Origin of the sequence: Mycobacterium farcinogenes (genome assembly GCF_019739075.1) — a bacterium.
GTDB lineage: Bacteria > Actinomycetota > Actinomycetes > Mycobacteriales > Mycobacteriaceae > Mycobacterium > Mycobacterium senegalense.
Genome location: NZ_CP081673.1, coordinates 1,207,189 through 1,264,859, shown reverse-complemented (window position 1 = coordinate 1,264,859; position 57,671 = coordinate 1,207,189). Strand labels below are relative to the sequence as shown.

19 protein-coding genes (1 of these 19 running past the window's edge) are annotated in these 57,671 nt (G+C 65.0%); 8 read left to right on the top strand and 11 right to left on the bottom strand.

The features are described from left to right. Window positions 1–141: 141 nt before the first annotated feature. Window positions 142–933 (bottom strand): alpha/beta fold hydrolase, encoded by a 792-nt coding sequence (locus K6L26_RS05730; RefSeq protein WP_019346793.1) that lies wholly within the window; start codon window positions 931–933, stop codon window positions 142–144. 21 nt (window positions 934–954) lie between these two features. Further along, window positions 955–2,709 (bottom strand): AMP-binding protein, encoded by a 1,755-nt coding sequence (locus tag K6L26_RS05725; RefSeq protein ID WP_043369576.1) that lies wholly within the window; start codon window positions 2,707–2,709, stop codon window positions 955–957. Window positions 2,710–3,193: 484 nt separating this feature from the next. Here K6L26_RS05725 and pks2 point away from each other — a divergent pair, with 484 nt between their 5' ends. The 4 genes from pks2 (at window position 3,194) to htpG (ending at window position 13,363) form a co-directional block, all read left to right on the top strand. Next, entirely contained in the window at window positions 3,194–9,454 is a 6,261-nt protein-coding gene (gene pks2, locus K6L26_RS05720; RefSeq protein ID WP_165588876.1) for a sulfolipid-1 biosynthesis phthioceranic/hydroxyphthioceranic acid synthase, read from the top strand. Continuing rightward, window positions 9,451–10,242 (top strand): class I SAM-dependent methyltransferase, encoded by a 792-nt coding sequence (locus K6L26_RS05715; RefSeq protein ID WP_043368632.1) that lies wholly within the window; start codon window positions 9,451–9,453, stop codon window positions 10,240–10,242. The genes pks2 and K6L26_RS05715 overlap by 4 nt, the downstream gene beginning before the upstream one ends. 286 nt (window positions 10,243–10,528) lie before the next feature. Beyond that, window positions 10,529–11,350, top strand: a complete 822-nt coding sequence (locus tag K6L26_RS05710) for a GAP family protein (protein ID WP_230983395.1) — start codon at window positions 10,529–10,531, stop codon at window positions 11,348–11,350. A gap of 84 nt (window positions 11,351–11,434) precedes the next feature. Further along, window positions 11,435–13,363 (top strand): molecular chaperone HtpG, encoded by a 1,929-nt coding sequence (gene htpG / locus K6L26_RS05705; protein ID WP_019345636.1) that lies wholly within the window; start codon window positions 11,435–11,437, stop codon window positions 13,361–13,363. Window positions 13,364–13,378: 15 nt separating this feature from the next. Here htpG and K6L26_RS05700 read toward each other — a convergent pair whose 3' ends face one another. The 3 genes from K6L26_RS05700 to K6L26_RS05690 all read right to left on the bottom strand — a co-directional run bounded on the left by K6L26_RS05700 (window position 13,379) and on the right by K6L26_RS05690 (window position 46,685). Then, window positions 13,379–26,851, bottom strand: a complete 13,473-nt coding sequence (locus K6L26_RS05700) for a non-ribosomal peptide synthetase (protein WP_221852856.1) — start codon at window positions 26,849–26,851, stop codon at window positions 13,379–13,381. Then, on the bottom strand, window positions 26,848–46,407 hold the full coding sequence (locus tag K6L26_RS05695) for a non-ribosomal peptide synthase/polyketide synthase (RefSeq protein WP_221852855.1): 19,560 nt from the start codon (window positions 46,405–46,407) through the stop codon (window positions 26,848–26,850). The genes K6L26_RS05700 and K6L26_RS05695 overlap by 4 nt, the downstream gene beginning before the upstream one ends. A gap of 62 nt (window positions 46,408–46,469) precedes the next feature. Then, complete coding sequence (locus K6L26_RS05690; RefSeq protein ID WP_019346209.1) at window positions 46,470–46,685, bottom strand: MbtH family protein; 216 nt, start codon at window positions 46,683–46,685, stop codon at window positions 46,470–46,472. Between the two features lie 164 nt (window positions 46,686–46,849). Between K6L26_RS05690 and K6L26_RS05685 the strand changes: the two genes are divergently transcribed. After that, the gene (locus K6L26_RS05685) at window positions 46,850–47,395 is read left to right on the top strand and encodes a DUF2505 domain-containing protein (protein ID WP_221852854.1); all 546 of its coding nucleotides are present in this window, start codon (window positions 46,850–46,852) and stop codon (window positions 47,393–47,395) included. A 460-nt stretch (window positions 47,396–47,855) separates the two neighbouring features. On the opposite strand, the gene K6L26_RS05680 is transcribed toward K6L26_RS05685, so the two are convergent. The 4 genes from K6L26_RS05680 to K6L26_RS05665 all read right to left on the bottom strand — a co-directional run bounded on the left by K6L26_RS05680 (window position 47,856) and on the right by K6L26_RS05665 (window position 52,800). After that, on the bottom strand, window positions 47,856–49,931 hold the full coding sequence (locus tag K6L26_RS05680; RefSeq protein WP_019346212.1) for a RecQ family ATP-dependent DNA helicase: 2,076 nt from the start codon (window positions 49,929–49,931) through the stop codon (window positions 47,856–47,858). Window positions 49,932–50,020: 89 nt separating this feature from the next. Continuing rightward, entirely contained in the window at window positions 50,021–51,073 is a 1,053-nt protein-coding gene (gene dmpG, locus K6L26_RS05675) for a 4-hydroxy-2-oxovalerate aldolase (protein ID WP_221852853.1), read from the bottom strand. Next, a complete protein-coding gene (locus K6L26_RS05670; protein WP_019346216.1) occupies window positions 51,070–52,002 on the bottom strand; it encodes an acetaldehyde dehydrogenase (acetylating) in 933 nt (310 codons plus the stop codon). Before K6L26_RS05670 ends, dmpG begins: the two co-directional genes overlap by 4 nt. Window positions 52,003–52,014: 12 nt before the next feature. Next, entirely contained in the window at window positions 52,015–52,800 is a 786-nt protein-coding gene (locus K6L26_RS05665) for a 2-keto-4-pentenoate hydratase (RefSeq protein WP_019346217.1), read from the bottom strand. Window positions 52,801–52,873: 73 nt separating this feature from the next. Between K6L26_RS05665 and kstD the strand changes: the two genes are divergently transcribed. From kstD to K6L26_RS05650, 3 genes are all read left to right on the top strand, one after another. Further along, window positions 52,874–54,556 (top strand): 3-oxosteroid 1-dehydrogenase, encoded by a 1,683-nt coding sequence (gene kstD, locus K6L26_RS05660; RefSeq protein WP_036392860.1) that lies wholly within the window; start codon window positions 52,874–52,876, stop codon window positions 54,554–54,556. A 1-nt stretch (window position 54,557) separates the two neighbouring features. Then, complete coding sequence (locus K6L26_RS05655; RefSeq protein WP_047036188.1) at window positions 54,558–55,418, top strand: enoyl-CoA hydratase ChsH3; 861 nt, start codon at window positions 54,558–54,560, stop codon at window positions 55,416–55,418. Window positions 55,419–55,778: 360 nt separating this feature from the next. Then, complete coding sequence (locus tag K6L26_RS05650; RefSeq protein WP_221852852.1) at window positions 55,779–56,624, top strand: hypothetical protein; 846 nt, start codon at window positions 55,779–55,781, stop codon at window positions 56,622–56,624. A 193-nt stretch (window positions 56,625–56,817) separates the two neighbouring features. Here the strand turns inward: K6L26_RS05650 and K6L26_RS05645 are convergent, their stop codons facing one another. Together K6L26_RS05645 and K6L26_RS05640 are read right to left on the bottom strand one after the other, a co-directional pair. Continuing rightward, on the bottom strand, window positions 56,818–57,624 hold the full coding sequence (locus tag K6L26_RS05645; RefSeq protein ID WP_043369407.1) for a hypothetical protein: 807 nt from the start codon (window positions 57,622–57,624) through the stop codon (window positions 56,818–56,820). A 35-nt stretch (window positions 57,625–57,659) separates the two neighbouring features. Continuing rightward, window positions 57,660–57,671, bottom strand: partial view of a hypothetical protein gene (locus tag K6L26_RS05640; protein WP_221852851.1) — the final stretch only. It continues 1,089 nt past the right edge of the window; the window shows 12 of its 1,101 coding nt (coding positions 1,090–1,101); its start codon lies beyond the right edge, outside the window — the gene reads right to left on this strand; the stop codon is at window positions 57,660–57,662.

Genomic DNA, 57,671 nt, shown 5'->3' with positions numbered 1-57,671 from the left:
TCGGCCCATTCCCAAGGTGATACGGGATCGTAATGCATTGGGCAGAGCCATGACGCGGAACGGAATTTACCGTTGCTAAAGGCCCTTCGACACGAGATAACGGCTGCATGGTGGCTGCCGAATGCGTAGACAATCCCAACCTCAAGCACGGTCGCAGGCCTTTTCGAAGAAGTCGATGATGGCTGCGTTCACTGCATCAGGCCGTTCTAGAAACCCGAGATGGCCGGCGTCGGATATCTCCAGGTATCGCCCTTTTGGCAAAGAGTCGGCGACTTCGGCGCCGAGGTACGGCGGCATCACCAAATCGTCAGCGAAACCAATCACCAGCACCTCAGCGGTGATCCTCCGGTACGCGGGGCGTCGATCTAGCTGTGGGGCGACCCCATACTGAGCACGGATACCCGGAGTCACCTTGGCCGGCCACCTGGTGAACATGTCGATCCAGTCCCGCACCGCGTTCTCGTCGTTGAGCGTCTTGGGTGAAAAGCTCTCGATCAGACGGAGTTTCGCTTCGTAAGTGGGAGGAAGCTGCACACCGGAATCAGCGAGGTCTCGTTCGGCGATCCGGAAGAAATCCCGTGTCCTATCGTGGCGGCCCCGGGTAGCCATCAGCACTGCCTGGCTCACCAGTTCAGGGCGACACAGCATGAGTTCCTGTGCGATATACGAACCCATGGAGACGGCTACCAACCGTACCGGCGCCAGTTCGAGTTGCTCGATCAACGCCGCGGTATCCGCCACCATCGTGGCCGCGGTGAAGCCGTGAGCTTCCGACGTCGCGCCGACACCGCGGTTGTCGAAGGTGATGACGCGATATCCGGCTGAGCGAAATGCTGGAACCTGATAGAGGTCCCAGGTGCGTCCCAGCCCGCCCTGTCCCGCTATCAACAGAACGGGTTCACCGTCTCCCCGGTCCTCATACGCAAGGTTCACGCGCCTGCCGCCCGCCGACGCCTACGCGTCCAGACGGGCGAACTCGCCCTGTCGGTATTGCGCAACGCACTCGGCACGGCGGACCTTTCCGCTCGTTGTTATCGGAATCGACCCGGGGGAGACTAGAACCAGATCCGCGACGCCAAGGCTGTGGGTATTGAAGATCGCAGAGGTAACTTCGCGTTTGACAGCCGAAAGCTGTTCTCCGATGCCATCGGAAGGATCTGCCCGCTTCCGCACCTCGATGATAACGACGAGTTTCTCGGTATGGCCGTCGGGCACTGCGATCGCCGCACACCGGCTTCGGCTGATCTCCTGAATCGTCGCCTCGATGTCATCGGGAGAGTGGTTGCGCCCGTATACGATCAGCAGATCCTTGATACGGCCGATGACGTACAACTCACCCTCGAAGATGAACCCCGAGTCACCGGTGCGCAACCAGGGGCCGCCGGGGGTGCCGACCGACGGCGCTTCCAACCATGCACCGAAGGTCACCTCGGTCTCGTTCGGACGCTGCCAGTATCCGGCCGAGACATTGTCACCATGCACCCAGATCTCGCCCACAGTCCCGGCCGGGCACTCGGTTCGCGTCTCCGTATCCACAATCCGGATCGCCGGTGCCACCGGGACGCCGTAACTGACCAGGGGCGTGCCGGCTCCGTCAGCGCAGCGCTGCGCCGTGCCGGCGGACAACGCATCGGACTCGAATCGCACTATCGCCGGCGGTTCACCGGATTCGCGCGTGGCCACATAGACCGTGGCCTCCGCCAGCCCGTAGGACGGGCGGATCACCGTCGGCCCCAGGTCGAACCTGCCGAAGTGCCGGGTGAACCGCTCGAGAGTGGCCGGATGGACCCGCTCGCTTCCCGTGATGATGACAAGAACATCGGAGAGGTCCAGGCCGGCCATATCGCCGTCAGAGGTCTTGCGGACCGCCAGCTCGAACGCGAAATTCGGTGCTGCCGTGTAGGTTCGGCCGTTGGTCGCCAACTGCTGGATCCAGCGGGCCGGCCGTTGGAGGAAGGCGACCGGGCTCATCACCACGGCGGGGACCCCGGCCAGCACCGGGGCGCAGACGCCCAGATACAACCCCATGTCGTGGTAGAACGGCAGCCAGGACACGATCGTGGAGCCTTCTGGGACGACGTTCCCAAAATCCGCGAAATAGCCGGACATCAACTGTTCGAAGTTTGCCAACAGGTTCCGGTGCGACATCATCACGCCGGCAGGCTGACGAGTCGAACCCGAGGTGTACTGCAAATATGCTGTTTCCGTTAGGCTTTCGGGCTGAGCGTGCGTTCGGCCCGGGGCATCGAGGCTCAAGTTGTCGACCTCGACGATCGACGGCGGCGCCTGGCCGGGCTGAATGTTGGCGTAGTGCGCATCGACGTAGCCGGCCACGGCGCCGGCGACCGCCGATGTGGTTAAAACGACCGTCGGCGACGCGTCCTGCAACACCGAACTGACGCGTTCATCGCTGACGCCGCCGAGCGGGACAGCCAATGGGACAGCGATCCGTCCGGCCTGCATCGCACCGAAGAACGCGACGATGTAGTCGAGCCCTTGTGGAGCCAGCACCAGCGCACGATCCCCCAGCGAACCGACGCCTCGGAGTTCGCGCGCGAGAATTCCCGTCCGCCGGTGCAGCTGCGAATAGGTCAAACTCTCGGGGACTCCATCCCAGTTCGTTTCATAATCAACAAACGTCACTGCCGTGTCGTCGCCTTGGAGCGCGGCACGTTCGGACAGCAACGTCAAAATGGACGTCTCACCCACGGCCACAGAGTAACGCCATCACTGCATTCATATATCCAAATATCAGCAAACCTTGCCTACCCGAATCCGAGATAACAATCGGGTCATTCATTCGAGCAATCTCCGCTTCGCCCCCACGGTTGACGCAGCGGCGGCACCGTATCTGATCTTGTATGTAGCGGAAGTAACGAGCGTCGATGCCCGAAGTATTTGAAACCGGAGATATCTTCGCTGTGGATTGCCCGGAATCTGAGACAAGGCACTACAGCGAACTTACCGTTATTGGTTGTGACCGCCCGATTCGGGCGCTGGGCACCAAAGCCGTGTGACCACACAGCGGCGATTTTGCGCCGCTCAGCGCGCAAATTCAGGGCATCGAGCCTGACAGCGGTCGACCGCGGAAAGGCCTGTGGGAGGAGGGCAATTGACCGCATCCGAAACCGTGCGCGAAGAATGTACAGCCCCGAATTCCGGCAGTCCGGGCAAGGCCGAGCGTGCGCTGCCCGTGACCCCGGTCGCCGTGATCGGCATGTCCTGCCGACTCCCCGGCGGCATCGATTCGCCTGAGCGATTGTGGGAATCCCTGCTACGCGGCGATGACCTGGTCACCGAGGTTCCGCCGGACCGCTGGGACGCCGACGAGTACTACGACCCAGAACCGGGGGTGCCGGGCCGGTCGGTCTCAAAATGGGGCGCGTTTCTCGACGATGTCGCCGGCTTCGATGCCGAGTTCTTCGGAATCAACGAACGCGAGAGTGCAGCACTTGACCCGCAGCATCGATTACTGCTGGAGACTTCCTGGGAAGCCATGGAGCACGCCGGCCTCACCCGCGAGGCCCTGGCGGATTCGCTTACCGGGGTATTCGTCGGTCTGACCCACGCCGACTACCAAATGCTCGCCGCCGATGCCCAGGCGTTGGAGGCGGCATACGGGTTCAGCGGCAACAACTTCAGCCTGGCCTCCGGGCGAATCGCTTACGCCCTCGGCGTTCACGGTCCCGCGCTCACCGTAGACACCGCCTGCTCGTCGGGTCTGACCGCGGTGCACCTGGCCTGCCGCAGCCTGCACGAAGGAGAGAGCGATCTCGCGCTGGCCGGGGGTGCCACCTTGGCCCTCGACCCGCGCAAGTTCGCATCGGGTTCCGCAGAGGGAATGCTGTCGGCGACCGGGCGCTGCCATGCCTTTGACGTCGCGGCCGACGGCTTCGTCGGCGGGGAGGGGTGCGCCGTCGTGTTGCTGAAGCGACTGCAGGATGCCCTGAGGGACGGCGACCGGATCCTGGCGGTGATTCGCGGTACTGCCGCCAACCAGGACGGCCACACCGTCAACATCGCGACGCCCTCCGATGCGGCCCAGACTGCGGTTTACCGCGCGGCTCTGAGTGCGGCGGGGGTCGACCCTTCGACGGTCGGCATGGTGGAGGCGCACGGTACCGGGACACCCGTCGGAGACCCGATCGAATATGCCAGTCTGGCAAGGGTTTACGGAGTCTACGGACCTTGTGCGCTCGCATCGGTGAAGACCAATATGGGTCATGCTCAGGCGGCTTCTGGAGCCATAGGACTGATGAAGGCGGTCCTCGCGGTCCAGCACGGCCTGATTCCGCAGAACCTTCATTTCCACCGCCTGCCTGAACGGCTAGCCGACATTGAGACGAAATTGTTCGTCCCCCAGTCGACTACGCCGTGGTGCACCAACGGTCATCATCCCCGCAGGGCGGCAGTGTCCTCGTACGGGCTGTCGGGGACGAACGTGCACGCCATCTTGGAGCAAGCACCCCGACAATTGGTGTCCGAGGCCGCGGCAGCGGAAGCATCGCCCGCGTCGGAAACAACGATGATCTTCCCGATTTCATCGACCTCGTCAGACGAGCTACGACGTACGGCGGGCCGGCTGGCCGAATGGGTCGAAGCACACGACGACGTCGCCCTGACGGATCTGGCCTACACCCTTTCCCGTCGACGGGTACATCGCCCGGTGCGAACCGCGGTCAGCGCAAGCACGCGGTCGGAACTGCTCGCAGCACTGCGTGAGGTCGCGAACGGCGAAACCCCCTATCAAGCCGCCGTGGGCCGTGACGACCGCGGCCCGGTCTGGGTGTTCTCCGGCCAAGGTTCCCAATGGGCAGGTATGGGCGCCCAGCTGCTGGCGACTGAGCCGATGTTCGCCGCTACCGTGGCCGAGGCGGAGCCGCTCATCGCCGCCGAATCCGGATTCTCGGTAACCGAGGCGATGTCGGCGCCTGAGGTGGTAACGGGTCAGGACCGGCTGCAGCCGACGTTGTTCACCATGCAGGTCGCGATGGCCGCGGCCATGACAGCGCACGGCGTTCGGCCCGGTGCGGTCATCGGCCACTCTCTGGGTGAGGGCGCGGCGGCGGTCGTGGCGGGTGCCCTGTCGCTGGAGGATGGGCTGCGCCTGATCTGTCGCCGGTCTCGGCTGATGTCCCGAATCTCCGGCAAAGGCGCCACAGCGGCCGTGGAATTACCTGCCAAACAGATACTTTCGGAGTTGACCGGCCGCGGTATCGCCGACGTCGTGGTGGCTGTCGTGGCATCGCCACAGTCGACCGTCATCGCAGGCGCCACCCAGACAGTCCGCGATCTCGTCGCGGACTGGGAACAACGTGGGGTGATGGCGCGCGAGATCCCGGTCGACGTGGCTTTCCATTCGCCACAGGTGGAGCCGATCGTCGGCGAACTCGCCGACGCGCTCGCCGACCTCGAACCCATGACTCCGGAGATCCCGTTCTACTCGGCAACCCTGTTCGACCCGCGAGAGCAGCCCGTGTGCGATGCCGATTACTGGGTGACGAACATGCGCCGGATGGTCCGCTTCGCGGCCGCCGTACAGGCCGCGTTGGAGGACGGCTACCGGGTCTTCGCCGAACTCTCACCTCATCCGTTGCTGACCCGGGCCCTGGAACAGACCGCGTCGGGCCGCGAGACGCCGATGGCTGCACTGGCGGCCATGCGCCGTCAGCAACCGCTGCCGCATGGGTTGCGCCAGCTGTTGATCGACGTCCACAGCGCAGGGGCTTCGATCGATTTCTCGGTGCTCTGTCCGGCCGGCGAACTGGTGGAGGCGCCGCTGCCGACGTGGACCCACCGGCGACTGTGGCTGGCCGGGAGTGGCCAGGAAACGCCCACCCACGGTGGTTGCACCATCGCCGTACACCCGCTGTTGGGGGCCAGTGTTCGGTTGCACGAGGAACCTGAGCGCTACGTGTGGCAGGCCGACATCGGTACAGCCGCCCAGCCCTGGTTGGCCGATCATCAGATCCGAGGTGTCGCGGTAGCACCTGGTGCGGCTTACTGCGAGATGGCGCTGGCTGCGGCGCGGGCTGTGTACGGCGATTCCGGCGAAGTCCGCGACATTCGCTTCGAGCAGGCGCTGCTTGTCGACGACCACATCGTGGTGAGCTCTTCAGCCTCGATGTCGGCTCCTGGCACCGCCTCCTTCACGGTGCAAACCGACGAGGACGGCCAGCAGACGCGGCGCGCTACCGCGGTCCTACACGCCGAGGCAGACGGACAGCAGCCTCCTGCCTACGACGTGACGGCAGTCCTGTCCTCCCATCCCGGCGAAGAAGACGGCGCAGAAGTGCGCAATCGAGTCGGCCAGCACGGTATCGAGTACGGCCCGGCGTTCACCGGTCTGATCACGGTTCGTACCGGTGAGCCACCAGCGCGCACTGTGCTCGCTGAAGTCGCGCTGCCGAGGTCGATCCGCTCGCAACAGGATGCCTATGGCGTGCATCCGGCACTTCTGGACGCCTGTTTCCAATCGGTCGAGGCTCATCCTGACGTCCGGGCGCTCGGCGGCGACGCGCTGGGATTGCCGCTCGGCGTCCGGCGGCTGCGTATCTTCGAGTCAGCTCGCAACGCTCACTACTGCTACACCCGGTTGATCAAAGCCGATGCGACCGGCATCGAGGCAGACATCGACGTACTCGATGAGGCCGGTAACGTCCTGCTGAGCGTGGAGGGGTTGCGGCTGGGCGCCGCTGCCTCCCAAAGCGGGCACGACGACCAGCTGCTCAGCGAGAGATTGTTGACCGTCGAATGGCGACAACGAGATCTACCCGAGGTGGAGTACGCCGACGCCGGATCATGGTTGCTGATCGGTGAATCAGACGGCGCCGACGGGGTGGCCGAGCAATTGTGCGGGCTGTTGACGGCCCGCGGCGCCCAGTGCACGAGCATGAGTTGGCCAGACCAGGAGGACGACTCGGAGACCTGCGAGCAACTCGCAAACCATCTGCGCACCGGCCGATTCACCGGCGTGGTGATCCTCATGTCCCCGAACAACGGTGACCACGCCGAGCAGTCGCCCCTGCTGGGTCGCGAGTACGTGCGTCACATGGTGCACATCACCCGCGAATTGCCGGAAATCAACGGAGAATTGCCACGCCTGTATGTCGTGACTCGCAACGCCCAGACAGTAGTCGCCGGCGATGTCGCGAATCTGGACCAGGCCGAATTGCGGGGATTGTTCCGGGTCATCGGCACAGAGCATCCCCACCTGGCCGCCACTCAGATCGATCTCGACGCCGCCACCGATACCGAGCAGGTGGCACGGCAACTGTTGAGCGCATCCGAAGAGGACGAAACCGCGTGGCGTAATGGCCGGTGGTACACCGCACGACTATGCCTGGCCCCATTGCGGCCGGAGGAGCGACAGACCACGGTCGCCCACCTCGATCGCGACCGAATGCGGCTGCAGATCCGCACGCCGGGCGATCTGGATTCGATGGAGCTCGTTGCGTGCGAACATGTTCCGCCAGGACCAGGGCAGATCGAGGTCGCGGTAACGGCATCTAGCATCAACTTTGCCGACGTTCTCGTCGCGTTCGGCCGTTACCCCGCCTTCGACGGACGACTGCCTGCGCTCGGCATCGACTTCGCCGGGGTGGTGACCGCGGTCGGACCCGGCGTGACAGATCATCGGGTGGGTGAACATGTGGGAGGCCTGTGTGCCGAAGGCTGTTGGGCGACGTTCGTCACGTGCGATGCGCGATTGGCGGTGCCCCTGCCCGGAGGCCTGACCGACCACGAAGCGGCCGCCCTGACCATCGCCACCGCGACCGCTTACTACGGGCTGAACGACATGGCGCGAATCAAAGCTGGGGACAAGGTGCTGATCCACTCGGCGACGGGCGGCGTAGGCCAGGCGGCGATGGCGATCGCACAGGCTGCCGGAGCCGAGATCTTCGCGACCGCCGGCAGTGAACAGCGTCGTCAGTTGTTGCGCGACATGGGTGTTGAGCATGTATATGACTCACGCTCTGTGGAGTTCGCCGATCAGATACGCGAAGACACTCAGGGTTACGGCGTGGACATCGTGCTGAATTCGGTGACCGGCGCAGCTCAGCGTGCAGGTCTGGAACTACTGGCATTCGGCGGCCGTTTCGTGGAGATCGGCAAACGCGACATCTATGGCGACACCCGGTTGGGGCTTTTCCCCTTCCGCCGCAACCTCTCGTTCTATGCCGTCGATCTGGCGTTGATGTCCGTCAGCCATCCCGACCGGCTCCGCGAGCTACTCGAAACGGTGTATTTGCTCACCGCCGAGGGGGATCTGCCGATGCCTGAATACACCCGATATCCATTGGCCGACGCTGCCAACGCGATTCGGATGATCAGCGGTGCACAGCACACCGGCAAGCTCGTGCTCGACATCCCGCACACCGGCTCCAGTCGGCTGGTCGTTCCGCCCTCCGCGGTACGGGTGTTCCGCACCGATGGCGCCTACATCGTGACCGGTGGGCTCGGAGGACTCGGATTGTTCCTGGCAGAGAGAATGGCGGCCGGTGGGTGTGGCCGTATCGTGCTGTCTTCACGCTCACAGCCCACTGCCGCGGCATCGGACGCCCTCGAGCGGATCCGGGCCACCGGTGTCGACGTCCGCGTCGAATGCGGCGACATTGCCGAGGCCGTTACCGCTGAGAAGTTGGTGGCCGTCGCAACCGCCGGCGGCCTGCCGCTGCGCGGCGTATTGCACGCGGCCGGGGTGATCGAAGACGCGGCCTTGACCACCATTACCGACGATCTGATCGAACGCGATTGGGCTCCAAAGGTTTACGGTGCATGGAATCTACACAACGCCACCGCAGACCAGCCTCTGGACTGGTTCTGCTCGTTCTCGTCCGCGGCGGCTCTGGTCGGTTCACCGGGACAGGGCGCATACGCCGCGGCCAACAGTTGGCTCGACGCGTTCAGCCTGTGGCGGCGAGCCTTGGGCTTGCCTGCCACCTCGATCGCCTGGGGACCTTGGGGGCAGATCGGCCGAGGCACCGCTCTCGCGGAGAGCACGGGAATGGCCATTGCGCCCGATGAAGGCGTCTACGCGTTCGAAGCGTTGCTGCGGCACGATCGTGCCTACACCGGATACGCACCGATCGCCGGGGCGCAGTGGTTGTCCGTGTTCGCCGAACGCAGCCCCTTCGCCGAGGCATTCCGGTCAACCGGCCATGGTGCGACGGGCACGAGCAAGTTGCGGGCGGAGCTGGGCGAGCTGCCTCGGGAAGAGTGGGCCGCCAAGATCAGGCATGTGATCTCGGACCAGGTCAGCGTGATCCTGCGCCGAAGTGTCGATCCCGACCGCTCTTTGTCCGAGTACGGCATGGACTCTCTGGGTGCGCTCGAGCTGCGCACCCGCATAGAGAGCGAAACAGGAATTCGCATCTCGGCCACCGGAATCACCACAATTCACGGGTTGGCCGAGTTGTTGTGCGAAAAACTCACCCCGGTCGAGGCGGCATGATGACTGGCGCCCAGAGCTTTGTGGGCATGCCGAGGGCTGGGCCGGACGCGTCGTGGTTGTCGCGGCGACTGCAGACCGATCGCTTGGAATATCTCGATCGCAGCGACGTGGATGATCTGAAACAAAAGGTTGTGCGCGCGATCGATCGGGGCGGGAACCGACGGCGCTTCGGCACATACGAGAAGTACGCGCGAATGGCACTTGCCGAAGTAATCGAAACCCCAGCGCCGAGAATCCTCGAGCTCGGCTGCGGCCTCGGCGGTTTATCCCGCAAGTTGCTGGAGCTCCATCCCAGCGCCGAGGTGACCATAACCGATGTCGATCCATCATTCGTGTCCGAAATCTCGGCCAGTGACCTGGGTCGCCACCCCAGGGCTACCGTCCGCGAAATGGATGCCACTGCCATCGATGCACCGGACGGTTCTTTCGACCTCGCGGTGTTCGCATTGTCGTTGCATCACTTGCCGCCCGAATCGGCCGCCCGGGTCTTCGCAGAAGGCACGAGAGCAGCCGAGAAGTTGATCATCATCGACGTCCACCGCCCGTCAGCGCCGCTGCATCTGGCGATGCTGGCCGCGACCATGCCGTTCATCCGGATCGCGGTGATACACGACGCGGTGATCAGCGGCCTGCGTGCCTACAGCACGTCGGCGCTGCGGGCGCTGGCTCAGCATGCCGACCCGGCGATCAACCTGGAGTTCCGACACCGCCGAATCGGTCCGACGGTGCTCGTGGCACGCCGTGGACAGCAAACAGACTCTCCGCCATGCGGAGGGCGCATCGACTGAGCGAAAACGTTGCGCGACGAGTGACCGGACACTGGTCGTCACACCTGCGGCAGGTCGATACTCCGGTGACCTCGGAATGCGCCGGGAAGGTGCCGGAACATGTTGCTATACAGTGGTTTTTCCGATCATTCGACCCCGACCGAACGGCCGAGGAGGCAGCCGGACACCCCACGGGAGCAGCGGCGGGCACTGGCTGACAGGGCACCTCCGACGCTCGGCGGAAAACCGGCGAGAGAATTTCCCGAGAACCCGAACAGCAAATAGCCTAGGCGGTAGCATTCCGAACATGTGGGGGTCGTTGGCCGCTCTGGCACTCTTGACGACGATCAACCCTGTGCGCCTCGGCCTCATTCTTCTGGTCTTGTCTCGGCCTCGGCCGATGAAGAACCTGCTCGCATATTGGACCGGAGCCCTCGCGGTGGGGATGGCCACCCTGCTCATTCCGCTGATCATCCTGCACACCGCCCCCTCGTCCGCCTCGTTTGCCGACAAGTTCGCCGACCCGACATCGAGCCCGGCCGCACAGCGCAGCACTATCGGCACGGGAGCCGCCCTGCTGTTGATCGCCGTCGCGATCGGTGTTCACGCCCTGGTGCGATCGCGCGCTACGGAACACAGCGCAGTCCGGGCAACCACCGGACCGGACGGCGATACCAAAACCTCGACGATGCTGATGGATTCGTCGGTGCCGCTGGCGCTCAGGCGCTTTCTGCATCCGGACTCCGAGGACGACGCCGAGAACAAATCGAAGGTTCGGCGCTTGGCCGCCAAGGCCCGTTCGGCATGGCGGGACGGATCGCCGTGGATCTCGTTCTTCATCGGCGTCTGGTTCCTTCCTCCATTGGACGGAGTTTTCTTCGCCCTCGGTATCGTCATCGCCTCGGGCGCATCCACTGGGGTGCAAGTCGTAGCCCTGGTCGCGTTCGTTATCGGCGTGTTGACCGTCGAGGAGACCATCCTGGTCAGCAACCTGTTCGCGCCGCAGCGCACGCAGGCGGTCCTGCGCACGGTCCACGACTGGGCGCACGTGCACCGGCGCAAATTCGTGGCGGCGATCTTGATAGTCGTCGGACTTTCACTGGTGGCCCGCGGCCTGGGTGGCCTCTGACCAGATTCGGCTACCGCCCGATCACCGGCTCGGTATCATCTTCGCGGCAAAAGTTACGAACGTTGTTTCCTGGAGCGGGCCCACATGTGCGCACACGTCGAGCGGTTGGAATTCCAAGCGGAGGCACGCCAGCTGCTGGAGCTGCTGGTTCATTCTGTGTATTCCCACAAAGACTCGTTTCTGCGGGAATTGATCTCGAACGCTTCTGACGCGCTGGACAAGTTGCGACTAGAAACGATGCGCAACAAGGACCTGAATGCGGATGCTTCCGATCTCCATATCGAGATCGAAGTGGGACACGACCCCCGCACGCTGACCGTGCGCGACAACGGGATCGGGATGACCCACGACGAGGTCGTCGACCTGATCGGCACGTTGGCCAAGTCCGGAACCGGCGAGCTGCGCCAGCGGTTGCGCGAGAGCAAGAAGGCCGCCGATTCCGAGGATTTGATCGGTCAGTTCGGCGTGGGCTTCTATTCGACGTTCATGGTGGCCGATGAGGTCGAGCTGCTCACCCGAAAAGCCGGCGAGAGCGGCGCCACCCGGTGGGTGTCGAGCGGTGATGGCACGTACACCATCGAGTCCCTCGAGGATGCACCCCAGGGCACCTCGGTCATCATGCACCTCAAACCAGAGGATCTCGAGGATCAGCTTCCCGACTACACCGCCGAGTGGAAGATCCGAGAGCTCGTCAAGAAATACTCCGACTTCATCGCCTGGCCGATACGGATGCAGGTAGAGCGCCGGATCCCCGCCCCCGAAGAGGGCGGACAAGACACCGTGACCACCGAGACTCAGACTCTCAATTCAGGCAAGGCTCTGTGGGCCCGACCGAAAGACGAAGTGTCCGAGGAGGAATACCGGGAGTTCTACAAGCACATCGCCCACGCCTGGGACGATCCGCTCGAAGTCATCACGATGAAGGGCGAGGGCACCTTCGAATACCAGGCGTTGTTGTTCATCCCCTCCCACGCCCCGTTTGACCTGTTCACCAGGGATGCAAAGACCGGTGTGCAGCTCTATGTCAAGCGCGTCTTCATCATGGGTGACTGCGACGAACTGGTGCCGCGATACCTACGTTTCGTCAAAGGCGTTGTCGACGCCCAAGACATGTCACTCAACGTCTCCCGCGAAATCCTCCAGCAAGACCGGCACATCACGGTCATCCGGCGACGACTGACCAAGAAGGTCCTCTCGACGATCGGTGATCTCCAAACCGGGCGGCCCGAGGACTACCGTACGTTCTGGACCCAGTTCGGCGCAGTCCTCAAGGAGGGCCTGACACATGATGCCGACAACCAGGACGCCCTCCTGCGGGTTTCGTCGTTCGCGTCGACCCGCAGCGTGGAGGAACTCACCACTCTGGACAGCTACGTCGAGCGGATGAAGGACGGGCAGACACAGATTTTCTATGCCACCGGCTCCTCGCACGACCAGCTGTTGAAGTCGCCTCACCTTGAGGCCTTCAAAGCCAGAGGCTACGAAGTGCTGTTGCTCACCGACCCGGTTGATGAGGTGTGGGTCAGTGCGGTGCGGGAATTCGACGGTAAGGCACTGCAATCGGTGGCCCAGGGCGAAGTGGACCTCGACCCCGAGGACGAAACCCACAACGCAGAGCGGGAGGAGCATTTCTCTGATCTGCTCACCTGGTTGCAAGAGACCTTGACCGACCACGTCTCCGAGGTCCGGTTGTCCACCCGCCTGACCGAGTCGCCGGCCTGCCTGATCACGCCGAGTTTCGGCATCACGCCGGCGCTGGCCCGCATGTACCGTGCCTCCGGACAGGATGTTCCGGCCGGCAAACGGATCCTGGAGATCAATGCCGGACATCCACTCATCACTGCCCTGCATCAGGCACACAAGAACCGGGGTGAAGATGCCGGGGCTTCGGCGCAACTCGCCGAGACAGCCGAACTGCTCTATGGGACAGCACTTCTGGCGGAAGGCGGCGAACTCGAAGATCCGGCGACATTCGCGGCACTGCTCGCAGACAGGCTGGCCCGCACGGTGTGACCCGGACGAGTTGCCCTAGGCGTCCTCGAGCGACAGCTTGAGCCGATTGCCATACTGACTCAGCGATGCGGCGGTGAACATCTCATAGTGGGTGCAGTCGACCGAATGTGCTGTGATCTTGCCGGTGACGAACGGCCGCCAACTCCGCAGGTGAGATCGGATCGCTGCCCGATTCCGCGTTCGGCGCCATCGAGACCGCATCGTCGTGCCCGTATTGTCGTCAGGCTCGTGGCTCGAAGCGGAGAAGATGATGACGTCGCCGTCGAATACCTCGGGTTCGTGTTCCAGCAGACGTAACTGGTTCGCGTTGAGGCATTTGACCATGAACTCGACCAGCGCCTTGGCCGGCGGCGCGAAGCCCGTCCCACTGTTCTGTTCGGTGAACTTCTCCACCTGCCGGTAGTTGAGTGGCCGCCGATGCGCAGGGGCATCAATGTGGTTGGAGCCCAACATATATTCGAGCACCAAACCTTCGGCCAACGCGTGGTTTTTCGCCACGGTGCGGTAGGCACGGGCCTGCAATCCTCGTGCTTTGTTCACATTGAGAGCGGCATCCATCAGGATAAGACGTTGCACCTGGCAACCGCGGCGCTGGAGCTCGATGGCTACCTCGTGCGCAACGACACCGCCGAAGGACCAACCCAGCAGCCGGTACGGCCCTTCGGGATAGAGAGCTTGAAGTCGGTCGGCGTAGCTCTCGGCCATGCTCCGGATCGACACCGGCTCGGCTTCCTCCGGTTGAAGAACCTGATTGAGACCGATGATGGGTCCGTCCAGGTACTCACCGAGCACGCGATAAGACCAGCTGAGCCCGAAACCGTCATGGATACACCACAACGGGACGCCCGCACCGTCTTTGAGCGTATCTACCGGCACCACTTCCTGTTCGCTGTCGGCACTCCCCACTCGGCGCGCCAGGCGCCGCACCGAGGGTGCGTCGAACATGACGCGGACCGCCAGATGGGTGCCCAGCGACTTGTTGATGGCGGCGACCGCTCGCATCGCCGACAGCGAGTCGCCGCCCAGGTCGAAGAATGAGTCATCGATGCTGACGCGGCCCAACCCGAGCACCTCCGCGTAGACGCCGGCCACGATCTGCTCGGTCGGAGTTCCCGGTGCGCGATAGACGCTCACCTGGTAGTCGGGCGCAGGCAAGGCCCTGCTGTCGAGTTTTCCATTGGGGGTGAGTGGCAGTGCGTCCACGACTACCACCGCCGCCGGAACCAGATAGGTGGGTAACCGCTGCGCCAAATCAGCCCGCAACCGCTCAGGGTCCGTCGTGCCCGGATCCGTTTCGGTGACGTATCCGACCAGTCGCTTGTCCCCCGGCCGGTCCTCACGCGCGATCACCGCAGCCTGATCCACCCCAGCCACGGCAGCCAAAACCGTCTGAATCTCCCCCAACTCGATGCGATACCCACGAATCTTGACCTGCTCATCAGCCCGGCCCAGATACTGCAACTGCCCATCAGCACCCCACCGCACCACATCCCCGGTGCGATACATCCGCACCCCGGCCCCACCAAAAGGACAAGCCACAAACCGGGACGCGGTCAGATTCGAACGTCCCAGGTATCCGCAGGCCACACCGCGCCCGGCCACGTACAACTCACCCACCACCCCCACGGGCACCGGACGCAACCACTGATCCAGCACGAACAACGCCGCCGTCGACACGGGCGCACCGATCGGCACCACCCCCGCCCCCGCAACCAACGGCGCAGTCATGGACGCGTACACCGTCGCCTCGGTCGGCCCGTAGGCATTGATCACCACCCGCCCTGGCGCCCAACGTTCAACGACCTCGGCGGGGCATGCTTCACCGCCGAGCAACAGCGCGGCTGAACCCAAGCCTGTTGGCGAAAGCGCCGCAACGGCGGAGGGGGTCTGGGTCAGTACGTTGACTTGTTCGGTGACCACGAGGTCGTGGAAGTCCGGGGGTGAGGCAGTCACGTCTTCAGGGACCACGACCAGCCGGCCACCGGTCAGCAGCGCAGCCCAGATCTCCCACACCGAGAAATCGAAGGCATACGAATGACACTGGGTCCACACCTGTTTCGGCGGCAAGCCGGCCGGCATCGACGCGGCCAGATGAGCCAGGCTGTGGTGGGTGATGGCCACGCCCTTGGGCGTACCCGTGGTGCCCGATGTGTAGATCACATAGGCGATATCGGCGGCCGCGGGCGACGGTACCGCCGTGGCCGGGTAGTCGTCGATCACGGCATCACCGATATCGATCACCGGCACATCGAATCCAGCCAGCCTCTCGCTACGTGCCGCAGTGGTGATCGCTACCGAAGGCCTGGCGTCTCCGATCATGAACTGCACCCGTGCGTCGGGCAGCGCCGGGTCGATCGCCAGGTATGCCGCTCCCGCCTTCAGTACCGCCAGCATCGCGATGATCGCCTCGGCGCTGCGGCTGAACAGCAGCGCCACGCACGAGCCCGCACCGACACCTCGATCGCTCAACAGGCGAGCCAATCGGTTCGAGGCCCCATCCAACTCGCCGTAGGACATCGAGCGACCGGCGACACTCACCGCCGTGGCAGCTGGGGCAGCGGCCGCCTGCTGGGCGAACAACGCCGGTACGGATGTCGGGGGCGCCGAATCGGTCAACGCCGTCCAATTACCGATCCCCTCGATCACGGCTCGCTCGGCCTCGTCGAGCAGATCCACCGACGACACCGAACGGCTCGGATCGGCGATGAGCGCCCGCACCACGCGCTGCAACCGATCGACCAGGATCTGGATGCCGGCCGCATCGAACACATCGGTGCGGAACTCGACCATCCCCCCGATTCCGGCGGGTTCACCGGTCTCACTGACACGTTCCTCGAAAGAAAACGCCAAATCCATTCGGGCGGAATGGGTATCGGCAGACAACGGGCTCACCCGAACATCGTTCAGCAACGAGACTGCCGCAGACTCACCGCTGTCTTTCACGGCGAAGTTCTGCCACGCGAAAAGCACCTGGATCAGCGGGTGATGGGTGAGGCTACGGCTGGGATTGAGTCGATCTACGAGAACTTCGAAGGGCACGTCCTGATGCTCATAGGCCGCCAGGCTGCGGGCCCGCACTTGCTCCAACAGCGCGGCCACGGTGGGATCACCGGCCAGATCCACCCGCAACACGAGGGTATTGACGAAGAAGCCGACCAGATCGTCCAATGCCGGGTCACGCCGTCCCGCGATCGGGAAACCCACGGCCACATCACTGCTGGCACTCAGCTTCGACAACAGGATCGCCAAGGCCGCCTGCATCACCATGAAACTGGTGGCGTCGTGCTGCCGAGCCAGTTGGGCTATCCCGAGTTGTACCTCCACTGGCCAGTCCACGGCCACACTGGCACCTCGATAGTCCGCCACCTGGGGATAAGGACGGTCCGTCGGCAATTCGAGCCGCTCGGGCAGCCCCGCCAGCGCCTTCTCCCAATAGGCCACCTGGCCGGAGATGACGCTGTCGACGTCGGCCAGGTCGCCCAGAAGCTCACGCTGCCAAAGGGTGTAATCCACGTACTGCACCGACAACGGCTCCCAGTCCGGAGCCAGGCCGGCGCATCGTCTTGCGTATGCCACCCCGATATCGCGCATCAGCGGCCGGATGGACGATCCGTCGGCAGCGATGTGATGCACCACCACCGTCAACACGTAATCGTCAATTCCGGTGCGGAAAAGTGTTGCACGCACAGGGATCTCGTTGGCCAGATCAAAACTGTGCCCGATCTCGGCGCTGACCGCATCGGTCAGCCGCTCGATCGGCCAGCCGTCCGCGTCCACGATCTGCCACGCGAAGTTCACCTGGTCAGCGGGCAGCACCACCTGTTGCGGAACACCGTCGCAGGCGGCGAACACTGTGCGCAGGCTCTCATGGCGGCCCACCACGTCCTGCAGCGCTGAGCCCAGCGCCTCGGCGTCCAACGCGCCGCTGATCCGATAGGCGGCAGGCATGTTGTAGACCGGTGAAGGCCCCTGCAACTGGTCCAAGAACCAGAGGCGCTGCTGGGCGTAGGACAGGGGCACCACCGATGGTCGCTCCTGGGCCCGTAGCGGCGGTCCAGTGTGTTCGGCAGCATGGATGCTGATCCACTCAGCCAGCGCTGCCACACTCGGTGCGTCGAACAACGCCTTGATCGGGATGTCGACGCCGAACTCGAGCCGGGCACGGGCGATCAACCTCGTGGCCGTCAGCGAATGGCCGCCCAGGTCGAAGAAACCGTCGTCGATACCGACGCGGCTCACTCCGAGGACTTCACCGAACAACGCTGCCAACAAGCGTTCTCGCTCATCCCTCGGAGCCCGGTAAGCCACACCACTGCTGAATTCGGGAGCCGGCAACGCCCGGCGGTCGAGTTTGCCGTTGACTGTCAGCGGCAGCGAATCCAACACCATGATCGCCGCAGGGACCATGTAGTCGGGTAATCGACGGCTCGCGAAGCTGCGCAGCTCGGTCACCCGCTCGATCGCCGCCGGATCATTGACATACCCGGCCAGGGTGCCCACCGCGGTCCCCGGCAGGTAGACATCTGACAGGGCAATGGGGGGGTGGGTGCCCGTGGGGCGGGTGAAGATGACATCCATCCGGCCATCAGTCGGCGACCAGGTGACAGCGGTGCGATACCCCAGATCGCGGCCCAGCCGGTGGCACTCGTGCGGCAACACGGAATCTTCGCAAGTCCAGGTGCGGGAACGTAATTCACCGATCGTGGACCGAACATCGGATTCGGCCAACGCCTGCGCCAGCGCTACGTCCGGCCAGATCCCGGCGTGGGGCACGCCGGTGACACGCAGTTCCGGGGGCCGTTGAGCGCGTAGGTGACTCTCCAGCGCATCAAGGCCGCCGAAGTGTTGCCAAGGCTCGGATGGCAGCCGGGCGACGGAGTAAACCGGTGCGGGTGCTTTGCGCAGCACGACCTCGTACCGATAGCGGCTGAGTTCATTGACCGCCTCCATCCCCTTCAACTGCAACTCGACCGCCGCTATCCCGGGCAGGTGCTCGGGCAGAGCCACGAAGAACTCCGGCGCCAACAGCAGTTCCTGCTCGGCGAGCATCTCTCGGCGAATTCGCTCGGCTACCGTCGCCGAGTCCTCGTCGCAGCCGCTGTCGGCGCACACAACACCCGCGGTGAATGCGCGTAACAACGACAAGTTGCGCACGTCGCCCAGGAACAACGCCCCTCCGGGGGCCAGTGACCGCATCGCCACCGCCAACACATCCAACAGGTAGCCCGCGCTCGGGAAATACTGGATGACGGAGTTCAGCACAACCACGTCGAAGTGCCCGGGCGGCAAGCCATCGGCTGCGTCGGCAGGTTGCACCCGTAACCGCACCCGATCCGCCCAGTCCTGCCCCGCCACGCCGGCCCCCAGGGATTCAATCGTCGGCGCCGAAAAGTCAGTGCCCCAATACTCGACGCATTGGGGAGCTACGTGGGTGAGAACTAGACCGGAACCGACACCGATCTCCAACACCCGCTGCGGCCGCAGGTCCAGAATGCGGTTCACCGTGTCCGCACGCCAATCCCGCATCTGGTCCAACGGAATCGGCTCCCCGGTGTAGCTGCTGTTCCAGCCGCCGAAATCCTCACCCAGTGCCGTCGGTGCGCCTTCGGTGAAGGATTCGCCGGTATACAGGTCGCCGTAAACCCCTTGCCATTGCTCGACCAATTGCAGTTCGCGCGCCGGTTCACGAACCAGCATCATCTCTTTGTCGAGAACGACATAGCTGACCAACTGATTGTCGCTGGTTCCGTCGTCCGAGATCGACGAATGGGCAACCGTCACCGCTTGGGCCACTCGCGGTTCGGCGGCGAGTACGGCCGTTATTTCGCCGAGTTCGATGCGGTAACCCCGGATCTTGACCTGCTCATCAGCCCGCCCGCCATACCGCAACTGACCATCAGCACCCCACGACACCAAATCCCCAGTGCGATACATCCGCGACCCAAAACCACCAAACGGACACGCCACAAACCGCGACGCCGTCAACCCCACCCGACGCACATAACCCACCCCAACCCCACGCCCAGCCACATACAACTCACCCACCACACCCACAGGCACCGGACGCAAAAACCGATCCAACACAAACAACGCCGCACCCGGCACCGGCAAACCAATCGGCACCACCGAACCACCAGCCCGCAACGGAGCACTCACCGTCGCATACACCGTCGTCTCCGTCGGACCGCAACCGTTGAGCATCACCCGCCCCGGCGCCCACCGATCCACCACCTCAACCGGACACGCCTCCGCAGCCACCATCAACGTCACCGCCTCCAGACCAGCCGGCGAAAGCATTCCCACCGCCGACGGAGTCTGACTCAGCACCGTCACATGCTCGTCCACCACCAGGCTGTGCAGCTCCTGCGGGGAACGCGTCACCTGCTCGGGCACCACCACCAACCGGCCACCATGCAACAACGCACCCCAGATCTCCCACACCGAATAATCAAAAGCCAACGACGAACACGCCGACCACACCTGCTCCGGCCCCAACCGCACACCCACATCCAACCCATCGAAAAGCCGCGTCACATTCCGATGCGTAACCGCCACACCCTTAGGCAACCCAGTCGTCCCAGAGGTATAGATCACGTACGCCACATCATCAGGCGCCGCACACGCCAACGGTGTCGACCGTTGGCCATCGATGCGAGGATCGTCGACGTCGATGACCATCACATCGCAGCCATCGAACCGCTCGGCCAACCCAGCCGTCGTGATCGCCACCAGCGGACCGCAATCCGCCAGCATGAACTGCAGCCGCTCCTTGGGATGAGCCGGATCGATCGGCAGATACGCGGCCCCGGTCTTGAGCACCGCCAAGATCGACACGATCGCCCGCGCGCAACGATGCAACAACAGCGCCACATAACCGCCCGGACCCACACCGTGGTCGATCAACAAACAGGCCAACCGATTCGACGCCTCATCCAACTCCCGATAAGTCCACGACCGCCCTTCGAACCTGACCGCCACCGCCTCCGGCGCCCGATCCACCTGCGCACCGAACAACTCCGGAATCGAAGCCCCGACAACAGGGCGCGTCAACACCTCACGACAACCGAAGACATCCAAACGAGCGGACTCGGCACCATCCACCACATCCACCGACGACACGGTCCGAGCCGGATCCGCAGTCATCGCCACCAACACCCGCCGCAACCGCTCGACCATGATTTCGATACTCGATGCGTCAAACACATCAGTACGGAACTCCACCGTGCCCCAGATACCGGCCGGAGCACCGCTGGGCGTCCAGTGCTCGCGAAGGAAGAACACCAGATCCATTCGCGCGGAGTGGGTGTGCGCCGCCAACGGCGCGGCTTGCACGTTCCCCAGCGCGAGTGCAGCCGAGGGATCGTCGTCCAGGCCGGGGAAGTTCTGCCAGGCGAACATCGCCTGAATCAGTGGGTGGTGCGTAAGACTGCGAGTCGGGTTGAGCCGCTCCACCAGCACCTCGAACGGCACGTCCTGATTTTCGTAGGCGCCCAGGGTGCTGGCACGTACCTGCTCCAGCACCTCGGCGACGGTCGGGTCCCCGCCCAGATCAACCCGCAGCACCAACGTGTTGACGAAGAAGCCCACCAACTCGTCGAGGGCCGGGTCGCGCCGACCGGCGATCGGGAACCCCACTGCCACATCGGTACTGGCACTCAACTGGCCGAGCAGAAGCGCCAATGCGGCTTGTACAACCATGAAGCTGGTGGCGTTGTGTTCTCGCGCTACTCGCGCGACCTCTTGCTGCATCTCTGGTGGCCAATCAATGGCCACGCTGGATCCCCGGTAATCGGCGACCGGTGGATACGGCCGATCGGTCGGCAGTTCGAGCAGCTCGGGCAGCCCGGACAACTGGCGTTCCCAGTACTCCACTTGCGCCGCGATCGGACTCGCGGCGTCGGCCAGCTCACCCAGATGCTCGCGCTGCCACAGCGTGTAGTCCACATACTGCACGGGCAAGGGCATCCAGTCGGGGGCCTGACCGACACAACGGGCGGCGTAGGCCATCCCCAGATCACGTACCAGCGGCCCGATCGACCAACCATCTGCGGCGATATGGTGCACGACGGCGACCAGCACGTGTTCACTGTCGGCCAGCTGAAAAAGCGTGGCCCGCAAAGGTATCTCATTGGTCAGGTCGAAGGTGTGACCGACCTCGGCACTGACCGCCTCGGTCAGCCGATCCACGGACCAGTCCTGCGCGCCGATGATTCGCCAGCCGAAATCTGCGTCCTCTTCAGGAACGACTACCTGCCGAGGCACGCCGTCGACTGCTGGGAACAGCGTCCGCAGGCTCTCGTGCCGGCAGACCACATCAGCCAGCGCTGCCCGCAACGCCTCGGTGTCCAAGTCCCCGGTGATCCGGTACGCGGTGGGCATGTTGTAGGTGGCGACCTCGCCCTGGAGCCGGTTGAGAAACCACATCCTGTTCTGGGCATACGACAGCGGCACCACCGCCGGACGCGGCCGAGCGGTCAGCGCCGGCAGGCCCCCGGACCCCGCGCCGATCCGCGGTGCCAGCTCGGCGACGGTAGGCGCATCGAACAGAGTTCGTACCGCCAGCTCTACGTCAAGACTGGTATTGATCGCTGCGATCAATCGCATGGCAGAAAGGGAATCGCCGCCGAGCTCGAAGAAGGAATCATCGATCCCCACCCGCGGCAGTCCGAGCACTTGCGCGTAGACGCCGACCAGGATCTCCTCCACCGCGGTGGTCGGGGCCCGGTAACGCTCGCTGTCCGAGTAATCCGGTGCGGGAAGCGCTTTCTTGTCCAGCTTGCCGTTCACGGTCAACGGCAACGTCTCCAGTATCACCACTGCCGCGGGCACCATGTATGCCGGGAGCCGCTGCGCGAGCAGACTCCGCATCTCACCGGCATTCACTGCCCCGCGGGACACTTCGGTGATGTATCCGACCAGTCGCTTTTCCCCCGCCCGGTCCTCACGCACGACGACCACGGCTTGCCGCACCCCATCGAGCGCGGCCAGGACCGCCTGAACTTCGCCGAGTTCGATGCGATAGCCGCGAATCTTGACCTGCTCATCAACCCGACCCAGATACTGCAACTGCCCATCAGCACCCCACCGCACCACATCCCCGGTGCGATACATCCGCATCCCGGCCCCACCAAAAGGACAAGCCACAAACCGGGACGCGGTCAGTGGGCTACGGCGGATATAGCCGACACCAACCCCGTGGCCCGCGACGTACAACTCACCCACCACCCCCACGGGCACCGGACGCAACCACTGATCCAGCACGAACAACGCCGCCGTCGACACCGGCGCACCGATCGGCACCACCCCCGCCCCCGCAACCAACGGCGCGCTCATGGTCACACCCATGGTGGTCTCGGTGGGCCCGTATGCGTTTACCATCAGCCGACCCGGCGCCCAGCGATCCACCACCTCGGCAGGGCAGGCCTCACCTGCCACCATCAAGGCAGTCGACTCCAAGCCCACAGTCGCGAGCATGGCGGCCGCCGACGGTGTCTGAGTCAGTACGCTGATCCGTTCCGCGACCAGGAGGTCATGAAAGTCCTCTGCTGAGGCGACCACCGATTCCGGCACCACCACCAATCGGCCTCCGTGCAACAGCGCGCCCCAGGTTTCCCACGCCGAAACGTCGAATGCCAGTGAGTGGCATAGGGGCCAGGCACCGCCGAGAGGTACACCGAGCCCGGACAGCATCAGCTGGGTGATGTTGTGGTGAGTAATCGCCACCCCTTTCGGCACACCGGTGGTGCCCGAGGTGTAGATGACGTACGCGATATCGTCTGCCGACGGCGGCGGCAGCGGAGCGCTCGGCCACGTAGCCGGCGTTTCATCGTCGACGTCGACAATCGCCGCGTTGTGGCCTGCCACCCGGTCCGCCAATCCACTGCTGCTGATCACCACAACGGGGTCCGCATCGGAGAGGACGAACTCGATCCTGGCGGCTGGATGCAGGGGGTCGATCGGCAGGTATGACGCACCGGATTTGAGCACCGCAAGGATCGACACAACCGCCTCGGCCGAGCGCTCCAACAGCACGGCCACGCAACGGCCAGGCCCTGCACCGTACTGGATCAACCGGTGTGCCAGCCGATTCGACGCCTCGTCCAGCTCCTGGTAGGTCATCGAGTTTCCGACGAAAGTCACGGCGGCTGCGCTCGGGGTGCGCGCCACCCAGCGGGCGAACACGGCCGGAACCGATACCGGAAGGACCGGAGCGATCAACGCCCGACGATTGCTCATCTGGTCCAGCAGCAGATGATCCGCCTCGTCGAGCACATCGAGCGCCGACAGCCGGCGGGTGGAATCGGCTGTCATCGTGGTCACCAGCCGCAGCAGCCGTGCTACCAGCCCCTCGATTGTGGTTGCGTCGAACACATCGGTGCGGAACTCGACCTTGCCGCCGAGCCCAACCGGGTCGCCAGCTTCATCGAAGCGCTCTCCGAGAGAGAACACCAAATCCATTCGAGCCGTTCGGGTATCCACAGGCAACGCGGTTACCTGGGCCTCGCCGAAGAGGGTTTCGGCAGAAGCGCCCTCGGCGAAGTTCTGCCAGGCCAGCGTCACCTGAACCAGCGGGTGATGGGTCAGGCTGCGGGCGGGGTTGAGCCGGTCCACCACGACCTCGAACGGCACATCCTGATGTTCATAGGCGTCCAGGGCGGACTGGCGAACCTGCGCCAAGAGTTCGGCAATCGTCGGGTCGCCGCCGATGTCCACCCGCAATACCAAGGTGTTGACGAAGAAACCGACCAGGTCGTCGAGCACCGGGTCGCCGCGCCCGGCAACCGGGAACCCGACTGCTACATCAGAACTCGCGCTCAATTGCCCCAACAGCACTGCCAAGGCGGCCTGCATCACGATGAAGCTCGTCGCATTGTGTTCCCGTGCCACGCGCGCGATCTGATGCTGGACGTCGGCCGGCCAGTCCACGGCCACGGTCGCTCCGCGAAAATCGGCCACCGGCGGGTAAGGCCGGTCCGTCGGTAACTCCAGGCGCTCCGGCAGGTCCGCCAATCGATCCTGCCAGTAGCCGGCCTGTGCGGTGATTCGGCTGTCGCTGTCGTCGAGATCACCGAGGAAGCGACGCTGCCACAACGCGTAATCGACGTACTGCACCGGTAGCGGCGCCCAGCCCGGCTCTTGCCCCGCACAGCGGCTGGCATACGCCGACCTCAGGTCGGCCACCAGTGGCGTCACTGACCAGCCGTCAGCGGCGATGTGGTGGACCACCGCAACGAGGACGTGCTCATCTTCGGCGACCTGGAACAGCGTCACCCGCAAAGGAATCTCGGCCGCCAGATCGAACGTGCGACTTTGCGCCGTGTCGACGGCTTCCTCCAGACGATCCGCCGGCCACTCCCGAGCGTCGATGACCTGCCATCCGAAGTCGGCCTGATCGGCGGGCACCACTACTTGCTGAGGTATCCCGAGGTGCGCGGTGAACAACGTGCGCAGGGTTTCCTGGCGTTCCACCACGTCGACGAATGCCTGGCCGAGAGCCGCAGAATCAAGCGGGCCAACCAACCGTAATGCTGCCGCCATGTTGTAAACCGCTGAGGGCCCCTGTAATTGATCCAGGAACCACAACCGCTGCTGGGCGTAGGACAGCGGCAGTACGGCGGGACGGTCAATCGCCACCAACGGCGCCCGTCCGCCCGAACCGGCACCGACCCGGGTCGCGAGCTGGGCGACCGAGGGCGATTCAAACACCGCCCGCACTGCGACGTCGGCATCCAAGCTGGTGTTGATCGCATTGACCACCCGAGTCGCGGACAGCGAGTCGCCCCCGAGGTCGAAGAACGAATCATCGATACCGACGCGGGGCAGTCCGAGTACCTGGGCGTAGATGCCGGACAGGATCTCCTCGACGGTGGTGGTGGGCGCGCGGTACGAATCGGCGTCGACATATTCGGGTGCCGGCAAGGCGCGCTTGTCGAGCTTTCCGTTGACCGTCAAGGGAAGCTCGTCAACGACCACGACGGCCGCCGGCACCATGTAGGACGGCAGCCGCTCGGCCAAGTCAGCTCGGAGCACAGCGCAATCGACTGCGCCCGTGTGGGCTTCGGTCACATAGCCGACCAGCCGCTTGTCGCCGGGTTTGTCCTCACGAGCGATCACTGCCACCTGGTCCACGCCCGGCAGACCAGCCAGCACAGACTGGACTTCTCCGAGTTCGATTCGGTAGCCACGAATCTTGACTTGCTCGTCGGCCCGGCCGAGATACTCCAGTTGGCCGTGCGCGTCCCACCGCACCAAGTCGCCCGTGCGGTACATCCGTGCCCCAGGCCCGCCGAAGGGGCATGCCACGAAGCGGGCTGCGGTCAGCTCACTGCGATGCACGTACCCGACGCCGACCCCGCGGCCGGCCACGTACAACTCCCCGACCACGCCGACCGGCACCGGTGACAACCACTGGTCCAGCACGAACAGTCCTGCACCCGAAACGGGACCGCCGATCGGGACGATGTTCGTTGCCGGCGCGCCCGGTTGACCCAGCGGGGCACTGATCGTGGCATATACCGTGGTCTCGGTCGGGCCGTAGGCATTGATGAACAGTCGGCTGCGCGACCAACGGTCGACGAGCTCGGGCGGGCAGGCCTCGCCGGCCACCACCAACGCCACCGATTCCAACCCTTCCGGCGCGACCATCCCGGCGGCCGAAGGAGTTTGACTCAACACGGTGACGTGCTCTGCGATCAACAGGTCGTGCAGGTCGCGAGGTGACCGCGCCACCTGCTCAGGCACCACCACCAACCGGCCTCCGTGCAGCAGGGCTCCGAAGATGTCCCACACCGAGACGTCGAATACCAGCGAGTGCCATTGTGTCCACACCTGATCTGGCCCGGCGAGGACCGGATCGACCGACTCGACCAGCTGGGTGACGTTCTGGTGAGTGATCGCCACCCCTTTCGGGACGCCGGTGGTGCCGGACGTGTAGATCACGTAAGCGAGGTCATCGGGGGCGGGGGCCGCCAAGCATGCGTCCGGATAGCTGTCAATGCGGGCGTCGTCGACGTCGACGACGACCAGCTCGATGCTCTCCAACCGTCGCATCAGCTCGGCGGACGACAGCGCGAGCACCGGAGAGGCATCGGCGATCATGAACTTCATTCGCGCATCGGGCAAGACCGGATCGATGGGCAGATACGCCGCCCCGGACTTCAGCACCGCCAAGATCGACACGATCGCCTGCAGTGAATGCTCCAACAACAAGGCCACGAACTCACCTGGCCCGGCACCCAGCCCTACCAGCAAGTGCGCCAATCGGTTCGACGCCTCATCGAGCTCGCGATATGTCATTGCCTGCCCACCGCAGGTGACCGCGACGGCCCCCGGCGCCGCAGCCACCTGCTGGGCGAATACAGCCGGGATCGACACCGCCGTCGCCGAGGCCGTCAACACCGCCTGGTTGCCGAACTCGAACAGCCCGGCATGCTCGTCCTCGTCCAGGAAATCCAGCGACGACAGCCGTCGACTCAGATCAGCGGTCATGACAGCCCCTCCACTTCGACGGTCATCGCGACCAACACCCGGCGCAACCGCTCAACCAGCCGCTCAACGCTTCTCGCGTCGAAAACATCGGTACGAAACTCCACCGTTCCTCCGATCCCGACCGGTTCACCGGTTGCACTCCACCGCTCCCCCAGGGCGAAGGTGAGGTCGGTACGCGCAGTCTGAGTCGCCTCGGTGATCGGGGTGACGCGTACGTCCCCGAGGGTCAGGCCGGCGGCCGGATCGCTGCTGTGCTGCCAGGCGAGGTTCTGCCACGACAGGATCACCTGCACAAGCGGGTGGTAGCTCAGCGATCGGGTCGGTTTGAGCCGATCGACGAGCACGTCGAACGGCACGTCCTGATGTTCGAAAGCAGCCAGCCCGCGCTGACGTACCTGCTCGAGCAACTCGGCCACGGTCGGGTCACCGCCCAGGTCAACCCGTAGCACGAGAGTGTTGACGAAGAAACCGACCAGATCGTCCAGCGCTGGGTCTGTGCGTCCGGCGACGGTAATCCCCACCGCTACATCCGAACCGGCACCGAGCTTGGACAACAACAGGGCCAGCGCCGCTTGGACGACCATGAAGCTGGTCGCGTTGTGCTCGCGGGCTACCTGAGCGATGCGCTGCTGCAGGTCCGCCGGCCAGTCCACGGCGATGCTGGCCCCGCGATAATCGGCAACACTGGGGTAGGGCCGGTCGGTGGGCAGATGCAGGCGCTCAGGCAGCCCGGCCAAGGCCTCCCGCCAATAGCTCAGCTGCGCGGCGATGCGACTGTCCTCGTCGGTGAGCTCACCCAGATGCTCGCGTTGCCACAACGCGTAATCCGCGTATTGCACCGGCAGGGGCGTCCAGGCCGGCGCCGTACCACCGCGCCGACTGGCGTAAGCCGCGCCCAGGTCGGCCACCAGTGGGGTCACCGACCAACCGTCGGCCGCGATATGGTGCACCACCGCCGCCAGCACATGCTCGTCCTCGGCTACACGGAAAAGCGCGGCGCGCAAAGGTATTTCGGTTGCCAGTTGGAACGGGTGCCGCGCCACCTCGCCGATCGCATCCATCAGCCGGTCGGTTGACCAGTCGGTGGCCTCGATGACCTGCCAACACAGCTGGACGCCCTCGGGCGGCACCACGGTCTGCTGGGGTATCCCGTCGGAAACGGTGAACAACGTGCGCAGGCTCTCGTGCCGGCCCACGACGTCGGCGAGAGCTTGCCCCAGCGCCCGGGAGTCCAGGTCGCCGGTCAGCCGCAACGCCACGGCCATGTTGTAGACCGGCGACGGGCCCTGCAGCTGATCGAAGAACCACAGCCGCTGTTGCGCATAGGACAATGGAATGTGCTCGGGGCGCGCCATTACCCGCAGCGGCGGTCGGGATTCGTCATTTCGGTGCCGATCCAATTGCAGAGCAAGGGATCCTGCGGTCGGCGCATCGAACAGGTATCGCACCGGCACCTCACGGCCGAGGGCCGACTGCAGCCGCGCACTGACCCGAGTGGCGGTCAGGGAATCCCCGCCCAAGGCAAAGAAGTCATCGTCGAGGCCGATCTGCTCAAGCCCGAGCACCTCGGCGTACGCCTGGGCGACAGTCTTTTCGAGCGGCGTCTGCGGCGCCCGAAATGCGGTGGCGGCGAACACCGGTTCCGGCAAGGCCTTACGGTCGATCTTGCCCGAGGTAGTCAGCGGGAACTCTTCGAGCACCATGATCTGGCTGGGCAGCATGTACTCGGGAAGCCGCCCGGTCAGCCATTGGCGAACCACACCGACCTTGCTGTTCGCGTCCGGGTCGTTGGCGTAAGCGCTGCGCCGCCTGGTGCCGGTCCGGGGCAGATAGAGATCGGTGAGCGCGCGGACGGCAGCCGCGTCCTGCTGCGAGATGAACACCGCATCGACGGTGCCCGGCTGAGCGCCCCAGGTCACCGCGACTCGATACCCCGCGGCCTCGCCCAAACGGTACAGCTGTTCAGGCGAAACCGAGTCGACAGGCACCGTCACCTCTGCCACCGGGACCCCGGCGGCCAGCGCCTGTTCTGTCATCACGTCGGTGATCACGCCCGTGCGGGGAATCGCGTTGACCCGCACCATCGACGGACGTTGCAAGGTCAATTCGACATGCAGCCCACTCAACCCGGCGCAGTCGCTCCACTCCCACGCCGGGGCCGCAGCCGCCGAACAAATCTGTGCCGGCGCCTTGTGGATGACGACGTCGTAGCGGTAGTGCGTCAGTTCATTGTCAGATTCACCGCGTTTGACCTGAATGTCCAGCCCGGCCGCGGAGGGATTCTCGGACACCCATGCGGCGAAGAACTCCGGAGCCAAGAGCAACTCCGGATCGCCGAGCAGTGCCCGCTGGACCCACTGGCGGATGTCGTCGGGATCGGCACCGGCGGTCCGGGCCAGTGCTACCCCTGTCTGAAACGCACTGTGCAGACTGTGGTTACGCACGTCGCCGAGGAACAGCCGACCGCCGGGAGCCAAGAGCTCTACGGCCTTGTCGATGACCTCGGTCAGATATGCGGCATTGGGGAAGTACTGGATGACCGAGTTGAGGACGATGGTGTCGAAGTAATTCGCCCGCAGACCGTCGGTCACGTGGGCGGGCTGAGCCAACAACTCTATCCGGTCTCGCCACGGGACATTCAGGTGCTCAAGTGAATTCGCCAGTGCCTCCATCGCCACAGCAGACATGTCCGTGCCCACGTACTGTTCACAGTGAGGAGCCACCTGCGACAGGATCAGGCCCGAGCCGGCACCGATCTCCAGCACTCGCCGCGGTTTCAGTGCCAGAATTCGATCTACCGTGGCCGAGCGCCACTCCCACATCTGTGCCAACGGGATCGCCGAACCGGTGTAGCTGCTGTTCCAGCCTCTGAAATCGCCGCCGAACTCCGGAGTCTCGGTGTCCGCGTCGTACAGTTCGTCGTACATCTGTTGCCACTGGTCGACGACTTCGGCGTCGTGGTCGGCGGTGCTGGTCTGTTCCAGCTCCACATAGGCGACCAGATGGTCGGCCGCGTCCCGATGACATACCGCCGCCGCGGCACGGCTCACCTGCGGACAGGCCAGCAAGGTGTTCTCGATTTCTCCCAGCTCCAGTCGCTGCCCACGCAGCTTGACCTGTGCATCTGCGCGACCGAGGTACTGCAGCGCTCCGCCGGTACCCCAGCGCACCAGGTCGCCGGTGCGATACATCCGATCGCCTGCGCCGCCAAACGGGCTGGCTACAAAGCGATCCGCGGTGAGTTCCGGCCGGCCGGCATAGCCACGGGCCAACGCCGGCCCGGCCAGGTAAAGCTCGCCCACTACCCCCACCGGCACCGGCTGCAACCGAGCGTCGAGGACCAGCGCACGTACCCCAGGGATCGGCGCACCGATGCCGACCGGTTGCCCCGCAGACAACGGCGGTGTGCAGGTCGACCAGATGGTGGCCTCGGTAGGCCCGTAGGCGTTGTACATCGACCGCCCAGGCGCCCAGGCAGTCACCAACTCGGGCGGGCACGCCTCCCCCGCGGTGAGCAACGTCTCCAGCCGCCCCGTCAGCTGAGACCGATCCAAGGTCGCCAGCACCGTCGGGGTGATCACGCCCGCATCGACACATCGGTCGTGTATCAGAGTCGTCAGCGCCTCACCGGCGTAGGAGTCGGGCGCTGCGATCACCGATGCCGCTACGCAGCCGACTGCCCAGACCATCTCGAAGACGGAGGCGTCGAAGGTCGGTGCGGCCACCATGAGCACTCGGGCCGGTCGGCCCGAATCGAACAGGCCACGTTGTGCGGCAGCCACTCCCAGTAATCCGGCATGGCTGACCGTCACTCCTTTCGGCATGCCGGTGGACCCCGAGGTGAAGATCACGTACGCGGCGTTGTCGGCGCTCAACGGCGCTGACCGGTCAGCGTCGGTGATCGGATCGGCCGACGTACCCGATACGTCCAATGTGTCGACACGCAGCACCGGGCGGTCCCCAACGCCGGGGACGGAGTCGGGGCCGCACGTAAGCACGCAACCCGCCGCGACTGTGTCCAATACGGTGGCGATTCGCTCAGCTGGATGGGCTCGGTCCACCGGTACATACACACCCCCGGCCTTGAGCACCGCCCACCAGGTCACCACCAACTCAGCGGATCGGCCGATCGCCACGCCGACCGCGCGTTCCGGCCCGACTCCGATTTCGATCAGCGCCCGCGCCAACCGGTTGGACGCCTCGTCCAGTTCGCGATACGACAGCTGCCGCGGCCCATCGATGAGCGCCACCGCATCTGCCCCGGTCGCCACCGCATCGTTGAGCAACTGATCGGCCAGCCCCACCGTCGCGTCGTATCTCGACCCAGACCAGCTGTGCAGCAGCAGTTCCCGGTCGTCGCGGTCGAGCAGACCGACCTCGCCCACGACAACCGACGGATCGGATACCACCGCCGCCACCACCCGGTCGAACCATCCCACCAGGCGCTCGATGCTGGACCGCTCGAACAGATCGGTGGCATAAGTCAGCACGCCGGCAGCCATCGGCCCGCCGTCGCTCGAGACCTCCCGGACATCGAAATCCAGATCGAACTTGGCGGTACGGGTGAGCACCGAAACGGGTTCGATCTCAGCGCCGTCGAGGGATACCTCCGGCAGCACGTTGTTCTGGAACACCATCGCCACTTGGAACAATGGGTGATGTGAGGTCGACCGCGCCGGGTTGAGTTGCTCCACCAACAACTCGAAGGGCACATCCTGATTGGCGTAGGCATCCAACGCCTTCTGTCGCACCTCAGCCAGCACCTCGCTGAACCGCAGGCCGGGGCTCATCGCCACCCGCAGTACCCAGCTGTTTACGAAGAACCCCACCAGATCGTTCAACGCGGCATCCATGCGGCCGGCGATGGCGGTGCCCAACGCCACGTCGTCGCCGACCCCGGCTCGATACAGCACCACGGCGGCAAGCGCCTGCAGCACCATCGACGCCGTGGCGTGATGTTCGGTCGCCACAGCCTTGAGTCCGGCCCACAGCTCCGGACCGATACACAACTCGACGCTCTCACCGCGATAACTGGGCACCGGCGGGCGCGGCAGATCCGTCGGTAGGGACACCACCTCCGGCAAGTCGGCCAGTTCTCGGCGCCAGTACGCCAACTGTCCGGTGATCCGGCTGTCCGCGTCGGCCAAGTCGCCCAGGTAGTCGCGCTGCCACAACGTGTAGTCGGCATATTGCACAGGCAGCGGCGACCAATCCGGAGCCCCGCCGCCGTGACGGGCAGCGTAGGCCTCAGCTACATCGCGCACCATCGGAGCCATTGACCAGCCGTCAAAAGCGATGTGGTGGAAGATGATCCCGAGCACGTATCGATCCGCCCCGATATTCCAGATCCTGGCCCGAACCGGGGGCTCAGCGGACAGGTCGAACCGATACCCCGCCAACGCCACCAGCTCGGCGGCCACCGCGTCCTCGCAGCCGTCGGCAGGCAGCGACACCACCACCGGGCCGCCTCGCCGCCACATACCTTCGTGTGCGGGTAATACCCGCTGAGACGGCACCCCGTCGGCCTCGACGAACACCGTGCGCAACGACTCGTGCCGGGTGATCACGTCGTCCAGCGCCGCACCCAGCGCATCGACGTCCAGCGCACCGTTGATCCGGAAGGCGATCGGCATGTTGTAAGTGGCCGCACCGTCCTCGAATCGGTTGAGGAACCACAGACGTTGCTGAGCGTAGGACAGCGGGATGACGGCAGGTCTCTGCTGCGGAATAAGGGGTTCCCGCCCACCTGCACCGGCGTCGACCCGGGGTGCCAGTGTGGCGACGGTGGGAGCGTCGAACAGTGTCCGCACCGCCAGCTCGGTGTCCAGCGCCGTGTTCAATGCGGCGACGAGCCGCATCGCCGACAACGAATCGCCGCCCAGATCGAAGAACGAGTCGTCGACTCCGACCCGGTCCAAACCGAGCACCTCGGCGAAGATGCCGGCCAAGACTTCTTCGACAGCGGTTGCCGGCGCCCGGTAGTGAGATGTGCCGGCGTAATCCGGTGCCGGCAGCGCATGTTTGTCCAGTTTGCCATTTACCGTCAATGGCAACGCGTCGAGCACCACCACCGCGGCAGGGACCATGTACGCCGGCAGCCGCCGACCGAGCCTGGCTCTCAACTCAACAGGATCCACAGTCTTCGAACGGTTTTCGGTCACATAGCCGACCAGGCGTTTGTCCCCGGGGCGATCCTCGCGTGGTATCACCACCGCTTGGGCCACTCCCTCGATGCCGGCCAGAGCCGACTCGATTTCGCCGAGTTCGATGCGGTAACCCCGGATCTTGACCTGCTCATCAGCCCGCCCGCCATACCGCAACTGACCATCAACACCCCACGACACCAAATCCCCAGTGCGATACATCCGCGACCCAAAACCACCAAACGGACACGCCACAAACCGCGACGCCGTCAACCCCACCCGACGCACATAACCCACCCCAACCCCACGCCCAGCCACATACAACTCACCCACCACACCCACAGGCACCGGACGCAAAAACCGATCCAACACAAACAACGCCGCACCCGGCACCGGCAAACCAATCGGCACCACCGAACCACCAGCCCGCAACGGAGCACTCACCGTCGCATACACCGTCGTCTCCGTCGGACCGCAACCGTTGAGCATCACCCGCCCCGGCGCCCACCGATCCACCACCTCAACCGGACACGCCTCCGCAGCCACCATCAACGTCACCGCCTCCAGACCAGCCGGCGAAAGCATTCCCACCGCCGACGGAGTCTGACTCAGCACCGTCACATGCTCGTCCACCACCAGGCTGTGCAGCTCCTGCGGGGAACGCGTCACCTGCTCGGGCACCACCACCAACCGGCCACCATGCAACAACGCACCCCAGATCTCCCACACCGAATAATCAAAAGCCAACGACGAACACGCCGACCACACCTGCTCCGGCCCCAACCGCACACCCACATCCAACCCATCGAAAAGCCGCGTCACATTCCGATGCGTAACCGCCACACCCTTAGGCAACCCAGTCGTCCCAGAGGTATAGATCACGTACGCCACATCATCAGGCGCCGCACACGCCAACGGTGTCGACCGTTGGCCATCGATGCGAGGATCGTCGACGTCGATGACCATCACATCGCAGCCATCGAACCGCTCGGCCAACCCAGCCGTCGTGATCGCCACCAGCGGACCGCAATCCGCCAGCATGAACTGCAGCCGCTCCTTGGGATGAGCCGGATCGATCGGCAGATACGCGGCCCCGGTCTTGAGCACCGCCAAGATCGACACGATCGCCCGCGCGCAACGATGCAACAACAGCGCCACATAACCGCCCGGACCCACACCGTGGTCGATCAACAAACAGGCCAACCGATTCGACGCCTCATCCAACTCCCGATAAGTCCACGACCGCCCTTCGAACCTGACCGCCACCGCCTCCGGCGCCCGATCCACCTGCGCACCGAACAACTCCGGAATCGAAGCCCCGACAACAGGGCGCGTCAACACCTCACGACAACCGAAGACATCCAAACGAGCGGACTCGGCACCATCCACCACATCCACCGACGACACGGTCCGAGCCGGATCCGCAGTCATCGCCACCAACACCCGCCGCAACCGCTCGACCATGATTTCGATACTCGATGCGTCAAACACATCAGTACGGAACTCCACCAAACCGGTGATCCCGGCCGGGGCACCGGTATCGGAGAAGCGCTCGGCCAGTGCGAAGACCAAATCCATACGGGCGGTGCGGGTTTCCGTCGGCAAGAGCGAAGCTCGCGCGCCACCCAGCGTCGTCTCCGAAGCGGGGGCGCCGCCGAAGTTCTGCCAGGACAACATCACCTGGACCAACGGATGATGGGTCAGGCTACGTGTCGGGTTGAGCCGCTCCACCAGCACCTCGAACGGCACGTCCTGATTTTCCAGGGCAGCCAGGCCACGCTGACGCACCTGTCTCAGCACCTCGGCGACGGTCGGGTCCCCGCCCAGATCAACCCGCAGCACCAACGTGTTGACGAAGAAGCCCACCAACTCGTCGAGGGCCGGATCCTTGCGTCCTGCCGTCGCGATTCCCACCGGAACATCGGTACTGGCACTCAGTGCGGACATCAGCACCGCCAGCGCGGCCTGCACCACCATGAAGCTGGTCACGTTGTGTGCCCGTGCGGTCCGGGCCAAGGCTTGCTGCAGGTCGGCCGGCCAGTCCACGGATACACCGGCGCCCCGGTGATCGGCCACCTGCGGGTAGGGGCGATCCGTCGGCAGCGCCAAGACCTCGGGCAGATCGGCCAGGGCATCCTGCCAGTAAGCCACTTGGTTACTGAGCACACTGTTCGGGTCGGTTTCCGATCCGAGCCAATCTTGCTGCCACAGCGTGTAATCCGCGTACTGCACCGGCAGCGGGGCCCAGTCCGGCGATCGCCCGGCACAACGGTTGTCGTAGGCCTTACCCAGATCGGCCACGAACGGTGTGATCGACCAGCCGTCCGCGGCGATGTGGTGCACCACCGTGACGAGCACATGGTCGTCCTCGGATACCCGGAACAGCGTGGCCCGCAAGGGGATCTCATTGGTCAGGTCGAAGCAGTACTGCGCCGCTGCGCTCGCCGCCTCGTCGAGCCGCTCCGACGACCACGCAGCGGCATCGACGACGCGCCAACCGGGTTCGGCCTGTCCAGCAGGCACTATCACCTGCTGAGGCACTCCGTCGACCACCTCGAAGAGGGTGCGCAGGCTCTCATGACGGCCTACCACGTCCGCCAGCGATCGACCGAGCGCATCGGGATTCACCGGGCCCGTCAGCCGCAACGCCACGGACATGTTGTAAATCGGTGAGCGACCCTGCAGCTGTTCGAGGAACCACAACCGCTGTTGGGCATATGACAGCGGTATGACCGGCGGCCGCCGTTGCGGGGTCAGGCGCGCTCGGCCACCCGAACCGGCATCGATGCGGGGAGCCAACTGTGCCACCGAGGGTGAGTCGAACAATGTGCGCACCGACAGGTCTGCCTCAAGTGAGCTGTTGACCTCGGAGATAACCCGCATCGCGGACAGGGAATCGCCGCCCAGGTCGAAGAACGAGTCGCCGGTTCCGACCCGGTCCAGGCCGAGGACCTCGGCGTAGATGCCGACCAGGACCTCTTCGACCGCAGTCGCGGGCGCGCGATATCCGTCGCCGGTGTACTCGGGCTCGGGCAACGCCCTCTTGTCGAGTTTTCCGTTGACCGTCAATGGCAGCGCGTCCAAAGCCACCACCACCGACGGAACCATGTATGCCGGCAACCTTTCTGCCAGGGCATTGCGGGCCGACACCGGATCCGCGGTGCCGGTGAGGTAGCCGACGAGCCGCTTGTCCCCTGGTCGGTCCTCACGCACGACGACCACGGCTTGCCGCACCCCATCGAGCGCGGCCAGGACCGCCTGAACTTCGCCGAGTTCGATGCGATAGCCGCGAATCTTGACCTGCTCGTCGGCACGACCGGCGTACCGCAACTGCCCGTCGGCGCCCCACGACACCAGGTCACCGGTGCGATACATCCGAGCCCCGGGTGCTCCGAACGGGCATGCCACAAAACGTGATCCGGTCAGTCCGGACCGCCGCACATAGCCGATTCCCACACCTCGGCCGGCGACGTACAGCTCGCCCACCACCCCGGCCGGGACCTCGCGCAGCCACCGGTCGAGGACGAACAACGCCGCACCTGGCACCGGTCGACCGATCGGCACGACGGTCGCCTCACCTGCCGCGGCTGTCCGCAACGGAGCGCTGATGGTGGCATACACCGTGGTCTCGGTGGGACCGTAGCCGTTGATCATCACCCGGCCGGGCGACCACTGATCGACCACCTCCGCGGGGCACGGCTCAGCGGCGACCATCAGCCCAGTCACGGACTCCAGACCCGCCCGCGGCAACATCCCTACCGCGGAAGGGGTTTGGCTCAGCATGCTGATCCGTTCGCGGACCACCAATGCGTGCAGCTCGCCCGGCGACCGCGTCGTCTCGTCCGGTGCCACGACGAGACGACCGCCATGGAGCAGTGCCCCCCATATTTCCCACACCGAATAATCGAAGGCCAGTGACGCACACTGAGCCCACACCTGCTCCGGTCCCATCGCCACGCCGACATCCAGGCCGTCGAAGAGCCGCGTCACGTTCTGATGGGCGACCGCCACCCCCTTGGGCAACCCGGTCGTCCCCGACGTATAGATGATGTGGGCGATATCGTCGGGTGCCGGCACCGGCAACGGATCTGCGGACTGTTCCCCAACCTTTGGGTCGGCCAGATCCACGACAGGTACAGCAGTTCCGCCCAGTCGCTCGACTAGCCCGTCGGAGGCAACTGCCAGGATCGGGGTGGCATCGGCGAGCATGAACTCGATACGAGCGTCGGGCACAGCCGGATCGATCGGCAGGTAAGCCGCTCCGGTCTTCAGCACCGCCAGGATCGACACGATCGCCCGCACGGAACGTTCCAGCAGCAACGCCACACATTGGCCCGGGGAAGCACCCATGCCGATCAGGTGGTGTGCCAACCGATTCGACGCCTCGTCGAGTTCCCGATAGGACGTCGACCGGCCGGCGAAACTGACCGCGAGCGCATCAGGAGTCCGCGAGACCTGACGGGCGAACAACGCCGGGATCGAGTTTTCGGGCACCCGCCGCGTCAGTACCTCCCGATGCCCGAGCACGCTCAGGCGCATTCGCTCGGCGACGTCGAGCAGATCTACCGCCGACAGCCGGGCGGTGGAATCGGCGGTCATCGCGGTAAGCACCCGCTGTAGCCGATCCACCATGGTTTGAACGGTAGCCACGTCGAACACATCCGTCCGGTACTCGACCAGGCCGGCTATTCCGGTCGGCTCGCCGGCGTCGGTACTGTGTTCAGCCAGGGAGAACACTAAATCTGCTTTGGCCGTGTGTGTTTCGGCCTCCACCGGAGTTGCTTCCACGTCACCCAGGCTCAGCCCCGCCGCCGGTCCGCTGCTGTTCCACGGCAGGTTCTGCCAGGTCACCAGAACTTGGACGAGCGGGTGGTGGGTCAGTGACCGGATCGGGTTGAGCCGCTCCACCAACACCTCGAAAGGCACGTCCTGGTGCTCGAATGCGGCCAAGCTGCGTGCCCTTACCTGCGCCAGCAGCTCGCCTACGGTGGGGTCACCGGCCACATCGACCCGCAACACAAGGGTGTTGACGAAGAAGCCCACCAGCTCGTCGAGTGCCTGATCGCCCCGGCCTGCGGTGGCTATGCCCACCGCCACATCGCTACTGGCACTCAACTCCGCCAACAGCACGGCCAACGCGGCCTGCACCACCATGAAGCTCGTGGCGTTGTGCTCTCGGGCCACCTTGGCGACCTGCTGTTGTAGCTCCGCCGGCCACTCCACGGCCACACTGGCCCCGCGATAATCGGCGACCGCCGGATACGGCCGATCGGTGGGCAGCTCCAGCCGCTCGGGCAGGCCGGCCAGAGTCTGCTCCCAGTAACCCAGCTGCGCAGAGATCACGCTGTCGGGATCGGACACCGAGCCAAGCCAATCCTTTTGCCACAACGTGAAATCGGCATATTGCACCGGTAGCGGCAACCAGTCCGGCGCAAGTCCGGCGCTACGGCTGGCGTAGGCGGCCGCCAGGTCGGTCACCAATGGGGCGACGGACCACCCGTCGGCAGCGATGTGGTGCACCACTGCCGATAACACGTGTTCATCGTCGGCGACGCGGAACAGCGCCACTCGCAAAGGAATCTCCGTGGTCAGGTTGAACGTGTGGCGGGCGACGGCTCCCACCGCCTCATCCAGTCGGTCCGCCAGCCAGTCGCTGGCATCAACGACTTGCCAGCCGAAGTCGGCCCTCTCCGCCGGTACCAGGATCTGCCCCGGCACCCCGTCGCTGGCGACGAAAAGGGTACGCAAACTCTCCTGGCGGGCAACCACATCCGCCAGCGCCTGACCGAGTGCGCTGGAGTTCAGCTTCCCGCACAGCCGCAGGGCCACTGCCATGTTGTAGATCGGTGACGGCCCGTGCAGTTGTTCGAGGAACCAGAGCCGCTGCTGTCCGTAGGACAACGGTACCGTCGCCGGCCTGGGCCGCGCTGTCAACGCCGGTCGGGCCGCTTCGCCCTGATGACGATCCAGATAGTCGGCCAGGTCTCCGACCGCCGGCGAATCGAACAGACAACGCACCGGAACCTCACGGCCCAGGGCCGCTTGCAGCCGCGCGCACACCCGGATGGCGATCAGCGAATCGCCCCCGAGGGCGAAGAAGTCGTCGTCGAGGCCGGCCCGGCCGAGACCGAGCACCTCGGTGAACACCTCGGCTACCGTTTTCTCGGTCGGAGTCTGCGGAGCCCGGAACGATGTCGCGACGAAGTTCGGAGCAGGTAGCGCCCTGCGGTCGATCTTGCCGGAGGAGGTCAGAGGTAACTCATCGAGCACCACGATCTGAGTGGGCACCATGTACTCGGGCAAACGCTCAGCCAACCATTGCCGAACCTCGCTGACTTTTGCGTTGGTCTGCGGATCGTTGGCATATCCACCGTGCTGGCGCGCGTCGGTCGGCGCCAGGTAGAGGTCGGTCAACGCCGGCGCGGGGCCACCGGCCGCATCTGCGGTGAATACCGCATCCACTGTTCCGGGTTGCGCGCCCCAGGTGACGGCGGCCCGGTAGCCGGTCTCCTGGCCCAGTCGGTACAGCTGTTCGGGCGTCACACCGGCATCGGCAGCCACCGTGGCTTTCGCCTGGGCGACGGCCTCGGCCAACGGAAGCCCGGCGGCGAGGGCCTGCTCGATGATCACATCGGCAATCACCCCGGCCCGTGGGATCGCGCTGACCCGTACCAGCGGCGGGCGTTGTGCGGCCAAGTCAGCGCGCACACCGTCAAGTCCAGCGCATTCGGTCCACCACCAGGTGAGAGCCCGGGCAAGTGACCGCACCTGCGTCGGGCTCTTGTGGATGACGACGTCGTAGCGATAGCGAGTCAGCTCGTTGTCGGACTCGCCGCGTTTGACCTGGATGTCGATCCCACCCACCGCCGGGTGATCCGCTGCCCAAGTAGTGAAAAACTCCGGGGCAAGCAGCAATTCGTGCTCACCGAGTACCGCGTGCTGTACCCGCTGCCGAACCTCGCCCGTATCGGTGCTCCCGTTTGCGATGCGCGCCAGGGCGATACCAGTCTGGAATGCCGCCTGCAGGCTGTGGTTACGCACGTCGCCGAGGAACACCCGACCGCCGGGCGCCAGCAGCTCCACGGCTTTGTCAATGACCTCGGCCAGGTACTCCGCGCTGGGAAAGTACTGGATGACCGAGTTGACCACGATCGTGTCGAATCGGCCGGGCGGCAAACCATCGGTGACGTGAGCCGGCTGGGCCTGCAGGCGAACCCGCGCACCCCAGAGTTCCCCGGCCACCGCTGCTTTCAGTTTGGCGATGGTGGCTGCCGAGAAGTCCGTTCCCCAATACTCCTCGCACGCCGGGGCCACCTGGGAGAGCATCAGACCTGAGCCGACACCGATTTCGAGCACGTGTCGTGGTTGGAGCGCCAGGATTCGGTCTACCGCGGCCGAACGCCATTCCCGCATCTGCTCCAACGGAATCGGATCACCGGTGTAGCTGCTGTTCCAGCCTCGGAAATCACTTCCGTAATCGGGCGTTTCAAGATCCGCGTCGTAGAGCTCGTCGTAGATGTGTTGCCATTGATCGACGACTTCGGCCTCTCGGTGAGTGTTGTTGGCATGCTCCAAGGCGATATAACCGACCAGATGGTCGATTCCGAGCTCGTTGTGATGCACCGCGGCCGCCGCACGGTTGACCTGCGGGCAGGCCAGCAACGTGTTTTCGATCTCGCCGAGCTCCAGCCGCTGCCCCCGCAACTTGACCTGTGCATCGGCACGCCCCAGGTATTCCAGGGCGCCTGCTGCGTTCCAGCGCACCAGGTCGCCCGTGCGATACATCCGTTCGCCCGGCCTGCCGAACGGGTTGGCCACGAATCGGTCCGCCGTAAGGTCTGGCCGCCCCACATATCCGCGTGCCAGCACCGGACCGGACAGGTACAACTCGCCCACCACCCCCACGGGCGCCGGGTGCAGCCGCGCGTCGAGCACCAGAGCGCAGGTACCGGCGATCGGAGCACCGATGCGGACCGGCTGCCCCGCCTCCAGCACGCTCGAGGTGGCCCAGATCGAAACCTCGGTGGGGCCGTAGGCGTTGTACATCGACCGCCCTGGTGCCCACGCACCGACCAACTCCGGCGGACAGGCTTCTCCCCCGGTAACCAGCGTCTCGAGTCCCTCGATCTTGGTGCGGTCCAGGGTTGCCAGCACTGTCGGGGTGATCAGGGCTGCGCTGACCCGGCGTTGCTGTATCAGTTCCACGAGCGCCGCGCCGGCATACGAGTCTCGCGGTGCCACAACGAGCGCCGCCCTTGACGCGACCGCCCAAAGCCATTCGAACACCGAGGCGTCGAATGTCGGCGCGGCCACCATCAGCACCCGACCATCGGGCCCGACGCCGAATATGTCGCGATGAGCCGCCGCCACGCCATGCAGGCCGGCATGGGTGACCACGACCCCCTTAGGGGTGCCGGTTGACCCGGACGTGAAGATCGCATATGCGGCGCCAGCAGATGCCAAGGGCGACAGTCGATCCTGATCGGTGACGGGCCCATTTCCGTACCCGGACACGTCCAGGGTGTCGAGGCGGAGCACAGGACGCCCCACGACGCCGGGCACGGTGCCGGAACCGCAGGTCAGTACACACACCGCTTCGACCGTGTCCACGACTGTGGCGATGCGCTCGGAAGGATTGGTTCGGTCCACCGGCACGTACACCCCGCCGGCCTTCAGTACCGCCCACCACGCCGTCACCAACTCAACGGACCGATCTATCGCCACAGCGACGGCACGCTCCGGTCCCACTCCCGCCTCGATCAATCTGCGCGCCAACCGGTTGGAGGCCTCGTCCAGCTCGCCGTATGAGAGCTGCCGCGGTCCATCGATGACTGCCACGGAATCCGCGTCGGCAGCCACCGCCGCAGCCAGCAGTTGGTCGGTCAATCCGGCCGGCGCCTGGGCTGCCGCGCCAGACCACTTGTGCAACAACAGTTCCCGCTCGTCCTGGTCGAGCAGGCTGACCTCGCCGACCACGACCGACGGGTCGGTCACCACTGCTTCGATGACCCGTCCCAACCGGTTCACCAAGCGCTCGACGCTGGACCGCTCGAACAGATCCGTGGCATAGGTCAGCACCCCGGTAGCCATCGACTCACCGTCGCCAGGGACCTCCCGGATATCGAAATCCAGGTCGAACTTGGCCGTGCGGGTGAACACCGACTCCTGTTCGACCTGCATCCCGTCGAGCGAGACTGTCGGCATCACGTTGTTCTGGAACACCAGAGCTATCTGAAACAACGGATGATGCGAGGTCGACCGCGCCGGATTGAGCTGCTCCACCAACAACTCGAAGGGCACATCCTGATTGGCGTAGGCATCCAGTGCCTTCTGCTTCACGTTGGCCAGCACCTCGCTGAACCGCAACGCAGGGCTCACCGGCACCCGCAGTACCCAGGTGTTGACGAAAAAGCCCACCAGATCATCGAGCGCTTTGTCGGTTCGTCCTGCGATCGGAGTGCCCAGACAGACATCGCCACCGACACCTTCGCGGTGCAGGGCGACCGCGAGCGCGGCCTGCAGGATTATCGATGTCGTGGCGTGCTGCTGCGCAGCCACCGTCTTGAGCCGGGCCCAGGTCTGCGAACCGATGGAAAACTCGACAGCATCGCCGCGGTAGCTCGGCACAGGTGGTCGCGGCCGATCGGTCGGTAGCGACACCACCTCGGGCAGGTCCGCCAGTTCCTGGCGCCAATAGCCCAACTGCCCAGCGATCACGCTGGTGGGGTCGGACACATCTCCCAGCCGTCTCTGCTGCCACAACGTGTAATCGGCGTACTGCACAGGCAGCGGCAACCAGTCGGGAGTGCGCCCCGAGCTGCGGGATGCATAGGCCACGCCCACGTCGCGCACCATGGGGGCCAGCGACCAACCGTCGAAAGCAATGTGGTGTACCACTATTCCCAGTACGTACTGCTGCGGGGCCAACTCATAGATCTGAGCCCGGACCGGAATCTCGGTCGACAGGTCGAACTGGTAGCCCGCCAGTTCCATCAGCCCATCGGCCACGTCATTTCCCGGTCCCGACGCCGATCGCATCACCGGCGAACCGGCACGACGCCACATCCCGGGCTCGGCCGTCAGCACCTTCTGATACGGCACCCCATCGACCTCGACGAACACCGTGCGCAACGATTCGTGCCGCAGGATCACGTCGTCCAGCGCCGCAGACAAGGCCGTGACGTCCAGCGCACCGTTGATCCGGAACGCCGTCGGCATGTTGTAGGTCGCCACCCCGCCCTCGAACCGGTTCAGGAACCACAGCCGCTGCTGGGCGAACGACAACGGGATCAGATCCGGTCGCTCTTCGCGCACCAGCGGCGCCCGGGCGCCCGAACCCGCAACGATCCGGGACGCCAACTCCGCGACGGTCGGCGCATCGAACAAAGACCGGACGGCCAGGTCGGTGTCCAAAGTCGTGTTGGCGTCGGCGATTACCCGCATCGCCGATAGAGAATCGCCACCCAGGTCGAAAAAAGAGTCGTCCACCCCGACGCGGTCCAGGCCGAGAACGTCGGCATAGATACTCGCCAAGGTCTCCTCGGCAGGAGTCGTCGGTGCCCGGTAGTGATCGAAATCGACGTATTCAGGAGCCGGCAGCGCCCGCTTGTCGAGCTTCCCGTTGACCGTCAAGGGCAACGCCCCGAGCACCACCACCGCGGCAGGCACCATATAACTCGGCAACTGCTCCACCAGTGCCGTTCGGGCGCCGACCGGGTCCACCGCACCGGCGGCGGCTTCGGTGACGTAGCCGACCAGACGTTTGTCGCCCGGGCGATCCTCCCGGGCGACAACGACCGCCTGCTCCACCCCGTCCAGGCTTGCCAGTGCGGTTTGTATCTCGCCGAGTTCGATCCGATAGCCGCGAATCTTGACCTGTTCGTCCGCGCGGCCCGAGTACCGCAACTGCCCGTCGGCTCCCCAGGACACCAAGTCCCCGGTGCGATACATGCGCCGGCCCGGAGTACCGAACGGGCAGGCTACGAATCTGGAGGCGGTCAACGAGCCTCGCCGCCAATAGCCGACACCGACATTTCGGCCGGCCACATACAACTCGCCCACCACTCCGGTCGGAACCGGCCGTAACCACTGATCGAGAACGAACAGCGCCGCACCGGGCAACGGCGAACCAATCGGGGGGACCCCTGTTCCGGCGGCCAGCGGTGCGCTCAGCGCCACCCACATAGTGGCCTCCGTCGGACCGTACTGGTTGATCATCACCCGGCCAGGAGCCCAGCGATCCACCACGTCGGCCGGGCAGGGTTCGCCACCGACCAACAGGGCAACCGAATCCAGGCCGACCGGCGACAACGCGGCAACAGCGGTAGGCGTCAGCCCCAGCACATTCACCTGTTCGTCGACCAGTAACGCATGGAAGTCCTGCGGCGAGCGGGCGGTCTCCTCCGGCACCACCACCAACCGGGCACCGGTCAGAAGCGCATTGAAGATCTCCCAGCCCGAGATGTCGAAGCTATAGGAGTGCCATTGCGACCACACCTGACCGGATGGCTCCAGATGCGAATCGAGGGAGCCGATCAGTTGGGTGACGTTGCCATGGCAGATGGCCACGCCCTTCGGCACACCTGTGGTTCCCGAGGTGTATATGAGGTAGGCGATATCGTCGGGGGCCGGGCCCGGCAGGGCATGGTGCGGGTAGGCGTCGACGCCGGGATCGTCGACGTCGACAAGTGTCAGCGCGTATCCGGTCAGGCGGTCGGCCAGGTCAGCAGTGCTCACCACCGCCACGGGATCGGCATCGGCGAACATGAAATCCACCCGGGCCTGGGGATGGGCCGGATCGATCGGGAGATACGCCGCTCCGGTTTTGAGCACTGCCAAGATCGAAACAAGTGCCTGAGCACACCTGTTGAACAACAGCGCCACGCAGCGCCCGGGGCCGGCACCGTTGTCAACGAGTAGATGCGCCAACCGGTTCGACGCTTCATCCAACTCGCGGTATGTCATGCTCCGGCCATCGCAACTGATCGCCACCGTTTCAGGCGCACGCTCGACCTGAGCCGCGAACATCGCCGGAATCGAAACCGCGGCCAGCGGCTGGGACAGCATTCCGTGATTGCCGACCTCGAACAGCAGACCACGTTCGGCGTCTTCCAACACCGCCACCGACAGCAGCGGCCTCGACCGGTCAGCTGTCATCGCCAGCATCACCTGGTGCAACCGGTCCGCCAGCTCTCCGGCTTCAAGGCCTGACAACGGGTGCCCGTTGCCTGCGGTGTTGACGAAAACCTGCTCTCCCGTGCTCGAGAAGAAAAGCCCGAAGCCACCGACCACGCCGGCGCCGGCCAACGACGCTGTCGCCGTTGCACCACCGAAATCCAAGGCGAAGCTGGAAGGAAGGAAATTGACACTGACCCGGTTGGCGAATTGGCCTGCCGTACGCGAGTTGAGCTTGCGTTCGAGCGCCTGGACCGGGAACCGTTGGTGTTCAACGGCTTCACGGATCCGGCGGTCGACATATCCGCAGAATTCGGCCACCGACATGGCCGGTGCGGTCTGAAGCACCAGAGGCACCACGCCCGCCAGCATCGCGGGCAGGGTCTTCGTGTCGGGTCCGACGCGACGGCTGACCGGGAAGTCCAACACCACCTCAGCGCCTTCAGATTGCCAGCCGCGCACCAGTAACGCGCAGGCCGCGGTGAGGACGGAGGACCGGGGGATCTTGAGCGACGAGGCCAAGGCGTCCACCCGGCGCAGCACATCGCTATCCAATTCGACTGGGGCAGAGGGTAGATAAGACTGCGCTTCACCTTCGTCGGGAAGCCAGCGATACTGCGGCTCGCTTTCTGGAGGTAGGTTCTCGGTCCAATACGCGCGATCCCGCCGGTAGTCCTCCGAAGCCTCGTAGTCCGACTCGCAGGCGATCAGGTCCGACAGCGACCCGAACAGCGACGGTGGAATCGGTGACCCGGACATCACCGCGGAGTAGACCGAGGCCAGCCGTTGGCCCACCATCGCAATACCGGCTCCGTCGAGCACGATGTGATGGCAGCACCCGATCAGGAAGAACTCGTCGGCCCGGGTTTGGAACAACGCGAACCTGAACAACGGCCCAGTCAGTGACATCGGCGCCCGCTGGATCGACACCGCGAGTGCACGCGCCTCGCGCACCGGATCCGATGCGGAGCGCAGATCGTAAAAGTCCGGATCGGCGTCGGGATAGTCGATCAGCCTCTGGAACACCTGGCCGCCGGCCGCGAAGAAACCGGCCCTGAGCGGTTCGGCCTCCTTGAGCACTCGGCGGATCGCCCAGCCAAGGGCGTCACGGTCTACGGTTCCCGAGATCCTGACGAACAGTCCGAGCTGCCACTCGGCGCCCGATTCCGCCAGATCATGCGCCAGCCATATGTCGAGCTGAGCGCGGGTTACCGGCAGCGACTGTTGATCAAGCTGCATCGGATTGTTCTCCCACCGCGAGATTTCTAGCGAGCCCCCCGACTCTCTTCTGCGTCAGAGCCCTAGCGCTGCGCCAACCTGTCGCGCAGGCTCTTCGGCCGGATATCCGGCCAGTTCTGTTCGATGTAGTCCAGACACGCCGCTCGATCGGCTTCGCCGTAGATGACCTTCCAGCCATCCGGAACGTCTGCGAATGTCGGCCACAGACTGTGTTGCTCCTCATCGTTGATCAAGACGAGAAACCGCCCATTGTCATCGTCGAACGGGTTGATGCTCACGTGGTCCTCCCCATCGTCGAGTCGACCAGTGAAATCGTTCAACAACCCAGACGCGGGGCCTCCAGCTCCGCACCTTGTGTATCCGATGGTTGTTTCCTGTGGCCCACTCCAGCTATGACTTAACTCGTTGCAGGACGTCAGCATATCCACATATCTTGACAGGGGTGCAGAAATTCGAGATCCAAGAATATTCTGTTGCTGTGTCGAAGACTTTCAACTTCTCACTCGACTCGACCGTCTGTGTTGAGCAAATCCTTGCCGCTTTTGGCGAACGGGACTACTGGATGGATCGGCTGTCGACCTTCAACGGGATCGACACACTCGAGAGCCTGGAGGTCGACCCCGACGGCTCGGTGACCGCCGTCATGGTCAAAGACGTGCAGCGTGGTCGAGAGCCGTCGCCACTCGCCAAGTTCTTTCCGCAGAACTGGCGAGTGGTGCAACGCGAGGCCTGGCATCCCATCGACGCAGACCAGGTCAGCGGGGACGTCAGCATAGCGTCGGACGGAGTCCCCGGATCCGCCGCCGGGGCAGCCCTGTTAGCGCCGATCGCAACGGGGTCGCGCCTCAAATGCGCAGCTAGAGTGGAGTTCAAGGTCCCACTGGTCGGCGGACAGATCGAGAGCGTGATGGGTCGCATCCTGGTCCAGAACGTCACCGCAGTACAGCACTTCACGGCCGATTGGATCACTGCGCACCGGCGCGGGTGAGCGGCATCAAGCAGCGTTTCGCAATGCCCGAGCCGGCCCTGCTCGCCATGGCGCCAATGGGCGACGGACATGACATCGCTGTAGTTCAATCCAGCGAAGCGAACTGTTCTGACGCCTGGGCGCCCTGACGCAACATGGCCCGATAGGAACCGGCAGCCAGGGGTCGACGTAGCGAATTAGCAAATTCAGAGAAGCGCCAATCATACGATTGCAGGCGGTGTGGCGCCTGCGGAGGCGAAGCGGATTGAGTTAGCCATGAAAGCCCGGATTTTTATTGCCGAATCACATTCAAGATCGCGCCCCCAAAAGTTTGCATGCGCAAATACCGGCGAACTTCCCATGCTGCGCCAAAGTTGCCAGAAGACGATTATTGACTAGTGAAACAAACGGACACCTGCGAAATTCGTCGTGTCATTGCGCAGATCTTGATTGAAATGCCGAGAACCGATCCCGGCGAGGCTCAGCTGACGCTCGCCAACACAAATGGCAGAACCTCTGTTACGCCAGCGTTACGCAGCATGCGCGTGGCCATGGTCAGCGTCCAGCCGGTGTCGGTCATGTCGTCGACCAAAAGGACCGGCCCCTTCGAATCCAGTTGTGGCCGCTCCCAAGCACCCTCCAGGGCAGCCACCCGATAGGCCGAATTCGCGGCGGTGACAGGCCGGTGCTGCGGGGTGTAGCCGAGGGTGCCCAGGTTCGTCAGGCGCCCGATCTCAGCCAGGCGCTGCACGGTCGACGAGATCAGCATCGGATGCGTATGGGAGTCCAGCCCAATCACGGCCGCCGGCCGGCGATCCCAGTCCCAGGCTTTGAGTACCTCGACAGCGGCGGCCACGACGTCGTCGGGCACGTCACCGTCGGGCCCGGCCAACAGACGCCGTAGTCGCGCCCCCCAGCCCAGATCGGTGAGTCTGCCGATCGCGCGGCCGGGCGCCGCGCCCTCGGAGATCCGGCCCGAGAGCGGCACGCCGAGTGCCGCCAGGCCCGACGGCCACTGCTTGCGTGGAGCCACCAGGACACCGGGCCTGGACAACCGTTGTGCGGTGTCGGTGACGATGTCCTGCGCCACCGTGGCCTCGTAACGCCGGCCGGTGCAGTTGTCACACCGCCCGCACTGCGCACCCGGGGTCAGGTCGGGATCGTCGAGCTGACCGCGCAGGAAAGCCATGCGGCAGCCGTCCGTGGCCTGATAGTCGAGCATCGCCTGCTGCTCCCGGCGCCGCGCCTCGTCCAGAGCCCGGTAGCGATCCTCGTCGTAGCTCCAGGGGGCACCGGTACCGACCCAGCCGCCCTTCACCCGGCGGACCGCACCGTCGACGTCGAGCACCTTTAGCACCATCTCCAGGCGGGACCGGTTGAGATCCACCAATGGTTCCAGTGCCTGCGTGGACTGCGCACGGTCGGTCTCCAGCGCGCCGATCACGTTGCGCACCATAGATTCTGACGGAAACGCCACCGAGGCGAAGTACCGCCAGACGTCCTGATCCTCGGTGCCGGGCAACAGGATCACCTCGGCGCTGTCAGTCGCCCGCCCGGCGCGTCCGACCTGCTGGTAGTAGGCAATCGGAGACGACGGCGCCCCCAGGTGCACGACGAACCCCAGGTCCGGTTTGTCGAAACCCATCCCCAGTGCCGATGTCGCCACCAACGCCTTGACCCGGTTGTCGAGCAGGTCGGCTTCCAGTTGTTCACGTTCTCCCGCGTCGGTGGACCCGGTGTAGGCGGCGACCTTGTGCCCTCGCTCGGCCAGCAGCGCCGCTACGTCCTGAGCCTGGGCCACCGTCAGCGTGTAGATGATGCCCGAGCCGGGCAACGAATCCAGGTGCGCCGCGATCCAGGCGGCACGTTGTGCGGGGGTGCCCACCTGCACCACCGCCAGCCGCAGGGACTCGCGGTCAAGGCCGCCCCGCAACACCAGGGTGTCGGACCCCCCGACGCCCAGTTGTGCCGCCACGTCGCCGACCACGCGGTCGTTTGCGGTCGCGGTGGTGGCGAGAACCGGTATCTGCGAACCCAATTCACCGATCAAGGTGCGAATGCGCCGGTAGTCCGGCCGGAAGTCATGGCCCCAGTCCGATACGCAGTGCGCCTCGTCGACCACCACCAGACCGGCGTCGGCGGCCAGCGCCGGCAGGACGTTGTCACGGAAGTCCGGGTTGTTGAGCCGCTCGGGACTGACCAGCAACACGTCGAGTTGGCCGTCCGCGACCTGCTGGTGAATGGCGTCCCATTCGGTGACATTGCCGGAGTTGATCGTGGCGGCCCGAACGCCGGCGCGCTCGGCCGCGGCCACCTGGTTGCGCATCAGCGCCAGCAGCGGGGAGACGATCACGGTGGGCCCACGCCCGGAGGCCCGCAGCAGCTTGGCCGCGATGAAATAGACCGCGGACTTGCCCCACCCGGTGCGCTGCACCACCAACGCGCGGCGGCGCTGGACCACGAGGGCCTCGATGGCGGCCCACTGATCGTCGCGCAGTACCGCGGCGGGCCCGGCCAGTTGTTCGAGGATCGACTGAGCCTGCTCACGGGTTGCCATGGCCCCATCATGCCGGGCTCGGCAGACACTCCCACAAAGCACACTGGGCCCCCCGATCCCGGAAGGCCCAGTGCGTCAGTGCTTGAAGATCAGGCCTTCGCCTTCTCAGCTTCCTGTTCGCGCTTGATCTCGAGTGCGATGTCGATGAGTTGGTCTTCCTGACCGCCGATCAGCTTGCGCTGGCCGACGCGCAGCAGCAGCTCGTGGGCGGGCACCCCGTAGCGTTCGCCCTGGCGCACCGCGTGCTTGAGGAAGCTGGAGTACACTCCCGCATAACCCATCACCAGCGCGTTGCGGTCGAGCAAGCATTCGGCCGGCATCGCCGGGGCGACGACCTCTTCGGCCGCGTCGGCGATGTCGAAGAAGTCGATGCCGGTCTTGACGCCGATCTTGTCGAAGACGCCGACCAGCGCCTCGACCGGGGCGTTGCCCGCACCCGCGCCGAACCGACGACACGAGCCGTCGATCTGCTTTGCCCCGGCGCGCACGGCCTCGACACTGTTGGCCACGCCCAGACCGAGATTCTCGTGGCCGTGGAAACCGACCTGAGCGTCGTCACCGAGTTCGGCGACCAGCGCCGAAACCCGGTCGGCCACGCCTTCGAGCACCAGGGCACCCGCGGAGTCCACGACGTAGACGCACTGGCAGCCGGCATCGGCCATGATGCGGGCCTGGGCGGCCAGCTTCTCCGGAGAGATGGTGTGGCTCATCATCAGGAACCCGACGGTCTCCAGGCCGAGCTCGCGGGCCAGCCCGAAGTGCTGGATCGCCACGTCGGCCTCGGTGCAGTGGGTGGCGATGCGGCAGATCGAGCCACCGTTGTTCTGGGCTTCCTTGATGTCTTCCTTGGTGCCCACCCCGGGCAGCATCAGGAAGGCGATCTTGGCTTCCTTGGCCGTCTCGGCGGCCAGCTTGATCAGCTCCTGCTCCGGGGTCTTGGAGAACCCGTAGTTGAAGCTCGACCCGCCCAGCCCGTCACCGTGGGTGACCTCGATGACCGGGACACCCGCGGTGTCCAGGGCGGCCACGATCGCGCCGACCTCGTCCTTGGTGAACTGGTGGCGCTTGTGGTGCGACCCGTCGCGCAGCGACGTGTCGGTCATCCGGACGTCCCACACGGGGTTGAAGAAAATGTCACTCATGCCTGAGCTCCTTGCGATGACGACAGGGCACGCGCACCCGCCATTTCCCTGGCGATCTCCTCGCCGACCTTGGTCGCCGCGGCGGTCATGATGTCCAGATTTCCAGCGTAGGGCGGCAGGTAGTCACCGGCACCCTCCACTTCCACGAACACGGTGACCAGGTGGTTTCCGCCGTTGACCACCGACGGTTCGTCGAACTGCGGTTCGTTGAGCAGCCGGTAGCCCGGTACGTAGGTCTGTACCTCGGCCACCACGTCCTTGATCGACTGTGTGATCGCGGCGTGGTCGGCGTCCTCGGGGATCGCGCAGAAGATGGTGTCGCGCATGATCATCGGCGGCTCGGCCGGGTTGAGGATGATGATCGCCTTGCCCTTTTGCGCGCCGCCGATGTCGCGCACACCCGCGCTGGTGGTCTTGGTGAACTCGTCGATGTTGGCGCGAGTACCCGGACCGGCCGAGGCCGACGACACCGACGCCACGATCTCGGCGTAGGGCACGTCGACCACGCGCGACACGGCGTAAACCATCGGGATGGTGGCCTGGCCACCGCAGGTGACCATGTTGACGTTGGGGGCGTCGAGGTGCGCGCGCAGGTTGGCCGGCGGGATGACGCCGGGGCCGACCGCGGCCGGGGTCAGGTCGATGGCCCGGATACCGGCCTCTTCGTAGCGCGGCGCGGCGTCACGGTGCACGTAAGCACTGGTGGCCTCGAACACCAGATCCGGCTTCTCGTTCTGGGCCAGCAGCCAGTCCACCCCCTCATGGGAGGTTTCCAGGCCGAGCTTGCGGGCCCGGGCCAGACCTTCGGATTCCGGATCGATGCCGATCATCCAGCGCGGCTCGAGCCATTCCGAGCGCAACAACTTGTACAGCAGGTCGGTGCTGATGTTGCCCGACCCGACGATGGCAACTGACGCTTTCTCAGCCATGTTTCGGCTCCCTTATTCGAAACTCAGTCGTACTGAACCTAACCCGGCGAAGTCCGCGACGAAATCGCTGCCTGCAGGTGCATCTATCGCACGCGTGCACGAGCCCGGCAAGACGATGTCACCGGCCTTCAGCCGCACCCCGAAGCTCTCCACCTTGCGGGCCAACCAGGCCACTGCGGTCACCGGATTTCCCAGCACCGCATCGCTGCGTCCCTCCGCCACGACCTCGCCGTGGTTGGTCAGGACCGCGTCGATGTTGCAGATATCGATGTCCTTGGGCGAGACCCGCGCCTCCCCCAGCACCCAGCCGGCGCTGCTGGCGTTGTCGGCGATGGTGTCGCACAACTTGATCTGCCAGTTGGTGATGCGGGTGTCGATCAACTCGATGGCCGGCGCGAACGCGGCCGTCGCGGCGAGCACGTCCTCCTCGGTGCACCCGGCCCCGGGCAGATCGTCGGCCAGGATGAACCCGACCTCGACCTCGACGCGCGGGTACAGAAAGTTCGAGGACTTGACCGGGACGTTCTCGAACACCTCCATCTCGTCGAGGAGATGGCCGTAATCCGGCTCGTCGACACCCATCATGTCCTGCATGGCCTTGCTGGACAGCCCAACCTTGTGGCCGATGACGCGCGCCCCTTCGGCGACCCGCTGCCTGATGTTGATCAGCTGGATCTCGTAGGCATCCACCACGTCGATATCGCTGTACCGATCAGTCAGCGGCGTCATCGGAACCCGACTCCGCTCCGCCTGAGCGAGATCGGCCGCGAGCTCGTCGCGCACCTCGACACTAAGCATTTTGGTGAATTCCCCTCGCTTCTTTGACCGGCGCAGTTGTCCACAGGCCCGGCAATTCTATAACGTGTTCTACATGACTGGACAGGAGTACGACGTTGTCGTGGTCGGCAGCGGCGCTGCCGGCATGGTCGCCGCCCTCACCGCAGCCCACCAGGGCCTCTCGACAGTAGTCGTAGAGAAGGCGCCGCACTATGGAGGTTCCACTGCGCGGTCAGGTGGTGGGGTGTGGATCCCGAACAACGAGATTCTCAAGCGTGACGGGGTAAAAGACACCCCCGAGGCCGCCCGCACCTACCTGCACAAGATCATCGGTGACGTGGTGCCCGCGGAGAAGATCGACACCTACCTCGACCGCTCTCCGGAGATGCTCTCGTTCGTCCTGAAGAACTCGCCACTGAAGCTGTGCTGGGTGCCCGGGTACTCCGATTACTACCCCGAGACGCCCGGCGGCAAGCCCACCGGACGCTCGGTCGAGCCCAAGCCGTTCAACGCCAAGAAGCTCGGCGCCGACGAGAAGGGCCTGGAGCCGCCATACGGCAAGGTGCCGATGAACATGGTGGTGATGCAGCAGGACTACGTCCGGCTCAACCAGCTCAAGCGTCATCCCCGCGGCGTGCTGCGCAGCATCAAGGTCGGCGTCCGCTCCGTGTGGGCCAACGCCACCGGCAAGAACCTGGTCGGCATGGGCCGCGCCCTCATCGCCCCGCTGCGCATCGGCCTGCAGAAGGCCGGCGTCCCGGTCCTGCTGAACACCGCCCTCACCGATCTCTATGTCGAGGACGGCGTAGTCCGCGGCATCTATGTCCGCGACACCACCAAGGGTGAAAGCGCCGAGCCGCAACTGATCCGGGCGCGCCGCGGCGTCATCCTGGGTTCGGGCGGGTTCGAGCACAACGAGCAGATGCGGGTGAAGTACCAGCGCGCACCCATCACCACCGAGTGGACCGTGGGCGCGGTGGCCAACACCGGTGACGGCATCCTGGCCGCCGAAAAGCAGGGTGCGGCATTGGAATTCATGGAGGACTCATGGTGGGGCCCGACGGTCCCGCTGGTCGACTCGCCGTGGTTCGCCCTGTCCGAGCGCAACTCCCCCGGCTCCATCATCGTCAACATGGCCGGCAAGCGGTTCATGAACGAGTCGATGCCCTATGTCGAAGCCTGCCACCACATGTACGGCGGCGAGTACGGCCAGGGCCCCGGCCCCGGCGAGAACATCCCCGCCTGGCTGATCTTCGACCAGCAGTACCGTGACCGGTTCATCTTCGCCGGTCTGCAGCCCGGGCAGCGCATTCCGAAGAAGTGGCTGGAATCCGGCGTCATCGTCAAGGCCGACACCCTCGAAGAGCTGGCCGCCAAGACCGGTCTGCCCGCCGATGCGTTCGCCGCGACCATCGACCGGTTCAACGGCTTCGCCCGCTCCGGGGTGGACGAGGACTTCCACCGCGGCGAGAGCGCCTACGACCGCTACTACGGCGATCCCACCAACAAGCCCAACCCCAACCTCGGCGAGATCAAGCACGGACCGTTCTACGCGGCCAAGATGGTGCCGGGTGACCTGGGCACCAAGGGCGGCATCCGCACCGACGTGAAGGGCCGGGCCCTGCGTGACGACAACTCCGTGATCGAAGGCCTCTACGCCGCGGGTAACGTCAGCTCACCGGTGATGGGTCACACCTACCCCGGCCCGGGCGGCACCATCGGTCCCGCCATGACGTTCGGATACCTCGCGGCGCTCGACATCGCCGGAAAGGGCTGACATGCCAATCGATCTCGACAAGGCGCTGGGCGCCGAGCTGGAACCCATCGAGTTCTCCTGGACCAGCAGCGACATCCAGCTGTACCACCTGGGCCTCGGCGCGGGCGCCGACCCGATGAGCGCGCGTGAACTGAGCTACCTCGTCGACGACACCCCGCAGGTGCTGCCGACCTTCGGCAACGTCGCGGTCAGCTTCCACATGACCGAGCCGCCCAAGGTGCAGTTCCCGGGCATCGACATCGAACTGTCCAAGGTGCTGCACGCCAGCGAGGCCGTCAGTGTGCCCGGCCCGATCCCCACCAGCGGCACCGCCAAGTCGGTGCAGCGCTTCACCGAGATCTGGGACAAGGGCAAAGCCGCCGTCATCGTCAGTGAATCCACGGTCACCGACGAGTCCGGCAAGGTGCTGTGGACCACCAAGAGATCGATCTTCGCCCGCGGCGAGGGCGGTTTCGGCGGCGAGCGCGGCCCGGCCACCTCGAACGAATTGCCCGATCGCGCACCGGATGTCGAGATCTCACTGCCGACACTGCCGCAGCAAGCCCTCCTGTACCGGCTGTGCGGCGACCGCAATCCCCTGCACTCGGACCCGGCCTTCGCTGCTGCAGCAGGTTTCGAGCGGCCGATCCTGCACGGGCTGTGCACCTACGGCATCGGCTGCAAGGCCATCGTCGACAATCTGCTCGACGGCGACGTCGCCCAGGTGGCCTCCTACGGCGCCCGGTTCGCCGGCGTCGTGATCCCCGGCGAGACCCTGCAGGCCAACATCTGGAAGGAAGACGGCAAGTTCATCGGCGTGCTGACCGCACCGTCGCGGGACAACGCCGTCGTGCTCTCGGGTGTGGAGCTCGTCCCGGCCTAGCTTTTCCTTCTTCGCCCGCTTTGTCCGCCCGCTTTGTCCACCCGCTTTGTCCGCCCGCTTTGTCCACCCGCTTTGTCACGCTGGAGTGGCTGTCGACCTCGACAGTCACTCCAGCGTTGCATTGGAGGATGAATGCCGTTGGCGGCCCTCCACTTTGTCACGCTGGAGTGGCGGTGGGTCCCGACAGCCACTCCAGCGTGACAAAACAATCGCCTTGGCGCCGCAGCCATGCACGCGATAGCACAGATCCGCCGTCCCGTCACCTGTCACGCTGGCGTGGCTGTGGACAGCGAGTGTCACGCCAGCGCCTGGGGATAACTGATGTGACGGCTACGCCGTTGCGCTGCAGACTTTCCCGCTATGGGGGAACCATTCGTCGGCAGTAAAGCCGTTGCCAACGGCGAACTACTCAAGAGCGCACTTCGCACGCACTACACCAGGGTGTTCCGGGATGTGTACGTGAGCCCGGGTACCGAACTGACGCCGCTCATTCGGGCCCAGGCGGCTTGGCTGTGGTCCCGGCAGCGCGGCATCATCGCCGGAAACTCGGCAGCAGCTGTACACGGGGCGAAATGGGTCGATCCGAAGTCTCCGGTGGAAATGATCCACTCGAACCGCAATCCGCTTGTGGGACTGCGGATCCGAACCGAAGCGATCGAAGAGGACGAGATAGTTCGCTTCGGCGAGGTCCCAGTCACCTCATTGGTCCGCACGGCACTCGACATCGGCAGTTGGTACCCACGCGATGACGCGGTGGCGGCGCTCGATGCGCTTGCCCGCGCCACTGACCTCAAGGTCGCCGACGTCGAATTGTTGACCCAGCGGTATGCCCGGCGTAGGGGTATTCAACGCGCCCGCACCGCGTTGAACTTGATGGACGGCGGCGCTCAGTCCCCGAAGGAAACCTGGCTGCGACTGATCCTCATCGATGGCGGCTTGCCACGACCGCAAACTCAGATTCCCGTCTTCGACGCCCCCGGCGACCCGTTTGCTTATCTCGACATGGGTTGGGAGGACATCAAAGTCGCGGCCGAGTACGACGGCGAGGAACACCGAGCCAGCAGTTGGCGATATGGCTGGGACCTGAGGAGGGCCGAGCGAATACAGCGGCAGGGCTGGATCAACGTCCGGGTCTCGGCAGGCGAAAGTCCAGACAATGTTCTGCGTCGGGTGGTCGCGGCTCGGGCACAACGATTGTCACGCTAGCGCGACGTCGAACCTCGAGAGCCGCTCTGGCGTGACACAGCGGCCGCGTCGGGGCCAGCGAACCCGCACGTTGTCACGCTGGAGTGGCTGTCGGAGTCGAGAGCCACTCCAGCGTGACAATGGGACGCGACGACGACCGATGACCACCGACGCGACGACGCGACCAAACGAGCGCTATCGGCCCGAACCCGTGCTACATCCGCTTCCAGAGATCGTCCCCACCCGAATGACGCGGGGCCTCGGGTGCCACCGGAATCGGGCCGGGAGCCGGCTGGCTCGGCGCGGCAGCGGCGGGCGGGGCCGACGCTGCGGGCGGGGCTGAATGCGTGACCGGAGGCGCCGAATGCGGAGCCGACGACGCGGCCCCACCGGAGCGGTCGTTCAGTTGGGTCTCGCGGGCATCCAGGCCGGCTTCGCGGCGATCCTGAGCGGCATCGCGGTCATTCTGCGCCGTCTCGCGATCGTTCTGCTGCTTGTCCCTCTCGTTGAGCTTGGCCTCGCGCTCTTCCTGCTGCTGTTGCGGGTTCGGGCCGCCGGGACCACCCGGGCCGCCGGGCTGGCCGGCACCGGGCTGACCGGCACCGGGCGCACCGCCGTTCTCGCCGCCGCCCTTGGCGCCTTCCATGGCCTTCATCAGCGGCTCCATGAGCGAGCCGAACTGGCCGCCCATCTGCCCCGCCATCTGGGACGGGGCACTGGCCATCTGCCCCATCTGGCCCAGCTGACCCATCATCTGGCCGAGCTGGCCGACGCCCTGACCGCCGGACTCGTCGGCCTTCTCGTAGGCGCCCTGAGCATCCGAAAGCTTGGCGTTGAACATGTTCTCCTTGGCCGACAGCGCCGTCACATTCGTGGTCAGCGAGGTCGCCAGGGTTGGCAGGATGCCGGCGATGGTCATGCTCATCGCGTCTTCCCCGGGCTGGATGGGCGGCATCTCGGGCAGTTGCATCGATGCCGGGTTCCAGGTGAGCGGAGCAAGAACCTTGACTGGCTCATTCACCGTTACTGACTCCTTCTCCTTCGGACCGACACAGATCACCAATCGTC

Excerpts from the sequence above, each read along its gene's own strand:
- K6L26_RS05715 (WP_043368632.1), top strand. The coding sequence starts at position 9,451 with ATGATGACTGGCGCCCAGAGCTTTGTGGGCATGCCGAGGGCTGGGCCG.
- K6L26_RS05710 (WP_230983395.1), top strand. The coding sequence starts at position 10,529 with ATGTGGGGGTCGTTGGCCGCTCTGGCACTCTTGACGACGATCAACCCT.
- htpG (WP_019345636.1), top strand. The coding sequence starts at position 11,435 with ATGTGCGCACACGTCGAGCGGTTGGAATTCCAAGCGGAGGCACGCCAG.
- K6L26_RS05700 (WP_221852856.1), bottom strand. The coding sequence starts at position 26,851 with ATGACCGCTGATCTGAGTCGACGGCTGTCGTCGCTGGATTTCCTGGAC.
- K6L26_RS05695 (WP_221852855.1), bottom strand. The coding sequence starts at position 46,407 with ATGCAGCTTGATCAACAGTCGCTGCCGGTAACCCGCGCTCAGCTCGAC.
- K6L26_RS05680 (WP_019346212.1), bottom strand. The coding sequence starts at position 49,931 with ATGGCAACCCGTGAGCAGGCTCAGTCGATCCTCGAACAACTGGCCGGG.
- dmpG (WP_221852853.1), bottom strand. The coding sequence starts at position 51,073 with ATGAGTGACATTTTCTTCAACCCCGTGTGGGACGTCCGGATGACCGAC.
- K6L26_RS05670 (WP_019346216.1), bottom strand. The coding sequence starts at position 52,002 with ATGGCTGAGAAAGCGTCAGTTGCCATCGTCGGGTCGGGCAACATCAGC.
- K6L26_RS05665 (WP_019346217.1), bottom strand. The coding sequence starts at position 52,800 with ATGCTTAGTGTCGAGGTGCGCGACGAGCTCGCGGCCGATCTCGCTCAG.
- kstD (WP_036392860.1), top strand. The coding sequence starts at position 52,874 with ATGACTGGACAGGAGTACGACGTTGTCGTGGTCGGCAGCGGCGCTGCC.
- K6L26_RS05655 (WP_047036188.1), top strand. The coding sequence starts at position 54,558 with ATGCCAATCGATCTCGACAAGGCGCTGGGCGCCGAGCTGGAACCCATC.
- K6L26_RS05650 (WP_221852852.1), top strand. The coding sequence starts at position 55,779 with ATGGGGGAACCATTCGTCGGCAGTAAAGCCGTTGCCAACGGCGAACTA.